The following is a 49,271-nucleotide window of genomic DNA, read 5'->3' on the forward strand; positions in this document are numbered from 1 at the left end:
AAGTGCTGACCTGGATTTCCGGTTCGACCTACAACGCGACCGATGCACAGGTCTGGCGCACCGGAATTGTGATGGTGATTTTGCTGGCGATTACTCCGCTGTGCCGCCGCTGGCTGACCATTTTACCGCTGGGTGGTGATACCGCACGAGCTGTGGGAATGGCGCTGACGCCGACGCGAATTGCGTTGCTGATGCTGGCGGCCTGTCTGACAGCGACCGCGACGATGACTATTGGACCGTTGAGTTTTGTTGGTCTGATGGCACCGCATATCGCGCGGATGATGGGCTTTCGACGGACGATGCCGCACATTGTGATTTCGGCGTTGGTGGGAGGTTTATTGCTGGTATTCGCTGACTGGTGTGGGCGGATGGTGCTGTTTCCGTTCCAGATCCCAGCGGGGCTGCTATCGACGTTTATTGGCGCGCCGTACTTTATCTATTTGTTGAGAAAGCAGAGCCGTTAATTGAATGCCTCGCCCGGTGGGCGAGGCAAAATCATCACAATTTCGCAAACACCCGACGCGCAGCATCGATGGTGTTGTTGATATCTTCCATGCTGTGCGCCACAGACATAAAGCCCGCTTCAAACGCTGACGGTGCCAGATATACACCTTCATCCAGCATCATATGGAAGAAACGCTTAAAGCGTTCCACGTCACAGGCCATCACGTCCTGGTAGCACGTCACGGACTCGGCGTCGGTAAAGAAAATACCGAACATGCCGCCAACATGGTTAACGACCAGCGGAATTCCCGCTTCTTCTGCCGCTTCCAGCAGACCTTCTGCCAAACGCGTGGTTAACTCATTCAGCGTTTCGTGAATGCCCGGCTGCGCGACTTCATTCAGACAGGCGAAACCTGCTGCCATCGCAATTGGGTTACCGGAAAGCGTACCTGCCTGATAGACCGGGCCGGTCGGAGCCAGTGCATCCATTACATCACGACGACCGCCGAATGCGCCTACTGGCATCCCGCCGCCGATGATTTTGCCCAGGCAGGTGAGATCCGGCACCACGCCGTAATAATCCTGTGCGCCTGCCAGCGCCACGCGGAAACCGGTCATAACTTCATCGATGATCAGCAACGCGCCAAACTCGTCACACAGCGCGCGCAGACCCGGCAGGAACTCTGGCAGCGGAGGAACACAGTTCATGTTGCCTGCCACTGGCTCGACGATAATGCAGGCAATCTCTTGCGGATACTGTTCAAACGCGGCGCGTACAGACGCCAGATCGTTATAGGTACAGGTTAAGGTATGTTTGGCGAAATCTGCCGGAACGCCCGGAGAGTTTGGCTGACCTAACGTGAGCGCGCCAGAACCAGCTTTCACCAGCAGGCAGTCAGCGTGACCGTGGTAACAACCTTCGAATTTAATGATTTTGTCGCGACCGGTAAAACCACGCGCCAGGCGGATGGCGCTCATCGTTGCTTCGGTGCCGGAGTTCACCATGCGCACCATATCCATCGTCGGCACGAGTTCGGTCACCAGCTCCGCCATTTTTACTTCCATTTCGGTCGGCGCGCCAAAGCTCAGACCACGTTCAGCGGCTTCAATCACTGCATTGCGGATCGCCGGATGATTATGACCCAGCACCATCGGCCCCCAGGAACCGACATAATCGATATAGGCTTTGCCATCAACGTCGTACAGATAAGCACCGTCCGCTTTTTCGATAAACAGTGGAGTGCCGCCCACGCCGGTAAAGGCGCGAACAGGAGAGTTCACACCGCCAGGGATCAGCTCGCGCGCTGCGCTGTAAAGGTTTTCAGACTTACTCATGGAGGGTTCCTGATTCGTAGAAAAAGTGAATGGCTGCTATTCTATGTTATTCATAACAAGTTAAATACTCGTCAAACATCAGGTTGCTTATACTGCTGCAACCTGGATTCCTAAGAGTATAAAAGTTTTGAGTATTTGAAACATTACGCTTTGCAAAGGATTTTCATGGAACGAGCGAGTAAAATGCCGTCATCTTATTTGTATGACCAATATGTGATCATTGGATGAAAACCGAAACTCCTTCTTATGAAATACCGCAGGCCGCGCGTCTGCGACGCAGACAACTGATTCGCCAACTTCTTGAGCGCGACAAAACGCCATTAGCCATTTTGTTTATGGCGGCGGTCGTCGGCACCCTTGTCGGGCTGGCGGCAGTTGCTTTTGACAAAGGCGTCGCCTGGTTGCAAAACCAACGTATGGGCGCGCTGGTACATACCGCTGATAATTACCCACTTCTGTTAACCGTCGCTTTTCTTTGTTCGGCGGTGCTGGCAATGTTCGGCTACTTTCTGGTGCGTAAATACGCGCCAGAAGCAGGTGGTTCGGGGATTCCGGAAATTGAAGGGGCGCTGGAAGATCAACGTCCCGTTCGCTGGTGGCGTGTATTGCCGGTGAAATTCTTTGGCGGGTTGGGGACACTCGGTGGTGGTATGGTTCTGGGGCGTGAAGGACCAACCGTGCAAATCGGCGGTAACATTGGCCGTATGGTGCTTGATATTTTCCGCATGAAAGGTGATGAAGCTCGCCACACGTTGCTGGCAACCGGTGCTGCGGCGGGTCTGGCGGCGGCCTTTAACGCGCCGCTGGCGGGTATTCTATTTATTATCGAAGAGATGCGTCCGCAATTTCGCTATACGCTGATTTCGATTAAGGCGGTATTTATTGGCGTCATTATGTCGACCATTATGTACCGGATATTTAATCACGAAGTCGCGTTAATTGACGTCGGTAAACTTTCTGACGCGCCGCTCAATACGCTGTGGCTTTATCTGATCCTCGGTATTATTTTTGGTATTTTCGGCCCTATTTTTAATAAATGGGTGCTGGGGATGCAGGATTTACTGCACCGTGTGCACGGCGGCAATATCACTAAATGGGTGCTGATGGGCGGTGCGATTGGCGGCCTGTGCGGTTTGCTGGGGTTCGTTGCGCCAGAAACTTCGGGCGGCGGTTTTAACCTGATTCCTATCGCCACAGCGGGGAATTTCAGCATGGGAATGCTGATTTTTATTTTTGTCGCTCGGGTGATCACTACGCTGCTCTGCTTCTCTTCCGGTGCGCCGGGCGGTATTTTCGCTCCGATGCTGGCGCTCGGTACGGTTTTGGGAACGGCATTTGGCATGGCTGCCACGGAGATATTTCCGCAATACCACCTTGAAGCAGGGACATTTGCTATTGCTGGAATGGGGGCGTTACTGGCAGCCTCTGTTCGTGCGCCGTTGACCGGGATCATCCTGGTGCTTGAGATGACAGATAACTATCAGCTCATTTTGCCAATGATTATTACCGGTCTTGGCGCAACACTATTAGCACAATTTACTGGTGGGAAACCGTTATACTCGGCGATTCTTGCCCGCACGCTGGCAAAACAGGAAGCGGAGCAGCTGGCGCGAAGCAAGGCCGTGGCTGCCAGCGAGAATACTTGAATGAAATACCAGGGTATTAGATAATGGCAGTTATTATTGGGTTAGAATTTGCCCAATTGCCGATGTCGTTTGGAGCAAAATATGAGTGATGACGTAGCACTGCCGCTGGAGTTTACCGACGCAGCAGCCAACAAAGTTAAAAGCCTGATCGCTGACGAAGATAACCCGAATCTGAAATTACGCGTGTATATCACCGGTGGCGGTTGCAGCGGCTTCCAGTATGGTTTCACCTTTGATGATCAGGTGAACGAAGGCGATATGACCATCGAAAAACAGGGCGTTGGCCTGGTGGTTGACCCGATGAGCCTGCAATATCTGGTCGGCGGTTCCGTTGATTATACCGAAGGTCTGGAAGGTTCACGCTTCATCGTAACCAACCCGAATGCGAAAAGCACCTGCGGTTGCGGTTCTTCCTTCAGCATCTAATCTGCTGTTAATGTGCCGGATAAACTATCCGGCACATCTTCTCTCTTCAACGCCCATTCTCATCCAGCGCAAAAGTCGGCAATTTCAGATGCCACCGAATAGCCGCCAGCCGAATTAATAGCGTTACAACCATTCCCATCATACTGGCTGTTTCCAGCGGTACGGAGAAGGTGTAATGAGCTGTCGCGTGGACAATACCGCCGATAATACAGGCCGTTGCGTAGATTTCTGTGCGTAATATCATGGGGATTTCGCGCGCCAGCACATCGCGGATGATCCCGCCGCCAACGCCGGTGATCACACCCATACAAACCGCGATTAACGGGCCGGCTTCCGCATTAAAGGCTTTGTTGACGCCAATGCCAACGAACACAGCCAGACCAACAGCATCCAGTACCGGCAGCATCCATTTGGGTAAGCGCCTTGGCTGGCGTACCAGAACGATAGTCAGCATACTGGTCACCATCGCGACAACCAGATCGGTGGGATCTTTCACCCAAAATACCGGACCGTGATCCAGCGCCATGTCGCGAATTGTCCCGCCACCTACTGCGGTAACCACGCCCAGAACCAGGACGCCAAAAGGGTCCATACGCAATTTTCCGGCCAGCAAAACGCCGGAGATGGCAAATACCGCTGTACCGACTATATCCAGCCAATAGACGAGCATTTTTCAATCCCCACTGAGCACCTGAAAGGTCAGGCGCTAATCCACTTGTGAAAGCGCATTACAGAGTTGTTGTGCAGCGAGGATAATACGTGGGCTTGCGCGTTCAAACCAGTCACTTGTGAGAGGAATAACGGGAATTTTGAGTTGTTCGCCCCAGTATTGCTTTATTTTAGGAATTTTATCCGCTCCGCCAGTGATGACAATGGCCTGCGGCGCGCGTGCTAATACTTGTTCACGGCTAACCTGCGGCCAGGGAACTCGACTGTCTTTAAAGATGTTTTCTCCGCCGCAAACTTCCAGTATCTGGTTCTGAATCGACTCTTTTCCGCTGGTGAATGGCGGATTAATGCCGAATTGTAAGAAAACACGTTTTTTCGGTTTATCAGCATATTGCGCTTTCAGTTGCGCATACTGTTCCAGTAAGGTTTGCGCGGCTTTTCCGGCCTTGTCAGGTTGCGGACTCCAGGGAGCCAGTTGACGTAACGCATCGGCAATTTGTTCAATGCTTGTCGCATCGACCCACATGACTTTTATTCCCAGCGAAGCAAGCTGGTCAACCTGCCGCTCGGCATTGCCTCCGCGCCAGGCAACCACCAAATCGGGTTTCAGCGCCACGATGCGTTCCAGATTCATCCCTTGCCAGGTGGAAACCTGCTCAATCTTCTGTGCTTCTGGCGGGTAGTCGGAATAACTGCTGACCCCTACCGGCGTGATCCCGGCGGCAAAGGCAAGTTCAGTGTTGGCAGGAGAAAGTGTGATAACGCGCGGCGCGGCGTTGAGCCACAGCGGCGCGAGAAAAGACAGGGCGACCAGCGCCCTGAACAGTGACTTAGCCATGAGCCAGTTTCTGCACCAGTGATTCAACCATCAGGCTGGACTGTTTGGCTGCAACGGCCAGAAATTCGTCGAAGCTGAGATGAGACTGTTGATCAGCCACGTCGGAGATGGCGCGTACCACCACAAACGGTACGTTAAAATTGTGGCAAACATGAGCGATAGCTGTCGCTTCCATCTCTACCGCAATGGCCTGCGGGAAGTTGTGGCGGATTTTCGCCAGGCCAACAGAGCCGTTGATGAACGCGTCGCCGCTGACAATCAGACCACGTACAGCGTTAAGATTCAGTTCGGCAATGCAGGACTCGGCGGCAGCGATCAGTTTATCATCAGCTTTGAAGCCTGCCGGGCAGCCAGGTAACTGACCATATTCATAACCAAATGCCGTGACATCCGCGTCGTGATAGCGTGCTTCGTCAGAGACAACGATATCGCCCACTTTCAGCGTTGGCGCCAGGCCCCCTGCAGAACCGGTGTTAATAATCACATCTGGTTTGCAGTGTTCCAGCAGCAGAGTCGCACCCAGCGCCGCAGCGACTTTACCGATGCCCGATTTCAGAAGGGCAACCTCGGTTCCGTTCAGTTGACCTGTGTAGATTTCACAGCCACCCAGACGGAGAGTTTGACGGTTTTCGATTTTGTCACGCAGCAGCGTAACTTCTTCTTCCATTGCACCAATGATGCCGATTTTCATAGATTTACTCGCGATAAGCCCGATTTGAGGGCATAGTTTATCATGCGCTTACGGGGAAGCGTATTTCTCACGCGGGAGAGGACATGGCACAGATTGATTTCCGAAAAAAAATAAACTGGCATCGTCGTTATCGTTCACCGCAGGGTGTTAAAACCGAACATGAGATCTTGCGGATCTTCGAAAGCGATCGCGGACGTATTATTAACTCTCCGGCGATTCGTCGTCTGCAACAAAAGACCCAGGTTTTTCCACTTGAGCGCAATGCTGCTGTACGCACGCGTCTTACCCATTCAATGGAAGTTCAGCAGGTGGGGCGCTATATCGCCAAAGAGATTTTAAGTCGTCTGAAAGAACTTAAATTGCTGGAGGAGTACGGCCTGGATGAACTGACCGGGCCGTTTGAAAGCATTGTCGAGATGTCATGCCTGATGCACGATATCGGTAATCCACCGTTTGGTCATTTTGGCGAAGCGGCTATAAATGACTGGTTTCGCCAGCGTTTGTACCCAGCGGATGCCGAAAGTCAGCCGCTGACCGACGATCGCTGTAGCGTGACAGCGTTGCGATTGCGGGAAGGGGAGGAACAACTTAACGAGCTGCGGCGCAAAATTCGTCAGGACTTATGTCATTTTGAAGGTAATGCACAAGGTATTCGTCTGGTGCATACATTGATGCGGATGAATCTCACCTGGGCGCAGGTTGGCGGTATTTTAAAATATACTCGTCCGGCGTGGTGGCGTGGTGAAACGCCTGAGACTCACCACTATTTAATGAAAAAACCGGGCTATTATCTTTCTGAAGAAGCCTATATTGCCCGTTTGCGTAAAGAACTTTATTTGGCGCTTTACAGTCGTTTTCCATTAACGTGGATTATGGAAGCAGCTGACGATATCTCTTATTGTGTGGCTGATCTTGAAGATGCGGTAGAGAAAAGAATATTTACCGTTGAGCAGCTTTATCATCATTTGCATGATGCGTGGGGTCAGCATGAGAAAGGTTCTCTGTTTGCACAAGTGGTAGAAAATGCTTGGGAAAAATCGCGCTCAAATAGTTTAAGCCGCAGTACGGAAGATCAGTTTTTTATGTATTTACGGGTGAACACCCTCAATAAGCTGGTGCCCTATGCGGCACAACGATTTATTGATAATTTGCCGACGATTTTTGCCGGAACGTTTAATCATGCCCTGTTAGAAGATGCCAGTGAATGTAGTGAACTTTTGAAGTTATATAAAAATGTCGCCGTAAAACATGTGTTTAGCCATCCAGATGTCGAGCAGCTTGAGTTGCAGGGGTATCGGGTGATTAGCGGGTTATTAGAGATTTATCGTCCTTTATTAAGCATGTCATTATCAGACTTTACTGAACTGGTAGAAAAAGAGCGAGTAAAACGTTTCCCCATTGAATCACGCTTATTCCATAAGCTCTCAACGCGCCATCGGCTGGCCTATGTCGAGGCTGTCAGTAAATTATCGTCAGATTCTCCTGAGTTCCCGTTATGGGAATATTATTATCGTTGTCGGCTGTTACAGGATTATATCAGTGGCATGACGGACCTTTATGCGTGGGATGAATATCGGCGGCTGATGGCGGTAGAACAATAACCAGGCTTTTGTAAAGACGGACAATAAATTTTTACTTTTTGCAGAAACTTTAGTTCGGAACTTCGCGCTATAAAACGAATCTGAAGAACACAGCAATTTTGCGTTATCTGTTAATCGAGACTGAAATACATGAAAAAAACCACATTAGCACTGAGTGCACTGGCTCTGAGTTTAGGTTTGGCGTTATCTCCGCTCTCTGCAACGGCGGCTGAGACTTCTTCAGCAACGACAGCCCAGCAGATGCCAAGCCTTGCACCGATGCTCGAAAAGGTGATGCCTTCAGTGGTCAGCATTAACGTAGAAGGTAGCACAACCGTTAATACGCCGCGTATGCCGCGTAATTTCCAGCAGTTCTTCGGTGATGATTCTCCGTTCTGCCAGGACGGTTCTCCGTTCCAGAGCTCTCCGTTCTGCCAGGGCGGGCAGGGCGGTAACGGCGGCGGCCAGCAACAAAAATTTATGGCGCTGGGGTCTGGCGTTATTATTGATGCCGATAAAGGCTATGTCGTCACCAACAACCACGTTGTCGATAACGCGACAGTCATTAAAGTTCAGTTAAGTGATGGTCGTAAGTTCGACGCGAAAATGGTCGGCAAAGATCCGCGTTCTGATATCGCGCTGATCCAAATCCAGAACCCGAAAAACCTGACTGCAATTAAGATGGCGGATTCCGACGCGTTGCGCGTGGGGGATTACACCGTCGCTATCGGTAACCCGTTTGGTCTGGGCGAGACGGTAACTTCCGGTATCGTCTCTGCGTTGGGGCGTAGCGGCCTGAATGCCGAAAACTACGAAAACTTCATCCAGACCGATGCGGCGATCAACCGTGGTAACTCCGGTGGTGCGCTGGTTAACCTGAACGGCGAACTGATCGGTATCAACACCGCGATCCTCGCACCGGACGGCGGCAACATCGGTATCGGTTTTGCTATCCCGAGCAACATGGTGAAAAACCTGACCTCGCAGATGGTGGAATACGGCCAGGTGAAACGCGGTGAGCTGGGTATTATGGGAACCGAACTGAACTCCGAACTGGCGAAAGCGATGAAAGTTGACGCCCAGCGCGGTGCATTCGTAAGTCAGGTTCTGCCGAATTCTTCTGCCGCGAAAGCTGGTATTAAAGCAGGTGATGTGATCACCTCCCTGAACGGTAAGCCAATCAGCAGCTTTGCCGCGCTGCGAGCTCAGGTTGGCACTATGCCAGTGGGCAGCAAACTGACTCTGGGCTTACTGCGCGACGGTAAGCAGGTTAACGTGAACCTGGAACTGCAGCAGAGCAGCCAGAATCAGGTTGATTCCAGCTCCATCTTCAACGGCATTGAAGGCGCTGAGATGAGCAACAAAGGCAAAGATCAGGGCGTCGTCGTGAACAACGTGAAAACGGGCACCCCGGCTGCACAGATTGGCCTGAAAAAAGGTGATGTGATTATTGGCGCGAACCAGCAGGCAGTGAAAAACATCGCTGAACTGCGTAAAGTTCTCGACAGTAAACCGTCCGTGCTGGCACTGAACATTCAGCGCGGCGACAGCACCATCTACCTGTTAATGCAGTAATCTCCCTTAACCCCTTCCCGTCCAGGGAAGGGGGTCTTCATGCAATCTGTGAACTACCCCACAACTCCATATATATCTTCGTTCCTTTGGGCATTTGCACAATGCCGCGCTTCCCTCACTTCCTTATGCTAAACCGTGCACAACGGAGGGCTTATGGCTGGCTGGCATCTTGATACCAAAATGGCGCAGGACATTGTGGCGCGCACCATGCGCATTATCGATACCAATATCAATGTAATGGATGCTCGCGGGCGCATTATTGGCAGCGGCGATCGTGAACGTATTGGTGAATTGCACGAAGGTGCGTTGCTGGTACTTTCGCAGGGACGAGTAGTCGATATCGATGACGCGGTAGCACGTCATCTGCACGGTGTGCGGCAGGGGATTAATCTACCGTTACGGCTGGAAGGTGAGATTGTCGGCGTAATTGGCCTGACTGGTGAACCAGAGAATCTGCGCAAATATGGCGAACTGGTCTGTATGACGGCTGAAATGATGCTGGAACAGTCGCGGTTGATGCACCTGCTGGCGCAGGATAGCCGTTTGCGGGAAGAACTGGTGATGAACCTGATTCAGGCCGAGGAGAATACACCCGCACTCACTGAATGGGCGCAACGGCTGGGGATCGACCTCAATCAACCGCGAGTGGTGGCTATTGTCGAGGTCGACAGCGGTCAGCTTGGCGTAGATAGCGCAATGGCGGAGTTACAGCAATTGCAAAACGCGCTGATTACACCCGAGCGTAATAATCTGGTGGCGATTGTCTCGCTGACCGAAATGGTGGTGTTGAAACCGGCGTTGAATCCGTTTGGGCGCTGGGATGCAGAAGAACATTGTAAGCGAGTTGAGCAGCTCATTACTCGTATGAAAGAGTACGGTCAGCTGCGATTTCGCGTTTCGTTGGGTAATTATTTTACCGGACCTGGCAGTATTGCTCGCTCTTACCGCACGGCGAAAACAACGATGGTGGTTGGTAAACAGCGAATGCCCGAAAATCGCTGCTATTTTTATCAGGATTTGATGCTGCCAGTCTTACTTGATAGTTTGCGCGGCGACTGGCAGGCCAACGAACTGGCGCGACCGCTGGCGCGATTGAAAGCGATGGACACTAACGGCTTGCTGCGGCGAACGCTGGCAGCGTGGTTTCGCCATAATGTGCAACCGCTGGCAACGTCAAAGGCGCTGTTTATCCATCGAAATACGCTGGAGTATCGACTTAATCGCATCTCTGAATTAACCGGGCTGGATTTGGGCAATTTTGATGACAGGTTGCTGCTGTATGTGGCGCTGCAACTGGATGAAGAGCGGTAGGTTCATAACAAAATTAAAGCCGGGTGATACTTTACCCGGCTCGCAGAATGACATCAGTTACTATTATTTGCGTGTCAGCTTTTCCAGATCCGCTTCAATCTCACTGATCTTATTGGTTACCACTGACTCCAGGTGACGCAAGTCATCGAGGATCTTACGCTTAAGGTCAACTTCGCTACGGTCACGCTGGCAGATTTGATCAAGCTCATCAATGATATAACGAAGATTTGGGCTGATTTCCTGCACTTCTTTATAACCCTGACCCACACCATCGGCGACCACCGTTTTGCGCTGACGCGGATATTTAAACTTCACGCTCTTGGCGAAAAACTCACCTTTGTCTTTCTGAAAATAGATTTTCAGAATATCGTTGTTGGCTTCCTGCCGGAGGCTGTAACGATCAATTTCTTCAGGATTGGTAATACCCAGACTTTTCAGATTGTCGTACATAGCGTTACCTCAAAATGAGTCAGTAAATTGTGCTTATTTTAGCATTTGGCCTGGCCCGCCCGGCTCGACTGTGATCGCAGAAAGCCTTTTTCTTCCAGACTTCTATCATGGCGTAAAAATCAAAAAATTACCTGCTTTATTGTGGCGATAAAATTCACGTCTACACCAGTTCCAGCATCGTTACTTCCGGGCGGCAGTTCAGACGCAAACCATACAAACTGCCCACGCCACGGGTTGTGTAGATGTGTCGTTCGCCAAAGGCATTTAATCCGGCGACGTAACGTTTATCTTCGACAGGGGCAAAAGGTTCACCAACCAACGGTACGCGCAGTTGCCCGCCATGAGTATGGCCGCACAGCATCAGATCCCAGGGTTCATCACGCATGACTTCTTTGCTGTCGGGATTATGTGCCAGCACCAGACGAGGCAGATTTGCTTCGCTGGCAGGAGGTGGTTTGCATTGCCCGGCCCATAAATCACCGGTGCTTACCAGTTCAAATTGTCTGTTCGGCGTGGCGATCACCGTTGCCTGGTTAAACAACACCGTGATGCCCGCCGATTTCAGCGCATCGCCAATTAAGCGATTCTTTTGTGTGCCGACGGGGCGATCGTGGTTGCCAAAACAGGCAAATGTCGGCGCACATTTGGCAAGGGGAGAGAGTACGTCACTGAACGCCGAAAAATTCAGCGGCATATCAAATAAGACATAATCGCCGCCCAGCAAAATCAAATCAGGCTTTTGCGCTACGCCAAGGGCAATAGCGTCAGAAATCAGGTTTAAAGGAACAAAACGAGAGTAATGGAGATCTGCCAGAAAAAGAATTTTGAATGGAGGAGCTTTGTCTTTAAAAAAGGCGAGGCGGTGATGGGTTAATTCAAGCCAGCTGGGTTCCAGGTAATGCATATAACCGAAACCTGAACTCACCGCTAACGTTGCGGCGGTAGCCTGTAAAAAACGCCTGCGTGTGATCATCATCCATCCCTGCAAAAAAACTGGGCAGCATCATGCTGCCCGTGTACGTACTCTTAATCGATGGTACGCAGCAGTTCGTTAATGCCGACTTTGCCGCGAGTTTTCGCGTCAACTTTCTTAACGATAACCGCACAGTAGAGGCTGTATTTGCCATCTTTCGACGGCAGGTTGCCAGAAACAACCACAGAACCTGCCGGAACGCGGCCGTAGTGGATTTCGCCGGTTTCACGGTCGTAAATACGGGTGCTCTGACCGATATATACGCCCATGGAAATGACGGAGCCTTCTTCGACAATTACGCCTTCAACCACTTCAGAGCGCGCGCCGATGAAGCAGTTATCTTCAATGATGGTCGGGTTAGCCTGCAGCGGCTCCAGCACACCACCAATGCCTACACCACCAGACAGGTGGACGTTTTTACCAATCTGCGCACAGGAACCGACGGTGGCCCAGGTATCAACCATCGTACCTTCATCAACATATGCGCCAATGTTGACGTAAGACGGCATCAGCACGGTGTTACGGGCAATAAACGCACCCTGACGTACCGCCGCTGGTGGTACAACACGGAAGCCTTCTTTCTGGAAACGTGCTTCGTCGTAGTTGGCGAATTTCATCGGCACTTTATCGAAGTAGCGGCTTTCTGCCCCTTCGATCACCTGATTATCATTAATACGGAAAGAGAGCAGCACCGCTTTTTTCAACCACTGATGCGTCACCCACTGACCGTCAATTTTTTCCGCAACACGCAGCGCGCCGGAGTCCAGCAGCGAGATCACCTGATTTACCGCTTCGCGGGTAACGGTGTCTGCATTAGCTGGCGTGATTTCGGCACGGCGTTCAAAAGCGGTTTCAATAATGTTCTGTAACTGCTGCATTGTTAAACTCTTTTCATATCAGTAAACACATCACCCTTTATCGTTTGGATTGAGGGCCTCTGTCAACCGCTGATGCACTTCCTGCTGCAACTCATTATTAAGTGCACGTCGGTCGGCGGTGGCGATTATGAATAAATCTTCTACTCGCTCACCAATGGTTGTAATTCGGGCGCCATGAAGCGAAATTCCCAGATCGGCAAAAATTTTCCCCACCCGTGCCAGCAGTCCTGGTTGGTCGAGGGCGATCAGTTCGAGGAATGATTTTCGGTCGGTATGGGTCGGCAAAAACGTCACTTCGGTTTCAACAGTAAAGTGACGTAATTTGGCGGGTTGACGACGCGGCTGTGGCGGTTGCCAGGTGCTTTGTGTCAGCACCTGTTCCAGACCAAAGCGAATAACCTCATGGCGATCTGCGGATAGCGGGCTGCCATCCGGCTCCAGCACAATGAAGGTATCCATCGCCATACCGTCGCGGGTCGTGAAAATTTGCGCGTCATGAACGCTTAAATTGCGGCGGTCTAATTCGGCACACACGGCAGCAAAGAGATATGGACGGTCAGGGCTCCAGATAAATATCTCCGTACCGCCGCGCGTAGCCTGTGGGCTAAGTAATACCAGCGGCTTGCTTAAATCATGTTGTAATAAATGGCGAGCGTGCCAGGCCAGTTGATTTGGGCTATGGCGGACAAAATAGTTAGCGCGACAGCGAGACCAGATCTGGTGTAGCGCCTCTTCGTCGATATTGTCCATACGCAGCAGCGCCAGCGCCTGAAGCTGGTGATGGCGAACCCGTTCGCGCATATCTGGCGTGTTTTGCATTCCGCGTCGTAGCTGTTTTTCGGTGGCAAAATAGAGTTCGCGCAACAGACTTTGCTTCCAGCTATTCCACAGCGTTTCGTTGGTGGCGCAAATATCGGCTACCGTCAGACAGACCAGAAAACGCAGTCGATTTTCCGTTTGTACTTCTTCGGCGAATTGTTTGATGACTTCCGGATCCTGAATATCGCGGCGCTGGGCGGTGACCGACATCAGCAAGTGCTGGCGAACCAGCCAGGCGACCAGTTGCGTTTCGCGTGAGTTCAGACCGTGGAGTTCGGCAAAATGCACCACGTCTTGTGCGCCGAGTATGGAGTGATCGCCGCCGCGCCCTTTGGCGATATCGTGAAACAGTGCGGCGATGAAAATCAGCTCCGGTGACGGCAGGCGCGGCCAGACGTCCACACACAACGGATGGCGCTGGCGCGTTTCTTCACTGGCAAAACTCTCCAGTTTCAACATCACGCGAATGGTATGTTCATCCACTGTGTAAGCGTGGAACAGGTCAAACTGCATCTGCCCAACGATATGCGACCATTGGGGCATATAGGCGCCCAGCACGCTATGGCGATGCATCGGCAGTAACCCGCGACGCATTGCGCCGGGGTGACGCAGAATGCTCAAAAATAGCTTTCGCGCTTCAGGAATGTTGCACAGTGGTTGTTGCAGATGACGGCGGGCGTGACGTAACTGGCGCAGCGTGGTGGAGTAAATGCCGGTGATCGCGCTATTACGCACCATCGTATAGAACATGCGTAATATCGCTTCCGGTTGACGCATAAACAGCGTTTCATCGCGCAGGTCGATAAGCGTACCGCGTAGCTGAAACTCATCGTCAATCGGACGCGGCTTTTCATCGGCGGGCAGGGCGAGGATGGCTTCATCAAACAGTTGTAGCAGCATCTGGTTGAGTTCGCTGACGCGGCGCGTGACGCGGAAATAATCCTTCATCATCCGCTCGACCGGTTCGTTACCTTCACCACTGTAATTCAGACGCTGGGCGACGCTAAGCTGGCGATCAAACAACAGGCGGTTATCGTAACGGCTGACGACCAGATGCAGGGCAAAGCGAATACGCCACAAAATATGCAGGCACTCGTTTAATTCTGCTCGTTCCGCTGAGGTTAAGAAGCCAAACCCGACCATTTCATCCAGCGATGTTGCGCCAAAATGGCGGCGGGCCACCCACTGTAAAGTGTGTATATCACGTAAGCCACCGGGGCTGCTTTTGATGTCTGGCTCAAGGTTGTAGCTGGTTCCGTGGTAACGCTGATGGCGCTGGTTCTGTTCTTCAACTTTCGCCGCGTAGAACTTGTCGGAAGGCCAGAATCCTTCGCTGAAAATGTGTTTTTGCAGTTCGAGAAATAGCGCCACATCGCCAATCAACAGGCGTGATTCAATTAAATTGGTGGCGACGGTTAAATCCGATAACCCTTCCAGGATGCATTCTTCAAGCGTACGTACGCTATGACCAACTTCCAGTTTCACATCCCAGAGCAGCGTTAACAGCTCGCCTACTTTTTGTGCCTGGTCGTCCGGGAGTTTCTTACGGCTTAAGATCAGTAAATCGACGTCTGAAAGCGGATGCAGCTCGCCACGACCATAGCCACCGACAGCGACCAGCGCCAGGTCGGCAATCTGGCTGAAACCGGCTTCAATCCATAACCGTTGCAGGAGTTGGTCGATAAACTCGGTACGGGCTTCAATCAATTGTTCTGCGGAGATCCCGCTATCAAAGGCATCGCCCAGCCAACGCTGGAAGGTATCAATATGGGCTTTTATCCCAGAGACGGTTAATTCGTCACGGGGCCAGACGCATGGATTTTGCGGTTGACCGGGCAGGGTGGGGAGAGCGGTATTTGCGTACTGTTCTGGAAGGGTATTCATTGTGCGCCACCCATAGGATTAAATTATCGCATTAAAAAAGCCGGCATTCGCCGGCTTCAGATGACTGACAAACTGGCTTAATAGCCAAAATGGGCACGTTTTCCCCCTCGCCCTTTTAGGGAGAGGGTCGGGGTGAGGGTGATTATTCGCACCAGAACTGGTCTGTTCCCCTCACCCTAACCCTCTCCCCTGAAGGGGCGAGGGGACTGTCCGGGCTCTTTTTTAGGCCTTGTCATCAGTCTGAAGCCAGCTTTATTTTATTCGTCGTGCGAGATTATCGCCGGGATGGTGTCATCCTTGCGTAGCGTCAGAATTTCGCAGCCGTTATCAGTCACCACAATAGTATGCTCGTATTGTGCAGACAAGCTGCGATCTTTGGTTTTTACCGTCCAGCCATCTTTCATGGTGCGGATCTCTTTTTTACCCGCGTTGACCATTGGCTCGATGGTGAACGTCATCCCCGGTTTCAGCACGACATTGGTTTCAGGAGAGTCATAGTGCAGCACCTGCGGTTCTTCATGGAAGCCGCGACCAATACCGTGACCGCAATATTCACGAACGACGGAGAAGCCTTCTGCTTCGACAAATTTCTGAATCGCCGCGCCGATTTCGCGCAGATTGATGCCTGGTTTTACCATACGCAGCGCCAGGTACAGGCTCTCTTGCGTGATGCGGCACAGGCGTTCGCCCATGATGGTTGGCTTACCGACGATAAACATTTTCGAGGTGTCGCCGTGGAAACCGTCTTTAATTACGGTGACGTCAATGTTAACGATATCGCCGTCTTTCAGCAGCTTGGCGTCGTCCGGGATACCGTGGCACACCACTTCATTAATAGAGATGCAAACGGATTTCGGATAACCGTGATAGCCGAGGCAGGCAGAAACCGCGTGTTGTTCATTCACAATGTAATCATTACAGATGCGATCCAGCTCGCCGGTGCTGACGCCCGGTTTAACATAGGGTTCGATCATTTCCAGCACTTCGGCAGCCAGGCGGCCAGCGACGCGCATTTTTTCGATATCTTCAGGGGTCTTGATTGAGATAGCCATTAATTCTGTCCATCAGCGTCGGTGATACCGACAATATATATGTAAGTGCTGTCAATGGTATCACACCCTGTCAAATTGAGAATCATTCTGAACTTCGCGAAACGTGCCACCGAGGGTTTTCTATAATAGAAAATTCAGCGTCTGATGCTGTACACAGCGCCAACAATTATTGGAGTCCACGGCGTATTTGTGGTATAAAGCGCGCCGGACTTCCGATCCATTTCGTATACACAGACTGGACGGAAGCGACAATCTCACTTTGTGTAACAACACACACGTATCGGCACATATTCCGGGGTGCCCTTTGGGGTCGGTAATATGGGATACGTGGAGGCATAACCCCAACTTTTATATAGAGGTTTTAATCATGGCAACTGTTTCCATGCGCGACATGCTCAAGGCTGGTGTTCACTTTGGTCACCAGACCCGTTACTGGAACCCGAAAATGAAGCCGTTCATCTTCGGTGCGCGTAACAAAGTTCACATCATCAACCTTGAGAAAACTGTACCGATGTTCAACGAAGCTCTGGCTGAACTGAACAAGATTGCTTCTCGCAAAGGTAAAATCCTTTTCGTTGGTACTAAACGCGCTGCAAGCGAAGCGGTGAAAGACGCTGCTCTGAGCTGCGACCAGTTCTTCGTGAACCATCGCTGGCTGGGCGGTATGCTGACTAACTGGAAAACCGTTCGTCAGTCCATCAAACGTCTGAAAGACCTGGAAACTCAGTCTCAGGACGGTACTTTCGACAAGCTGACCAAGAAAGAAGCGCTGATGCGCACTCGTGAGCTGGAGAAACTGGAAAACAGCCTGGGCGGTATCAAAGACATGGGCGGTCTGCCGGACGCTCTGTTTGTAATCGATGCTGACCACGAACACATTGCTATCAAAGAAGCAAACAACCTGGGTATTCCGGTATTTGCTATCGTTGATACCAACTCTGATCCGGACGGTGTTGACTTCGTTATCCCGGGTAACGACGACGCAATCCGTGCTGTGACCCTGTACCTGGGCGCTGTTGCTGCAACCGTACGTGAAGGCCGTTCTCAGGATCTGGCTTCTCAGGCGGAAGAAAGCTTCGTAGAAGCTGAGTAATAAGGCACGCTCGTACGAGCCCTTATAGACCAGGTAGTACACGTTTGGTTAGGGGGCCTGCATATGGCCCCCTTTTTCACTTTTATATCTGTGCGGTTTAATGCCGGGCAGATCACATCTCCGAGGATTTTAGAATGGCTGAAATTACCGCATCCCTGGTAAAAGAGCTGCGTGAGCGTACTGGCGCAGGCATGATGGATTGCAAAAAAGCACTGACTGAAGCTAACGGCGACATCGAGCTGGCAATCGAAAACATGCGTAAGTCCGGTGCTATCAAAGCAGCGAAAAAAGCAGGCAACGTTGCTGCTGACGGCGTGATCAAAACCAAAATCGACGGCAACTACGGCATCATTCTGGAAGTTAACTGCCAGACTGACTTCGTAGCAAAAGACGCTGGTTTCCAGGCGTTCGCAGACAAAGTTCTGGACGCAGCTGTAGCTGGCAAAATCACTGACGTTGAAGTTCTGAAAGCACAGTTCGAAGAAGAACGCGTTGCGCTGGTAGCGAAAATCGGTGAAAACATCAACATTCGCCGCGTTGCTGCGCTGGAAGGCGACGTTCTGGGTTCTTATCAGCACGGTGCGCGTATCGGCGTTCTGGTTGCTGCTAAAGGCGCTGACGAAGAGCTGGTTAAACACATCGCTATGCACGTTGCTGCAAGCAAGCCGGAATTCATCAAGCCGGAAGACGTATCTGCTGAAGTGGTAGAGAAAGAATACCAGGTACAGCTGGATATCGCGATGCAGTCTGGTAAGCCGAAAGAAATCGCAGAGAAAATGGTTGAAGGCCGCATGAAGAAATTCACCGGCGAAGTTTCTCTGACCGGTCAGCCGTTCGTAATGGAACCGGCAAAAACTGTTGGTCAGCTGCTGAAAGAGCATAACGCTGAAGTGACTGGCTTCATCCGCTTCGAAGTGGGTGAAGGCATCGAGAAAGTTGAGACTGACTTTGCAGCAGAAGTTGCTGCGATGTCCAAGCAGTCTTAATTATCGAAAAGGAGCCGCCTGAGGGCGGCTTCTTTTTGCGCCCATCTTGTAAATTCAGCTAACCCTTATGGGGCTGCGCTGAAAAGCGACGTACAATGTCGCTAGTATTAATTCATTTCAATCGTTGACAGTCTCAGGAAAGAAACATGGCTACCAATGCAAAACCCGTCTATAAACGCATTCTGCTTAAGTTGAGTGGCGAAGCTCTGCAGGGCACTGAAGGCTTCGGTATTGATGCAAGCATACTGGATCGCATGGCTCAGGAAATCAAAGAACTGGTTGAACTGGGTATTCAGGTTGGTGTGGTGATTGGTGGGGGTAACCTGTTCCGTGGCGCTGGTCTGGCGAAAGCGGGTATGAACCGCGTTGTGGGCGACCACATGGGGATGCTGGCTACCGTAATGAACGGTCTGGCAATGCGTGATGCACTGCACCGCGCCTATGTGAACGCTCGTCTGATGTCCGCTATTCCATTGAATGGCGTATGCGACAGCTACAGCTGGGCAGAAGCTATCAGTCTGTTGCGCAACAACCGTGTGGTGATCCTCTCCGCCGGTACTGGTAATCCATTCTTTACCACTGACTCCGCAGCTTGCCTGCGTGGTATCGAAATTGAAGCCGATGTGGTGCTGAAAGCAACCAAAGTTGACGGTGTGTTTACCGCTGACCCGGCGAAAGATCCAACTGCAACTATGTACGAGCAGCTGACCTACAGTGAAGTTCTGGAAAAAGAGCTGAAAGTAATGGACCTGGCGGCCTTCACGCTGGCTCGTGACCACAAATTACCGATTCGTGTTTTCAACATGAATAAACCGGGTGCGCTGCGCCGTGTGGTAATGGGTGAAAAAGAAGGGACTTTAATCACGGAATAATTCCCGTGATGGATAAATAAGGGTAAGATTCCGCATAAGTATCGCGGGGGCGTAAGTCTGGTTATAAGACGTTATTGTTGCAGGCAGTTTGGTCACGGTCAGCGCGCAGCAACCGGAGCGTACATAAGTACGTGAGGATGGCGAGCACTGCCCGGGGGCAAAATGGCAAATAAAATAGCCTAATAATCCAGACGATTACCCGTAATATGTTTAATCAGGGCTATACTTAGCACACTTCCACTGTGTGTGACTGTCTGGTCTGACTGAGACAAGTTTTCAAGGATTCGTAACGTGATTAGCGATATCAGAAAAGATGCTGAAGTACGCATGGACAAATGCGTCGAAGCGTTCAAAACCCAAATCAGCAAAATACGCACGGGTCGTGCTTCTCCCAGCCTGCTGGATGGCATTGTCGTGGAATATTACGGCACGCCGACGCCGCTGCGTCAGCTGGCAAGCGTAACGGTAGAAGATTCCCGCACTCTGAAAATCAACGTGTTTGATCGTTCAATGTCTCCGGCCGTTGAAAAAGCGATTATGGCGTCCGATCTCGGCCTGAACCCGAACTCTGCAGGTAGCGACATCCGTGTTCCGCTGCCGCCGCTGACGGAAGAACGCCGTAAAGATCTGACTAAAATCGTTCGTGGTGAAGCTGAACAGGCGCGTGTTGCAGTACGTAACGTGCGTCGTGATGCGAACGATAAAGTGAAAGCACTGTTGAAAGATAAAGAGATCAGCGAAGACGACGATCGCCGTTCTCAGGACGATGTACAGAAACTGACTGATGCTGCAATCAAGAAAATTGAAGCGGCGCTGGCAGACAAAGAAGCAGAACTGATGCAGTTCTGATTTCTTGAACGACAAAAAACGCCGCTCAGTAGATCCTTGCGGATCGGCTGGCGGCGTTTTGCTTTTTATTCTGTCTCAACTCTGGATGTTTCATGAAGCAACTCACCATTCTGGGCTCGACCGGCTCGATTGGTTGCAGCACGCTGGACGTGGTGCGCCATAATCCCGAACACTTCCGCGTAGTTGCGCTGGTGGCAGGCAAAAATGTCACTCGCATGGTAGAACAGTGCCTGGAATTCTCTCCCCGTTATGCCGTAATGGACGATGAAGCGAGTGCGAAACTTCTTAAATCGACGCTACAACAACATGGTAGTTGCACCGAAGTATTAAGCGGTCAGCAGGCTGCTTGCGATATGGCGGCGCTTGAAGATGTTGATCAGGTGATGGCGGCGATTGTCGGTGCTGCAGGCCTGTTACCTACGCTTGCCGCTATCCGCGCGGGTAAAACCATACTGCTGGCCAACAAAGAATCACTGGTCACCTGTGGACGTCTGTTTATGGACGCCGTAAAGCAGAGTAAAGCGCAGTTATTACCGGTCGATAGCGAACATAACGCCATTTTTCAGAGTTTACCGCAACCTATCCAGCACAATCTGGGATACGCTGACCTTGAGCAAAATGGCGTGGTGTCCATTTTGCTTACCGGGTCTGGTGGCCCTTTCCGTGAGACGCCATTGCACGATTTGGCAACAATGACGCCCGATCAAGCCTGCCGTCATCCGAACTGGTCGATGGGACGTAAAATTTCTGTCGATTCGGCTACCATGATGAACAAAGGTCTGGAATACATTGAAGCGCGCTGGTTGTTTAACGCCAGTGCCAGCCAGATGGAAGTGCTGATTCACCCGCAGTCAGTGATTCACTCAATGGTGCGTTATCAGGACGGCAGCGTTCTGGCGCAACTGGGAGAACCCGATATGCGTACGCCAATTGCCCACACCATGGCATGGCCGAATCGCGTGAACTCTGGCGTGAAGCCGCTCGACTTTTGCAAACTGAGTGCGTTGACATTTGCCGCACCGGATTATGATCGCTATCCATGCCTGAAACTGGCGATGGATGCTTTCGAACAAGGCCAGGCTGCGACGACCGCATTGAATGCCGCAAACGAAATCACCGTTGCTGCGTTTCTTGCGCAACAAATCCGCTTTACGGATATCGCCGCATTGAATTTATCCGTTCTGGAAAATATGGACATGCGCGAACCACAATGCGTGGACGATGTGTTGTCTGTCGATGCCTGCGCGCGTGAGGTCGCCAGAAAAGAGGTGATGCGTCTCGCAAGCTGAGGATAATCCGGCTACAGAGAGTCGTGCTATTTGTTAGCGTAGGGCTTCAGTGATATAGTCTGCGCCATCTGATCGTAAGTAGTTGGCTTTCTAAGATCAGGTATGCCGTGGTTTTACACGGCTTTTTTTTGTATAGGCTTCAGTATTCCTGAGTACCGTAAACCCTGTCAGGGAATAAGAAACGCGTGATGTTGTCTGCTACTCAACCACTTAGCGAAAAATTGCCAGTTCATGGCTGTCGCCATGTCGCGATCATTATGGATGGCAACGGGCGCTGGGCAAAAAAGCAAGGGAAGATTCGTGCCTTTGGGCATAAAGCCGGGGCTAAATCGGTCCGCCGGGCGGTCTCTTTTGCGGCCAACAACGGTATTGAGGCGTTAACGCTGTATGCCTTTAGTAGTGAAAACTGGAACCGACCAGCGCAGGAAGTCAGTGCGTTAATGGAACTGTTTGTGTGGGCGCTCGATAGCGAAGTAAAAAGCCTGCACCGACATAACGTGCGTCTGCGTATTATTGGCGATACCAGTCGTTTTAACTCGCGTTTGCAAGAACGTATTCGTAAATCTGAAGCGTTAACTGCCGGGAATACCGGTCTGACGTTGAATATTGCGGCGAACTACGGTGGACGTTGGGATATAGTCCAGGGCGTCAGGCAACTGGCTGAAAAGGTGCAGCAAGGAAACCTGCAACCGGATCAGATAGATGAAGAGATGCTAAACCAGCATGTCTGTATGCATGAACTGGCCCCTGTAGATTTAGTAATTAGGACTGGGGGGGAGCATCGCATTAGTAACTTTTTGCTTTGGCAAATTGCCTATGCCGAACTTTACTTTACAGATGTTCTCTGGCCCGATTTCGATGAACAAGACTTTGAAGGGGCACTAAATGCCTTTGCTAATCGAGAGCGTCGTTTCGGCGGCACCGAGCCCGGTGATGAAACAGCCTGATGGGGGTCGCTTTTGCTGAAGTATCGCCTGATATCTGCTTTTGTTTTAATACCTGTCGTCATCGCGGCGCTATTTTTATTGCCGCCGGTGGGGTTCGCTATTGTTACGCTGGTAGTCTGTATGCTGGCAGCGTGGGAATGGGGACAGCTTAGCGGTTTTACCTCTCGCTCGCAGCGGGTATGGCTGGCGGTGCTGTGCGGGTTATTGTTGGCGCTGATGCTTTTTCTGTTGCCGGAATATCACCGAAATATCCATCAACCACTGGTTGAGGTCTCACTTTGGGCTTCGCTTGGCTGGTGGGTTGTCGCGTTATTGCTGGTGTTATTCTATCCCGGTTCCGCGACAATATGGCGTAAGTCCAAAACATTGCGCATTATCTTTGGCGTGCTAACTATTGTTCCCTTCTTTTGGGGCATGTTGGCGTTACGAGCCTGGCACTATGACGAGAATCATTACAGTGGCGCGATATGGCTGCTCTATGTCATGATCCTGGTCTGGGGCGCTGACTCTGGCGCATATATGTTTGGCAAATTGTTTGGCAAACATAAGCTGGCACCGAAGGTTTCTCCGGGTAAAACCTGGCAAGGCTTTATTGGCGGACTCGCGACCGCAGCGGTAATCTCATGGGGTTATGGCATGTGGGCGAATCTGGACGTTGCACCCGTCACCTTACTCATTTGCTCTATTGTCGCAGCGTTAGCCTCAGTGCTCGGCGATCTGACCGAGAGCATGTTTAAGCGTGAAGCAGGAATTAAGGACAGCGGTCATTTAATTCCAGGACATGGCGGTATTTTGGATCGTATTGATAGCCTGACGGCTGCTGTACCGGTCTTTGCTTGCCTGCTGTTGCTGGTATTCAGGACGCTTTAACGGAAGGTATTATGCTGAGTTTTCTCTGGGATTTGGCTTCGTTCATCGTTGCATTGGGTGTACTTATCACCGTGCATGAATTTGGTCATTTCTGGGTTGCCCGGCGTTGCGGTGTTCGCGTTGAGCGTTTCTCTATAGGTTTTGGTAAGGCGCTCTGGCGCCGAACTGATAAGCTAGGCACCGAATATGTCATCGCCCTGATCCCTTTGGGCGGTTATGTCAAAATGCTGGATGAGCGTGCTGAACCGGTTGTTCCGGAGCTTCGCCACCATGCCTTCAATAATAAATCTGTTGGCCAACGTGCGGCGATCATTGCCGCAGGTCCGGTTGCAAACTTCATTTTTGCTATCTTTGCTTACTGGCTGGTTTTTATCATTGGTGTGCCTGGCGTACGCCCGGTGGTTGGTGAAATATCAGCCAATTCGATAGCTGCACAAGCACAAATTGCACCAGGAACGGAACTAAAAGCCGTAGATGGTATCGAAACGCCTGATTGGGATGCCGTGCGTTTGCAGTTGGTCGATAAAATTGGTGATGAAAGCACCATCATTACCGTAGCACCATTTGGTAGCGACCAGCGGCGAGATGTAAAGCTCGATTTACGTCAGTGGGCGTTTGAGCCTGATAAAGAAGATCCAGTATCTTCTTTGGGGATTCGTCCCCGTGGGCCGCAAATTGAACCTGTAGTGGAAAATGTGCAGCCAAATTCGGCGGCAAACAAGGCGGGTTTGCAAGCAGGCGACAGGATCGTTAAAGTCGATGGTCAGCCATTAACGCAATGGGTGACCTTTGTGATGCTTGTCCGGGATAATCCGGGTAAATCCTTAGCGTTGGAAATCGAAAGGCAGGGGAGTCCCTTGTCTTTAACATTAGTCCCGGAGAGCAAACCGGGCAATGGTAAGGCGATTGGTTTTGTCGGCATTGAGCCGAAAGTCATTCCTTTGCCAGATGAGTATAAAGTTGTACGCCAGTATGGGCCGTTCAACGCCATCGTCGAAGCCACGGACAAAACGTGGCAGTTGATGAAGCTGACGGTCAGTATGCTGGGAAAATTGATCACCGGTGATGTGAAACTGAACAACCTCAGTGGGCCGATCTCTATCGCCAAGGGGGCTGGGATGACAGCGGAACTCGGGGTTGTTTATTATCTACCGTTTCTTGCGCTTATTAGCGTGAACTTAGGGATAATTAACCTGTTTCCGTTGCCCGTACTTGACGGGGGGCATCTGCTGTTCCTTGCGATCGAAAAGATCAAGGGCGGACCGGTATCCGAGCGGGTTCAAGACTTTTGTTATCGCATTGGCTCGATTCTGCTGGTGCTGTTAATGGGGCTTGCACTTTTCAATGATTTCTCTCGGTTATGAGAGTTAGTTAGGAAGAACGCATAATAACGATGGCGATGAAAAAGTTGCTCATAGCGTCGCTGCTGTTTAGCAGCGCCACCGTATACGGTGCTGAAGGGTTCGTAGTGAAAGATATTCATTTCGAAGGCCTTCAGCGTGTCGCCGTTGGTGCGGCCCTCCTCAGTATGCCGGTGCGCACAGGCGACACGGTTAATGATGAAGATATCAGTAATACCATTCGCGCTCTGTTTGCTACCGGCAACTTTGAGGATGTTCGCGTCCTTCGTGATGGTGATACCCTTCTGGTTCAGGTAAAAGAACGTCCGACCATTGCCAGCATTACTTTCTCCGGTAACAAATCGGTGAAAGATGACATGCTGAAGCAAAACCTCGAGGCTTCTGGTGTGCGTGTGGGCGAATCCCTCGATCGCACCACCATTGCCGATATCGAGAAAGGTCTGGAAGACTTCTACTACAGCGTCGGTAAATATAGCGCCAGCGTTAAAGCTGTCGTGACCCCGCTGCCGCGCAACCGTGTTGACCTAAAACTGGTGTTCCAGGAAGGTGTGTCAGCTGAAATCCAGCAAATTAATATTGTTGGTAACCATGCTTTCACCACCGACGAACTGATCTCTCATTTCCAGCTGCGTGACGAAGTGCCGTGGTGGAACGTGGTAGGCGATCGTAAATACCAGAAACAGAAACTGGCGGGCGACCTTGAAACCCTGCGCAGTTACTATCTGGATCGCGGTTATGCCCGTTTCAACATCGACTCGACCCAGGTCAGTCTGACGCCGGATAAAAAAGGTATCTACGTCACGGTGAACATCACCGAAGGCGATCAGTACAAGCTTTCTGGCGTTGAAGTGAGCGGCAACCTTGCCGGGCACTCCGCTGAAATTGAGCAGTTGACTAAGATCGAGCCGGGCGAGCTGTATAACGGCACCAAAGTGACCAAAATGGAAGATGACATTAAAAAGCTTCTCGGTCGCTATGGTTATGCCTATCCGCGCGTACAGTCGATGCCTGAAATTAACGATGCCGACAAGACCGTTAAATTACGTGTGAACGTTGATGCGGGTAACCGTTTCTATGTGCGTAAGATCCGTTTTGAAGGTAACGACACGTCGAAAGATGCTGTTCTGCGCCGTGAAATGCGCCAGATGGAAGGGGCATGGCTGGGTAGCGATCTGGTCGATCAGGGTAAAGAGCGTCTGAATCGTCTGGGTTTCTTTGAAACAGTCGACACTGACACTCAGCGTGTTCCGGGTAGCCCGGATCAGGTTGATGTGGTCTACAAGGTCAAAGAACGTAACACCGGTAGCTTCAACTTCGGTATTGGTTACGGTACTGAAAGTGGCGTGAGCTTCCAGGCTGGCGTGCAACAGGATAACTGGTTAGGTACGGGTTATGCTGTTGGTATCAACGGAACCAAAAACGATTACCAGACCTATGCTGAACTGTCGGTAACCAACCCGTACTTCACCGTAGATGGCGTAAGCCTCGGTGGCCGTCTCTTCTATAATGACTTCCAGGCAGATGACGCCGACCTGTCCGACTATACCAACAAGAGTTATGGTACAGACGTGACGTTGGGCTTCCCGATCAACGAATATAACTCGTTGCGTGCAGGTCTGGGTTATGTACATAACTCCCTGTCCAACATGCAGCCGCAGGTTGCGATGTGGCGTTATCTGTACTCTATGGGTGAACATCCGAGCACCTCTGATCAGGATAACAGCTTCAAAACGGACGACTTCACGTTCAACTATGGTTGGACCTATAACAAGCTTGACCGTGGTTACTTCCCGACAGATGGTTCGCGTGTCAACTTGACGGGTAAAGTGACCATTCCGGGATCGGATAACGAATACTACAAAGTGACGTTAGACACGGCGACCTATGTGCCGATCGATGACGATCACAAATGGGTTGTTCTGGGTCGTACTCGTTGGGGTTACGGTGATGGTTTAGGCGGCAAAGAGATGCCGTTCTACGAGAACTTCTATGCCGGTGGTTCCAGCACCGTGCGTGGCTTCCAGTCCAACACCATTGGTCCGAAAGCAGTTTACTTCCCGCATCAGGCCAGTAATTATGACCCGGACTACGATTACGAATGTGCGACTCAGGACGGAGCGAAAGACCTGTGTAAATCGGATGATGCTGTAGGTGGTAACGCCATGGCGGTTGCCAGCCTCGAACTCATCACCCCGACGCCGTTCATTAGCGACAAGTATGCTAACTCGGTTCGTACTTCCTTCTTCTGGGATATGGGCACCGTTTGGGATACAAACTGGGATTCCAGCCAATATTCTGGATATCCGGACTATAGTGATCCAAGCAATATCCGTATGTCTGCGGGTATCGCATTACAATGGATGTCCCCATTGGGGCCGTTGGTGTTCTCCTACGCCCAGCCGTTCAAAAAGTACGATGGAGACAAGGCAGAACAGTTCCAGTTTAACATCGGTAAAACCTGGTAAGTGTTCTCCACAAAGGAATGTAGTGGTAGTGTAGCGATGACTTTAGGCGATCAATATAAGATCGCCGGGCCACGCAAAGAACTGCACCCTCCGGTGCAAATGGGATGGTAAGGAGTTTATTGTGAAAAAGTGGTTATTAGCTGCAGGTCTCGGTTTAGCACTGGCAACTTCTGCTCAGGCGGCTGACAAAATTGCAATCGTCAATATGGGCAGCCTGTTCCAGCAGGTAGCACAGAAAACTGGTGTTTCTAACACGCTGGAAAATGAGTTCAAAGGCCGTGCCAGCGAACTGCAGCGTATGGAAACCGATCTGCAAGCTAAAATGAAAAAGCTGCAGTCTATGAAAGCCGGTAGCGATCGTACTAAGCTGGAAAAAGACGTGATGGCTCAGCGCCAGACTTTTGCTCAGAAAGCGCAGGCTTTTGAGCAGGATCGCGCACGTCGTTCCAACGAAGAACGCGGCAAACTGGTTACTCGTATCCAGACTGCTGTGAAATCCGTTGCCAACAGCCAGGATATCGATCTGGTTGTTGATGCAAACGCCGTTGCTTACAACAGCAGCGATGTAAAAGACATCACTGCCGACGTACTGAAACAGGTTAAATAAGTAATGCCTTCAATTCGACTGGCTGATTTAGCGCAGCAGTTGGATGCAGAACTACACGGTGATGGCGATATCGTCATCACCGGCGTTGCGTCCATGCAATCTGCACAAACAGGTCACATCACGTTCATGGTTAACCCAAAATACCGTGAGCATTTAGGCTTGTGCCAGGCGTCTGCGGTTGTCATGACCCAGGACGATCTTCCTTTCGCGAAAAGTGCCGCGCTGGTAGTGAAGAATCCCTACCTGACTTACGCGCGCATGGCGCAAATTTTAGATACCACGCCGCAGCCCGCGCAGGACATTGCACCCAGTGCAGTGATCGACGCGACGGCGAAGCTGGGTAACAACGTTTCGATTGGCGCGAACGCGGTGATTGAGTCCGGTGTTGAGCTGGGCGATAACGTGATTATTGGTGCCGGTTGCTTCGTTGGTAAAAACAGCAAAATCGGCGCAGGTTCGCGCCTTTGGGCGAACGTAACCATTTACCATGAGATCCAGATCGGTCAGAATTGCCTGATCCAATCCGGAACGGTGGTAGGCGCGGACGGTTTTGGCTATGCCAACGATCGTGGTAACTGGGTGAAGATCCCTCAGATTGGTCGCGTGATTATTGGCGATCGCGTGGAGATCGGCGCCTGTACTACCATCGATCGTGGTGCTCTGGATGACACCATTATCGGTAATGGCGTGATCATTGATAACCAGTGCCAGATTGCACATAACGTTGTGATTGGCGACAATACGGCGGTTGCCGGTGGCGTCATTATGGCGGGCAGCCTGAAAATTGGTCGTTACTGCATGATCGGCGGTGCCAGCGTAATCAACGGGCATATGGAAATATGCGATAAAGTGACGGTTACGGGCATGGGTATGGTGATGCGTCCTATCACTGAACCTGGCGTCTATTCCTCAGGCATTCCGCTGCAACCCAACAAAGTCTGGCGCAAAACCGCTGCACTGGTGATGAACATTGATGATATGAGCAAGCGTCTGAAATCGCTTGAGCGCAAGGTTAATCAACAAGACTAACGTTCCATCTTTTGTTCGCCAAACTTTACGGCCTGTCTCATTCTTACGATTGCGGCAGGCCGTGTTATTATTGTCGTTTCTTATATTTTGACAGGAAGAGTATCTTGACTACTAACACTCATACTCTGCAGATTGAAGAGATTTTAGAACTTCTGCCACACCGTTTCCCGTTCTTACTGGTGGATCGCGTGCTGGATTTTGAAGAAGGTCGTTTTCTGCGCGCAGTAAAAAATGTCTCTGTCAATGAGCCATTCTTCCAGGGCCATTTCCCTGGAAAACCGATTTTCCCGGGTGTGCTGATTCTGGAAGCAATGGCACAGGCAACAGGTATTCTGGCGTTTAAAAGCGTAGGAAAACTGGAACCGGGTGAGCTGTACTACTTCGCCGGTATTGACGAAGCGCGCTTTAAGCGCCCGGTCGTGCCAGGCGATCAAATGATCATGGAAGTCACTTTCGAAAAAACGCGCCGTGGCCTGACCCGTTTTAAAGGGGTTGCTCTGGTCGACGGTAAAGTAGTTTGCGAAGCAACGATGATGTGTGCTCGTAGCCGGGAGGCCTGATACGTGATTGATAAATCCGCCTTTGTGCATCCAACCGCCATTGTGGAAGAGGGCGCGTCGATTGGCGCCAATGCTCACATTGGTCCTTTTTGTATCGTTGGACCCCATGTCGAAATTGGTGAGGGTACCGTACTGAAATCTCACGTTGTCGTGAATGGCCATACTAAAATTGGTCGCGACAATGAGATTTATCAGTTCGCCTCCATCGGCGAAGTTAACCAGGATCTGAAATATGCTGGCGAACCGACCCGTGTGGAAATCGGCGATCGTAACCGCATTCGCGAAAGCGTCACCATTCATCGTGGCACAGTCCAGGGCGGTGGATTGACGAAGGTGGGCAGCGACAACTTACTGATGATCAATGCTCACATTGCGCACGATTGTACGGTAGGTAACCGCTGTATTCTCGCCAACAACGCAACGCTGGCGGGGCACGTATCGGTAGATGACTTCGCGATCATCGGCGGCATGACCGCAGTCCATCAGTTCTGCATCATTGGTGCGCACGTGATGGTTGGCGGTTGCTCCGGTGTGGCGCAGGACGTCCCTCCTTATGTTATTGCGCAGGGTAACCACGCAACGCCGTTCGGTGTCAATATCGAAGGGCTGAAGCGTCGCGGTTTTAGCCGTGAGGCGATTACCGCTATCCGCAATGCGTATAAGCTGATTTATCGCAGCGGAAAAACGCTCGATGAAGTGAAACCGGAAATTGCTGAACTGGCGGAAACTTATCCGGAAGTGAAAGCGTTTACCGATTTCTTTGCACGCTCAACGCGCGGTCTGATTCGTTAATGGCTGAACAGCGTCCATTAACGATTGCCCTGGTCGCCGGAGAAACCTCCGGCGATATCCTGGGGGCCGGTTTAATCCGCGCTCTGAAAGAGCGTGTGCCCAACGCCCGCTTTGTTGGTGTTGCCGGGCCTCGGATGCAGGCTGAAGGCTGCGAAGCCTGGTACGAAATGGAAGAGCTGGCGGTGATGGGCATTGTTGAAGTGCTCGGTCGTTTGCGTCGCTTACTGCATATTCGAGCCGATCTGACGAAACGTTTTGGTGATCTAAAGCCAGATGTTTTTGTCGGCATTGATGCGCCTGACTTCAATATTACCCTCGAAGGTAACCTCAAAAAGCAGGGTATCAAAACCATTCATTACGTCAGTCCGTCCGTGTGGGCGTGGCGACAGAAACGCGTTTTCAAAATAGGCAGAGCCACCGATCTGGTGCTCGCATTTCTGCCTTTCGAAAAAGCGTTTTATGACAAATACAACGTGCCGTGCCGTTTTATCGGTCACACCATGGCTGATGCCATGCCGTTAGATCCAGATAAAAACGCCGCCCGTGATGTGTTGGGTATCCCTCACGATGCCCACTGCCTGGCGTTGCTGCCTGGCAGTCGTGGCGCGGAAGTTGAGATGCTTAGTGCCGATTTCCTGAAAACGGCCCAGCTTTTGCGCCAGACATATCCCGATCTTGAGATTGTGGTGCCGCTGGTGAATGCCAAACGCCGCGAGCAGTTTGAACGCATCAAAGCTGAAGTTGCGCCAGACCTTGCTGTTCATCTCTTAGATGGATTGGGGCGTGAGGCGATGGTGGCAAGCGATGCGGCGTTACTGGCGTCGGGCACGGCAGCACTCGAGTGTATGCTGGCGAAATGCCCGATGGTGGTTGGGTATCGCATGAAGCCTTTCACCTTCTGGCTGGCGAAGCGACTGGTGAAAACTGATTATGTCTCTCTACCCAATTTGCTGGCTGGCAGAGAGTTAGTCAAAGAGTTATTGCAGGAAGAGTGTGAGCCGCAAAAACTGGCTGCGGCGCTGTTACCGCTGTTGGCGGATGGTAAAACCAGCCACGCAATGCACGACACTTTCCGCGAACTGCATCAGCAGATCCGCTGCAATGCCGATGAGCAGGCGGCACAAGCCGTTCTGGAGTTAGCACAATGATCGAATTTGTTTATCCGCACACGCAGCTTGTTGCGGGTGTGGATGAAGTCGGGCGCGGGCCGTTGGTTGGCGCGGTTGTCACCGCTGCCGTGATCCTCGACCCGGCGCGTCCGATTGTCGGGCTGAATGATTCCAAAAAGCTGAGCGAAAAACGCCGTCTGGCGTTGTATGAAGAGATTAAAGAGAAAGCGTTAAGCTGGAGTCTGGGTCGCGCTGAACCTCATGAAATCGACGAACTGAATATTCTACACGCGACCATGCTGGCGATGCAGCGTGCGGTTGCGGGGCTGCATATCGTCCCGGAATATGTGTTGATTGATGGTAACCGCTGTCCGAAATTACCGATGCCTTCGATGGCAGTGGTGAAAGGCGACAGCCGCGTGCCGGAAATCAGTGCGGCGTCTATTCTGGCGAAAGTCACGCGCGACGCTGAAATGGCGGCGCTGGACATCGTTTATCCACAATATGGCTTTGCCCAACACAAAGGGTATCCAACAGCTTTTCATCTTGAAAAACTGGCTGAACACGGCGCGACCGAACACCATCGGCGCAGCTTTGGCCCTGTCAAACGCGCACTGGGACTTGCGTCCTGATTCTTGTGTCGAGATTAAGTAAACCGGAATCTGAAGATGTCTGAACCACGTTTCGTTCACCTGCGGGTGCACAGCGATTACTCGATGATCGATGGCCTGGCAAAAACCGCGCCGCTGGTAAAAAAGGCGGCGGCGTTGGGTATGCCTGCACTGGCGATCACCGATTTCACCAACCTTTGCGGTCTGGTGAAGTTCTACGGAGCGGGACATGGCGCGGGGATTAAGCCTATCGTCGGGGCAGATTTTAATGTCCAGTGCGACCTGCTGGGTGATGAGTTAACCCACCTGACGGTACTGGCGGCGAACAATACCGGCTATCAGAATCTGACGTTGCTGATCTCAAAAGCGTATCAGCGCGGGTACGGTGCCGCCGGGCCGATCATCGATCGCGACTGGCTTATCGAATTAAACGAAGGGTTGATCCTTCTTTCCGGCGGGCGCATGGGCGACGTCGGACGCAGTCTTTTGCGTGGTAACAGCGCGCTGGTAGATGAGTGTGTCGCGTTTTATGAAGAACACTTCCCGGATCGCTATTTTCTCGAACTGATTCGCACCGGCAGACCGGACGAAGAAAGCTATTTGCACGCGGCGGTGGAACTGGCGGAAGCGCGCGGTTTGCCCGTCGTGGCGACCAACGACGTGCGCTTTATCGACAGCAGCGACTTTGACGCGCACGAAATCCGCGTCGCGATCCACGACGGCTTTACCCTCGATGATCCTAAACGCCCACGTAACTATTCGCCGCAGCAATATATGCGTAGCGAAGAGGAGATGTGCGAGCTGTTTGCCGACATCCCCGAAGCCCTTGCCAACACCGTTGAGATCGCCAAACGTTGTAACGTGACTGTGCGTCTTGGCGAATACTTCCTGCCACAGTTCCCGACCGGGGACATGAGCACCGAAGATTATCTGGTCAAGCGCGCAAAAGAAGGGCTGGAAGAGCGTCTGGCATTTTTATTCCCTGACGAGGAAGAACGTCTTAAGCGTCGCCCGGAATATGACGAACGTCTGGAGACTGAACTTCAGGTTATCAACCAGATGGGCTTCCCGGGCTACTTCCTCATCGTTATGGAATTTATCCAGTGGTCGAAAGATAACGGCGTACCGGTAGGGCCAGGTCGTGGCTCCGGTGCGGGTTCTCTGGTGGCTTATGCGCTGAAAATCACCGACCTCGATCCGCTGGAATTTGACCTGCTGTTCGAACGTTTCCTTAACCCGGAACGTGTCTCCATGCCTGACTTCGACGTTGACTTCTGTATGGAGAAACGCGACCAGGTTATCGAACACGTGGCGGACATGTACGGTCGCGATGCGGTATCGCAGATCATCACCTTCGGTACGATGGCGGCAAAAGCGGTGATCCGCGACGTAGGCCGCGTGCTGGGGCATCCGTATGGCTTTGTCGATCGTATCTCGAAACTGATCCCGCCCGATCCGGGGATGACGCTGGCGAAAGCGTTTGAAGCAGAGCCGCAGCTGCCGGAAATCTACGAAGCGGACGAAGAAGTTAAGGCGCTGATCGACATGGCGCGCAAACTGGAAGGGGTCACCCGTAACGCCGGTAAACACGCCGGTGGGGTGGTTATCGCGCCGACCAAAATTACCGATTTTGCGCCGCTTTATTGCGATGAAGAGGGCAAACATCCGGTCACGCAGTTTGATAAAAGCGACGTTGAATACGCCGGGCTGGTGAAGTTCGACTTCCTCGGTTTGCGTACGCTCACCATCATCAACTGGGCGCTGGAGATGATCAACAAGCGGCGGGCGAAGAATGGCGAGCCGCCGCTGGATATCGCTGCGATCCCGCTGGATGACAAGAAAAGTTTTGACATGCTGCAACGCTCGGAAACCACGGCGGTATTCCAGCTTGAATCGCGCGGCATGAAAGACCTGATCAAGCGTCTGCAACCTGACTGCTTCGAAGATATGATCGCACTGGTGGCACTATTCCGCCCCGGTCCGTTGCAATCAGGGATGGTGGATAACTTTATCGACCGTAAACATGGTCGCGAAGAGATCTCCTATCCGGACGTGCAGTGGCAGCATGAAAGTCTGAAACCAGTACTGGAACCGACTTACGGCATTATCCTGTATCAGGAACAGGTAATGCAGATTGCCCAAGTACTTTCTGGTTATACCCTCGGCGGTGCAGATATGTTGCGTCGTGCGATGGGTAAGAAAAAGCCGGAAGAGATGGCTAAGCAGCGTTCTGTTTTTGCTGAAGGTGCAGAAAAGAACGGGATCAACGCCGAACTGGCGATGAAAATCTTCGACCTGGTGGAGAAATTCGCCGGTTACGGATTTAACAAATCGCACTCTGCGGCCTATGCTTTGGTGTCATATCAAACGTTATGGCTGAAAGCGCACTATCCGGCAGAGTTTATGGCGGCGGTGATGACCGCCGATATGGATAATACCGAGAAGGTGGTTGGCCTGGTGGATGAGTGCTGGCGGATGGGGCTGAAAATCCTGCCACCAGATATAAACTCCGGTCTTTACCATTTCCACGTCAACGATGACGGCGAAATCGTGTATGGTATTGGCGCCATCAAAGGGGTAGGTGAGGGGCCAATTGAGGCCATCATCGAAGCTCGTAATAAAGGCGGCTACTTTCGCGAACTGTTTGATCTCTGTGCCCGTACCGACACCAAAAAGTTGAACCGTCGCGTGCTGGAAAAACTGATCATGTCCGGGGCGTTTGACCGTCTGGGGCCACACCGCGCGGCGCTGATGAACTCGCTGGGCGATGCGTTAAAAGCGGCAGATCAACACGCGAAAGCAGAAGCCATCGGCCAGGCCGATATGTTTGGCGTACTGGCGGAAGAGCCGGAGCAAATTGAACAATCTTACGCTAGCTGCCAGCCGTGGCCGGAACAGGTGGTGTTAGATGGGGAACGTGAAACGTTAGGTCTGTACCTGACGGGCCACCCTATCAACCAGTATTTAAAAGAGATTGAGCGTTATGTCGGAGGCGTAAGGCTGAAAGACATGCACCCGACAGAACGTGGTAAAGTCACCACGGCTGCGGGGCTCGTTATTGCCGCGCGGGTTATGGTCACCAAGCGCGGCAATCGTATCGGTATCTGCACGCTGGATGACCGTTCCGGGCGGCTGGAAGTCATGTTGTTTACTGACGCCCTGGATAAATACCAGCAATTGCTGGAAAAAGACCGCATACTTATCGTCAGCGGACAGGTCAGCTTTGATGACTTCAGCGGTGGGCTTAAAATGACCGCTCGCGAAGTGATGGATATTGACGAAGCCCGGGAAAAATATGCTCGCGGGCTTGCTATCTCGCTGACGGACAGGCAAATTGATGACCAGCTTTTAAACCGACTCCGTCAGTCTCTGGAACCCCACCGCTCTGGGACAATTCCAGTACATCTCTACTATCAGAGGGCGGATGCACGTGCGCGGTTGCGTTTTGGCGCGACGTGGCGTGTCTCTCCGAGCGATCGTTTATTAAACGATCTCCGTGGCCTCATTGGTTCGGAGCAGGTGGAACTGGAGTTTGACTAATACAGGAATACTATGAGTCTGAATTTCCTTGATTTTGAACAGCCGATTGCAGAGCTGGAAGCGAAAATCGATTCTCTGACTGCGGTTAGCCGCCAGGATGAGAAACTGGATATTAACATCGATGAAGAAGTGCATCGTCTGCGTGAAAAAAGCGTAGAACTGACGCGTAAAATCTTCGCCGATCTCGGTGCATGGCAAATTGCGCAACTGGCTCGCCATCCACAGCGTCCTTATACCCTGGATTACGTTCGCCTGGCATTTGATGAATTTGACGAACTGGCAGGTGACCGCGCGTATGCAGATGACAAAGCTATCGTTGGTGGTATCGCCCGTCTCGATGGTCGTCCGGTGATGATTATTGGTCACCAGAAAGGTCGTGAAACCAAAGAGAAAATTCGCCGTAACTTTGGTATGCCAGCGCCAGAAGGTTACCGCAAAGCACTGCGTCTGATGCAAATGGCTGAACGCTTTAAGATGCCAATCATCACCTTTATCGACACACCGGGGGCATATCCAGGCGTGGGCGCAGAAGAGCGTGGTCAGTCTGAAGCCATCGCGCGTAACCTGCGTGAAATGTCTCGCCTGAGCGTACCGACTATTTGTACCGTTATTGGTGAAGGTGGTTCTGGTGGCGCGCTGGCGATTGGCGTGGGCGATAAAGTGAATATGCTGCAATACAGCACCTATTCTGTTATCTCGCCGGAAGGTTGTGCGTCCATTCTGTGGAAGAGCGCCGATAAAGCGCCACTGGCGGCTGAAGCGATGGGCATCATCGCTCCGCGTCTGAAAGAACTGAAATTGATCGACTCCATCATCCCGGAACCGCTGGGCGGCGCTCACCGTAACCCGGAAGCGATGGCGGCGTCTTTGAAAGCGCAACTGCTGGCGGATCTGGCCGATCTCGACGTGTTAAGCACTGAAGATTTAAAAAATCGTCGTTATCAGCGCCTGATGAGCTACGGCTACGCGTAATCAGCAAATGTTCTGAAAAGGGTCACTTCGGTGACCTTTTTTGTATGTGGTTTATTTAGTCATATTATAAATACATTTAGATAATCTTACTTTCATTTCCCTCATCCCAAAAACTCTTGAACTCATGTTGATAACTCCGATTTCGGAGGCATATACCAATATACACAGTAGTTAAAAATAATATAAATTTATCAGGCTCATAGAATTTTTAAGGATAAAATATGAAAGCAATTTTAGGATTTGATCGTCTTCTTATGCCGCGTGTACTGGTGTTTTTTTACTGGCTGGCTATGGTGCTGACACTGATAGGCGGTGTCTTCTCCATATTTAGCGGAAACTTTCTCTTAGGGTTAGCTTATACCGTCATTGGTCTTATAAGCTGTCGTATGACTTTCGAATTAATTATGATAGCGTTTAAGAATAACGAATATTTGCGCCGCATTGCTGAGAGTGTTAGCAAGAATAGCGCAGAGTAATCTCCCGTAAAACGCTTCACCAAACCGCATCTCAACCGCTATTACAGGCGTTTGAGATGTTGTTTTAAAGTCAGTGTAAATGTCTGATTCATCTTTCCTGCAATTTATGCGTATTATCAATATATCGCGATGCACGTGCGTATCATATCAATGCAGGAGATTCTATGTTGGGTTTAAAACAGGTTCACCATATTGCGATTATTGCGACGGATTATGCGGTGAGCAAAGCTTTCTACTGCGATATTCTCGGCTTCACGCTGCAAAGTGAAGTCTATCGTGAAGAGCGCGATTCGTGGAAAGGAGATTTGGCGCTTAACGGACAATATGTGATTGAACTTTTCTCATTTCCGTTCCCGCCGGAGCGCCCCAGCCGACCGGAAGCCTGCGGCCTGCGGCATCTGGCGTTTAGCGTTGATGATATCGATGCGGCAGTGGTGCACTTGCAAAGCCATAACGTGAAGTGTGAAGCCATCCGTGTCGATCCATACACGCAAAGACGCTTCACGTTCTTTAACGATCCTGACGGGCTGCCGCTGGAACTGTATGAGCAGTAAGGCTTGTCATCGCAGCATTTGCCCGGTAACGTGCCGGGCATTGCTACTGTAAAATCGCACCATCATGACACTCACGCTGAATAGACAACTTCTCACCTCACGCCAGATTCTGGTGGCCTTTAGCGGCGGGCTTGACTCCACCGTTCTGCTGCATCAGCTGGTGCAGTGGCGGGTGGAAAATCCGGACGTTACTCTGCGCGCTATCCATGTGCATCACGGTTTAAGTGCCAATGCCGATGCCTGGGTTACGCATTGCGAGGACATCTGCCAGCATTGGCAGGTGCCGCTGGTGGTTGAGCGCGTACAACTTGCGCAAGAGGGGCTAGGTATTGAGGCCCAGGCACGGCAGGCGCGTTATCAGGCATTTGCTCGTACCTTGTTACCTGGCGAAGTGCTGGTTACCGCGCAGCATCTTGACGATCAATGTGAAACCTTTCTGCTGGCGCTAAAACGCGGTAGCGGCCCTGCCGGGCTTTCTGCTATGGGGGAAGTCTCCGATTTTGCCGGAACGCGGCTTATCCGCCCGTTGCTCGCCCGCACGCGGGGAGAACTGGAGCTGTGGGCGCGTGAGCATGATTTACGCTGGATTGAAGACGAAAGTAATCAGGATGATTCCTACGATCGTAATTTCCTGCGCCTGCGCGTAGTGCCGTTATTGCAGCAGCGTTGGCCGCATTTTACCGAAGCAACGGCTCGCAGCGCCGCACTTTGCGCTGAACAAGAGAGCCTGTTAGATGAACTGCTGGCGGATGATTTAGCGCACTGTCAAACGCCGCAGGGTACGCTGCAGATTGCGCCAATGATGACGATGAGCGATGCCCGTCGCGCGGCGATTATCCGCCGCTGGCTGGCTGGGCAGAATGCTCCGATGCCTTCCCGAGATGCGATGGTGCGCATCTGGCAAGAAGTGGCGCTGGCGCGGGAAGATGCTTCTCCTTGCTTGCGATTTGGTGCGTTTGAAATACGTCGCTATCAGTCGCAATTGTGGTGGATTAAATCCGTTGCCGGACAAAGCGAAACGGTTGTGCCGTGGCAGGCGTGGCAACAGCCGCTGGAATTACCGGCAAGTCTGGGAAGTGTGCAACTTATTGCGGGTGGAGATATTCGCCCTCCGCGTGCAGACGAAGCGGTCAGCGTGCGTTTTAAAGCGTCGGGATTGCTGCATATTGTCGGGCGCAACGGTGGGCGTAAGTTAAAGAAAATCTGGCAGGAACTGGGCGTGCCGCCGTGGTTGCGCGACACTACGCCGTTGCTGTTTTATGGCGAAACGCTGATTGCGGCGGCGGAGGTTTTTGTGACGCAAGACGGTGTGGCTGAAGGTGAGAATGGCGTAAGTTTTGTCTGGCAGAGAAACGCTTAGTAAGTGAAAGCCGGATAAGACGTATCAAGCGTCGCATCCGGCAAAAGTGAATCAGGACTCGCTCACCACCACCGTACCGATTTCCGGGTGGCTAAAGCTGGTAATTTTATCCAGACGTAGCTCGCGGGTTTCGCCAGCGGCTTCGACGACCAGATACTCCACATTTTTGCGGGAGACTAAATCGCTGGCCTTCCCCTGCAATTTTTCACCATCTTTCATCTCAAGTGTCAGCATTAAATGATGCTGGCAGGCGAGCTCAAGATTATCGTAATCATCACAATTGATTGGTTGATACGTATCATTCATTGACATAATCGCTCACCAGTAAGTTTGCCGCAGCGTATGCTGCTTTTTCCCTGACAGCCTCTGAAAGGGCGTCGTCGGCAGCCATTTCATTCAGCACTTTCAAAACGCAGCCCAGCGCGTCCGGAACGTATCCTAAGTCTCCGCTGGCGATTTCCGCGTACCGCTTGCGTATTAACTCACAATATTTTTCCACATGCCCTCCTGTCAGCACTCTGACTTAACCGTGGATGCAAGTCTAAGCCTACGAAGATAAACTCTGTTTCGCAAGGTGACTATACCACACTCATTTCTGCAATATCAGCGCCGCAACTGCACGTATTCCGTTACAATGGCCTCCTGATTCGAAAGGAGTTTTCTTATGGCGCTTAAAGCGACAATTTATAAAGCGACGGTTAATGTGGCCGATCTCGACCGCAACCAGTTTCTCGATGCCTCTCTGACGCTGGCGCGCCATCCTTCAGAAACCCAGGAGCGCATGATGCTGCGCTTGCTGGCATGGCTAAAATATGCCGATGAACGTCTGCAATTTACCCGTGGTTTGTGTGCCGATGATGAGCCGGAAGCGTGGCTGCGTAACGATCATTTGGGCATTGATTTGTGGATTGAGCTGGGGCTGCCGGATGAGCGGCGGGTTAAGAAAGCCTGCACCCAGGCCGCAGAAGTGGCGCTGTTTGCCTATAATAGTCGGGCCGCGCAAATCTGGTGGCAGCAAAATCAGAGCAAATGCGCGCAGTTTGCCAATCTTTCCGTCTGGTATCTGGACGACGAGCAACTGGCAAAAGTGAGCGCCTTTGCCGATCGTACCATGACGCTGCAGGCAACGATTCAGGATGGTGTTATCTGGTTATCGGATGATAAGAATAATCTGGAAGTGAACTTAACCGCCTGGCAACAACCTTCATGATTGTGATTTCCCGACATGTCGCTATCCCCGATGGTGAGCTTGAGATCACCGCCATTCGTGCGCAGGGTGCGGGCGGGCAGCATGTTAATAAGACCTCAACGGCTATTCATCTGCGTTTTGACATTCGGGCGTCCAGCCTGCCAGAGTATTATAAAGAGCGCCTGCTCGCCGCCAGCCATCATTTGATCAGCAGTGATGGAGTGATTGTCATTAAGGCACAGGAATACCGCAGCCAGGAGCTAAACCGTGAAGTGGCGCTGGCCCGGCTGGTGGCTGTGATTAAAGATTTAACAACAGAACAAAAAGCCCGGCGACCCACACGCCCCACCCGTGCATCGAAAGAGCGCAGGCTGGTATCGAAATCACAAAAATCAAGCGTGAAGGCGTTGCGCGGCAAAGTGCGCAGCGGTCGGGAATAAAAAGTAAGGAATGGATGGTGAAAAAAGCGATAGTGACGGCGATGGCTGTAATTAGCCTCTTTACTCTAATGGGATGTAATAATCGGGCCGAAGTCGATACGCTTTCCCCGGCGCAGGCTGCCGAACTGAAACCGATGCCGCAAAGTTGGCGCGGCGTGCTGCCGTGTGCCGATTGCGAAGGAATCGAAACCTCTCTGTTCCTCGAAAAAGACGGAACATGGGTGATGAATGAACGTTATCTGGGGGCGCGTGAAGAGCCTTCCTCTTTCGCTTCCTACGGTACATGGGCGCGAACCGCTGACAAGCTGGTATTAACCGACAGCAAAGGTGAAAAGTCATATTATCGGGCGAAAGGGGATGCGCTGGAGATGCTCGATCGTGAAGGTAATCCGATTGAATCGCAGTTCAACTACACGCTGGAACCTGCAAAGTCCAGCCTCCCCATGACACCGATGACTCTGCGTGGCATGTATTTTTATATGGCTGATGCGGCGACCTTTACTGATTGCGCGACCGGAAAACGTTTCATGGTGGCGAATAACGCAGAGCTGGAACGGGGCTACCTGGCTGCGCGCGGTAACAGTGAAAAATCCGTGTTACTGTCTGTAGAAGGTCACTTTACGCTTGAGGCTAACCCGGATACCGGTGCGCCGACCAAAGTATTAGCGCCCGATACGGCGGGTAAATTTTACCCGAACAAGGATTGCAGTAGTTTGAGTCAGTAAACCTGCTTGAGGCAGAAACAAACGCAAAATTGCCTGATGCGCTGCGCTTATCAGGCCTATTACATATAGTACAACATTTTGAATTAGCACGATTTTGTAGGCCGGATAAGGCGTTCACGCCGCATCCGGCATTTTGTGCACGAGGCTGGCTTTTATCACCGAGTCAGCCCAACAAAGCGACCCGCTTTGATATAAATTCCTGGCTTCAGGTGCCCAATATACTGTAACTGTGTTTCTGGCTTAAACGCAGAGACATCACCAGCACGCATATGCATTAGATCGGCAGGGCTAATCCAGCCCGACTGCGCCAGCGTAAGCGGATGCCCGGCTTTGGCAAATGCATCAGTGACAAACTCCGAACAAAACCACGACTTTTTGTCTCCTTCTCCCACACCGCTTAACTGCGCTTTCGCCAGGCCGCTGACGCACTGTTGGCGAAAATCTTCGGAGAAAGGATTTAGTGAGCACATCTGGCGGGGCACCATAAACGGAATGAACTCGACAATGCCGCGATAGTTGTAACCGCTATTTTTGATTTTATTGGCGAACGCGGTGATTTCTGTGGCTTGTTGCGGGGTAAGGTCCGGGACTCGTAAGACGAAAAGCTTATCGCTATGCCTCATGGCTTTTTTAAGGGGAACAATCTGGACGCCATCTCCAGTCGCTTCTGCAACGTTATTTTCACCCAAATAGATTGCAACGTGACTTACAGAGGAAGTGCTGAAGACGCGGATACCAAATGAGGTTACCCCAAGGCTTGAGGAGAACAGCAAATCGCCGGGTTTGAGATCAGGTTCGGTTATTTCTTTTATTGATCGTTCGGTGAAAGAGCTTTGATGCTGGAATTTGACTGCCCATGTTTTCGCCTCGGCATCTACCGCTGCGGCTGATGAGTCTGGCTGGCTGATATCAACTGTACAGGCCGAAAGTAAAAGAAAGCAGGGGAGAAGCAGGCGGCAGTACGCCTTTGGTTTATCCATTTTATACAATCCATGTAAAAAAGGGCCCTGAAATTCAGGACCCTTTCTGGCATCAGCCTTTAATCTGTTTCACCAGATAATCGACGATGTCACCGGTCTTAATTAACTGTTTCTCGCCGTTACGACGATATTTGTATTCGATATCGTCGTTGTCGAGGTTACGGTCGCCAAGCACAATAGTGTGCGGAATACCGATCAGTTCCATATCAGCAAACATCACGCCCGGACGCTCTTTGCGGTCATCCAGCAGCACTTCGATACCCTGCGCACGCAGTTCGCTGTACAGTTTCTCAGCCAGCTCTTGTACGCGGAAGGATTTGTGCATGTTCATCGGCAGAATTGCGACCTGGAACGGTGCGATAGCGTCAGGCCATACGATGCCGCGTTCGTCGTAGTTCTGCTCAATCGCCGCAGCGACTACGCGCGTTACCCCGATACCGTAGCAACCCATCGTCAGGATCTGGTTACGACCATCTTCGCCCTGAACGGAGGCTTTCAGTGCTTCGGAGTACTTAGTACCCAGCTGGAAGATGTGACCGACTTCGATACCACGTTTGATCAGCAGCGTACCCTGACCATCCGGGCTTGGATCGCCTGCCACCACGTTACGGATATCAGCAACTTCCGGGGTGGCGACATCGCGATCCCAGTTGATACCGAAGTAGTGTTTGCCATCGATGTTAGCACCGGCAGCAAAATCACTCATTGCCGCAACGGTACGGTCAATCACCACCGGAATCGGCATGTTTACCGGACCCAGTGAGCCTGGGCCTGCTTTAACCACGGCACGAATTTCTTCTTCGGTCGCGAAAGTCAGCGGGCTGGCAACCTGTGGCAGTTTTTCTGCTTTAACTTCGTTCAGCTCGTGGTCACCACGCACCAGCAACGCAACCAGCGGGAAGCTACTGCCTTCAACCGCTTTAACCAGCAGAGTCTTAACCGTTTTCTCAATCGGCAGATTGAACTGTTCAACCAGTTCCGCGATGGTCTTCGCGTTCGGCGTATCAACCAGCGTCATTTCCTGGGTAGCAGCAGCGCGCGGTTCTTTCGGCGCGATAGCTTCTGCCAGCTCAATGTTCGCTGCATAGTCAGAGGTGTCGGAGAAAACCACATCGTCTTCACCGCTCTGCGCCAGCACCTGGAATTCGTGAGAGGCGCTGCCGCCGATAGAACCGGTGTCAGCCTGTACGGCGCGGAAATCCAGCCCCATACGGCTAAAGATTTTGCTGTAGGCCGCATACATTGCATCGTAGGTTTCCTGCAGGGATTCCTGAGAAGTGTGGAAAGAGTAAGCATCTTTCATCAGGAATTCGCGGGAACGCATGACGCCGAAACGCGGACGCACTTCATCACGGAACTTGGTCTGGATCTGATAGAAGTTCAGCGGCAGCTGTTTGTAAGAGCTAAGCTCGTTACGAATCAGGTCAGTGATCACTTCTTCGTGAGTCGGGCCGAGTACGAACGGACGCTCGCCACGGTCAACAAAACGCAGCAGTTCCGGACCGTACTGTTCCCAACGACCACTCTCTTGCCACAAATCGGCTGGCTGAACCACCGGCATCGACACCTCGATCGCACCGGCGTTGTTCATCTCTTCACGCACGATGTTTTCGACTTTTTTCAGAACGCGCACGCCGGTCGGCAGCCAGGTATATAACCCGGAGGCCAGCTTGCGGATCATCCCGGCGCGTAGCATCAGCTGATGGCTGATCACCTCGGCGTCGGCAGGTGTCTCCTTGAGAGTGGAGAGCAGGTATTGGCTAGTACGCATGTTGTTACGGTTCCAGTTGGAAGGTAGAACAGGCTCAAGGCGAGCCTGGGACAAAAAAAGTGATTTAGTTTACCAGTGCAGGAGAAATGTCAAAAGAGAAGGGCGTGAATTTAACGCGGTTCCAGCGCAAAGACTTCGAAACCTGCGTCGGTGACGCGCCAGCGAACGTTAAAATCATGCAGCCAGACGGCATAGGTTTTGCCCGTTTCCTCACCTTTACGATAGGCCGGGCGCGGGTCCTGCGCCAGTACTTCGCGGATAAACAGCGTTAACTGCGGATAACGCTTCTCCAGTGTCAAAAGCTGCTTTTCAACGTCTGCGGTAAAGCTCACTGCCATCTCTGCCACTGGCGCACTTTGCGCATAGCTGGCACTGGCATCGGGAAGCGATTCGGCAAAGGGGAGATACGGTTTGATATCCACTACCGGCGTACCATCGACCAGATCCAGACTGCCGAGCTTCAGAATCACGCTGTCTTTATGGCAAACAACCTCTTTCAGCTCTACCAGCGACATACCAATCGGGTTAGGGCGGAAAGTAGAGCGTGTGGCGAAAACACCCATTCTGGCGTTACCACCGAGGCGCGGAGGACGCACAGTCGGACGCCAGCCGCCTTCCATCGTTTGATGAAAGACGAAAAGGATCCATAAATGGCTGAACGCTTCCAGGCCGCGCACGGCGTCGGCCTGGTTGTAGGGAGCAATGAGATGCAGTTCGCCGTTGGCGCTTTTTACCAGACCCGGCTGGCGCGGAACGGCGAATTTTTCTTTATAGGGCGAGCGAATAACGCCTATTTGCTCGAACTGGAAACTGCTCATTTTGCCGTAATGTTAAGCGCAGAACCGATACATACAGCCTGACGATAGCAGCCTGGCGTACCGCTGGTGACTTCACAGCTATGCAGTAAAACCGCATTGGCTTTCATTTTAGAGGCGTTGATTTGCATTCGTTTGCGCGCGGTCGGGATGCTCGGCGGAGAATCCTGATTAGAGGCCTGGCAAGAATCACCACTGACTTCCCCAAGATCGCGGAATGGCTTACCGACTAATTCTTCAGCATTAGTATAAATTCGGACCGGCGTGGCGCGCGGTGCTTTCGGTTTTGCTGGCTCCGCTTTTGGCTGGGGTGCGGTGCTTTGAACAGGTTCGACAGGGGATCTGCTTAACATGGAACAGCCGCTCAGCATGAGTGCTAATAAACAGATCGGTAAAGCACGCATAGTATTTCCTCAATGTATGATCAAAACGTCAATATTGAATCAGGCGCTTATAAAAATGACAAGACGGGCAAGCGCCCGTCCTGAATGATATTACAAATTGTGGAAACAGCCTAAAAATTACCAGCCTTTAACTGCACCGCCGTTAAACACTTTGTTTGCCGCTTCATAAACTTCGTCAGACTGATAAGCCTGGACGAATTTCTTCACGTTTTCCGCGTCTTTGTTATCTTCACGAGTCACGATCAGGTTTACGTACGGAGACTCTTTATCTTCGACAAAGATACCGTCTTTCGCCGGAGTCAGGCCAATCTGGCTGGCATAGGTGGTGTTGATAACTGCCAGAGCGATTTGCGCGTCGTCCAGAGAGCGCGGCAGCTGTGGTGCTTCCAGTTCAACAATTTTCAGGTTTTTTGGGTTCTCAACAACATCAAGAACGGTCGGCAGCAGGCCAACGCCATCTTTCAGTTTGATCAAGCCCACTTTTTGCAGCAGCAGCAGTGAACGACCGAGGTTAGTCGGATCGTTTGGAACTGCAACCTGCGAACCATCCTGCAGTTCATCCAGAGATTTGATCTTCTTGGAGTAGCCAGCAATCGGATAAACAAAAGTGTTGCCTACTGCGACCAGTTTGTAGCCACGATCTTTCAATTGCTGATCAAGGTACGGTTTGTGCTGGAAGGCGTTAGCGTCGATATCGCCTTTGCTCAATGCTTCGTTTGGCAGAACATAGTCGTTGAAGGTTACCAGTTCAACGTCCAGACCATATTTGTCTTTCGCGACTTTTTGCGCGACTTCTGCAACCTGCTGTTCGGCACCGACAATAACGCCGACTTTAATGTGGTTCGGATCTTTTTCATCCTGACCGCAACCTACCAGTGCCAGTGATCCAATCAGGGCTCCCACTGCCGCAAAGGTTTTGAATTTGAACGCCATACCTTATTCCTTCTTCAATTATTTATGTTGTGTTGAACGTTACTTGCGAGTGACAGCCCGGACGATGCGGTCGCCTGCGAACTGAATTAAATAAACCAGAATGACCAGTAATACCAGTACCGTATTCATCACCGTCGCGTTATAGCCGATGTAGCCATACTGATAGCCAATCTGACCCAAACCACCGGCACCGACTGCGCCACCCATTGCGGAATAACCGACCAGGGTAATCAGGGTGATAGTTGCGGCGTTTACCAGACCCGGCAACGCTTCCGGTAACAGCACTTTACGGACGATCTGCATCGGCGTGGCACCCATTGCACGGGAGGCTTCAATTAACCCGGTTGGGATCTCCAGCAGGGCGTTTTCGACCATACGCGCAATAAACGGTGCTGCACCAACGGTCAGTGGAACAATCGCTGCCTGCAAACCAATCGATGTACCGACAATAACGCGAGTAAACGGAATCATCCATACCAGCAAGATAATGAACGGGATGGAACGGAAAATGTTCACAATCGCTGAAACGGTACGATACAACTTCGCGTTAGCAATAATTTGCCCCGGACGCGTGACATAAAGCAGGACGCCAACCGGCAGACCAATCACAAACCCAAAAAATCCGGATACGAAGGTCATTGCCAGCGTTTCCCATACGCCACGAACCAGCAGCCACATCATCGGCTCAGACATAACCCAGTACCTCTACTTTTACATGGTGTTCCTGCAGCCAGGCAATGGCGGCTTGCGTATCTTGTTGTGTGCCGTGCATTTCAGTCAGCATGATGCCGAACTTAACGCCACCGGCGTAATCCATCTGCGCGCTAATAATGTTGTTGTTGACATTGAAACGACGCGCGGTTTCAGAAAGCAGCGGGGCATCGACCGACTGGCCGGTAAACTCAAGGCGCAGCATCGGCACACAGTCAGTAAATGGCTCCGCTTGCAGACGTTCCTGATAATCTTCCGGGATATCCAGATGCAGGGTTGACTGAATAAACTTCTGCGCCAGCGGCGTTTTCGGATGCGAGAACACTTCGCTTACCGTGTCTTGCTCGATCAGTTCGCCATTGCTGATGACTGCCACACAATCACAAATGCGCTTCACAACGTCCATTTCGTGGGTAATCAACAGAATCGTCAAACCCAGACGGCGGTTGATGTCTTTTAGCAGTTCGAGAATAGAACGCGTGGTTGCCGGGTCCAGCGCGCTGGTGGCTTCATCGCACAGCAATACTTTGGGATTGCTGGCTAACGCACGGGCAATCGCCACACGTTGTTTCTGCCCGCCGGAAAGGTTCGACGGGTAGCTATCATGCTTATCGCCAAGACCAACCAATGACAGCAATTCTGTCACGCGACGTTTAATCTCGTCTTTCGGCGTGTTGTCCAGCTCCAGCGGCAGCGCCACGTTGCCAAAAACAGTACGCGAAGAGAGCAGGTTAAAATGCTGGAAAATCATACCAATCTGGCGGCGAGCTTTGGTCAACTCGGATTCTGACAGCGTGGTCAGTTCCTGGCCATCGACCAGCACGCTACCCTCGGTTGGGCGCTCCAGCAGGTTTACACAACGTATAAGCGTACTCTTACCCGCGCCTGAGGCACCGATAACGCCATAAATTTGTCCAGCTGGCACATGCAGGCTGACGTTGTTCAACGCCTGGATGGTGCGGGTGCCCTGGTGGAACACTTTGGTGATATTCGAAAGTTTTATCATTGATTATTTATTATCGTCATTAAGTTGGTCGTGGCATTTCGACTGCCTGAAACGGTCAAAGTCGTCAATGAAATGGATGTTAAGGCATCCAGACGTCTAAATCAATCAGGTTTATGCGAAGAGCACTTTCTTGCAGGTCGAAACATGCGATACTAGCGTCACATGCCTTATTAAGGAGCTATAAAAGGTGGCGAAGAGCGTACCCGCAATTTTTCTTGACCGTGATGGCACCATTAATGTCGATCACGGCTATGTCCATGAGATCGACAACTTTGAATTTATCGACGGTGTTATTGACGCCATGCGCGAGCTGAAAAAAATGGGCTTTGCGCTGGTGGTAGTAACCAACCAGTCTGGCATTGCTCGCGGTAAATTTACTGAAGCACAGTTTGAAACGCTGACCGAGTGGATGGACTGGTCGCTGGCGGACCGCGATGTCGATCTGGATGGCATCTATTATTGCCCGCATCATCCGCAGGGTAGTGTTGAAGAGTTTCGCCAGGTCTGCGATTGCCGTAAACCGCATCCGGGGATGCTTTTGTCAGCACGCGATTATTTGCATATTGATATGGCCGCTTCTTATATGGTGGGCGATAAATTAGAAGATATGCAGGCAGCGGCTGCGGCGAACGTGGGAACAAAAGTGCTGGTGCGTACGGGTAAACCTATTACGCCTGAAGCAGAAAACGCGGCGGATTGGGTGTTAAATAGCCTGGCAGACCTGCCGCAAGCGATAAAAAAGCAGCAAAAACCGGCGTAATGATTAAAAGATGAGCGGTTGAAATAAAAATGCATTTTTCCGCTTGTCTTCCTGAAACGACTCCCTATAATGCGCCTCCATCGACACGGCGGATGTGAATCACTTCACACAAACAGCCGGTTCGGTTGAAGAGAAAAATCCTGAAATTCAGGGTTGACTCTGAAAGAGGAAAGCGTAATATACGCCACCTCGCGACAGTGAGCTGAAAGCCGCGTCGCAACTGCTCTTTAACAATTTATCAGACAATCTGTGTGGGCACTCGAAGATACGGATTCTTAACGTTCTCGGACGATAAATGAATACCAAGTCTCAAGAGTGAACACGTAATTCATTACGAAGTTTAATTCTTTGAGCATCAAACTTTTAAATTGAAGAGTTTGATCATGGCTCAGATTGAACGCTGGCGGCAGGCCTAACACATGCAAGTCGAACGGTAACAGAAAGCAGCTTGCTGCTTTGCTGACGAGTGGCGGAGGGGTGGGTAATGTCTGGGAAACTGGCCGATGGAGGGGGATAACTACTGGAAACGGTAGCTAATACCGCATATCGTCGGATGACGAAAGAGGGGGACGTTCGGGCCTCTTTGCCTCGGGTGTGGCCCTGTGGGGGTTGGTGGTAGGTGGG

General features: G+C 51.6%; 50 protein-coding genes and 1 rRNA gene (1 of these 51 cut by a window edge). 33 read left to right on the forward strand and 18 right to left on the reverse strand.

What is annotated here, in order from left to right:
- A protein-coding gene (gene fhuB, locus A7589_RS14480) for a Fe(3+)-hydroxamate ABC transporter permease FhuB (protein WP_000044015.1) crosses the window boundary here: on the forward strand, positions 1-464 show its 3' end. 1,519 nt of this gene lie to the left of the window's left edge; only the last 464 of its 1,983 coding nucleotides appear in the window; the start codon falls outside the window, past its left edge; it ends in the stop codon at positions 462-464.
- 34 nt (positions 465-498) lie between these two features.
- Here the strand turns inward: fhuB and hemL are convergent, their stop codons facing one another.
- Positions 499-1,779: a glutamate-1-semialdehyde 2,1-aminomutase gene (gene hemL, locus A7589_RS14485; protein WP_000045244.1), complete on the reverse strand. Its 1,281-nt coding sequence runs from the start codon at positions 1,777-1,779 to the stop codon at positions 499-501.
- 165 nt (positions 1,780-1,944) lie between these two features.
- On the opposite strand from hemL, the gene A7589_RS23315 reads away from it, so the two are divergent.
- From A7589_RS23315 to erpA, 4 genes are read left to right on the forward strand one after another with little or no spacing between them, the layout of a single operon-like run.
- Positions 1,945-2,007, forward strand: a complete 63-nt coding sequence (locus A7589_RS23315) for a hypothetical protein (RefSeq protein ID WP_212741837.1) — start codon at positions 1,945-1,947, stop codon at positions 2,005-2,007.
- Positions 2,004-3,425: a H(+)/Cl(-) exchange transporter ClcA gene (gene clcA / locus A7589_RS14490; protein WP_000846360.1), complete on the forward strand. Its 1,422-nt coding sequence runs from the start codon at positions 2,004-2,006 to the stop codon at positions 3,423-3,425. The genes A7589_RS23315 and clcA overlap by 4 nt, the downstream gene beginning before the upstream one ends.
- Before the next feature lie 23 nt (positions 3,426-3,448).
- On the forward strand, positions 3,449-3,514 hold the full coding sequence (yadW, locus tag A7589_RS22850; RefSeq protein WP_122998795.1) for a small protein YadW: 66 nt from the start codon (positions 3,449-3,451) through the stop codon (positions 3,512-3,514).
- Entirely contained in the window at positions 3,507-3,851 is a 345-nt protein-coding gene (erpA, locus tag A7589_RS14495; RefSeq protein ID WP_001295564.1) for an iron-sulfur cluster insertion protein ErpA, read from the forward strand. Before yadW ends, erpA begins: the two co-directional genes overlap by 8 nt.
- A 46-nt stretch (positions 3,852-3,897) precedes the next feature.
- Here erpA and A7589_RS14500 read toward each other — a convergent pair whose 3' ends face one another.
- From A7589_RS14500 to mtnN, 3 genes are read right to left on the reverse strand one after another with little or no spacing between them, the layout of a single operon-like run.
- On the reverse strand, positions 3,898-4,521 hold the full coding sequence (locus A7589_RS14500; RefSeq protein WP_000964220.1) for a TRIC cation channel family protein: 624 nt from the start codon (positions 4,519-4,521) through the stop codon (positions 3,898-3,900).
- Positions 4,522-4,557: 36 nt separating this feature from the next.
- Entirely contained in the window at positions 4,558-5,358 is an 801-nt protein-coding gene (gene btuF / locus A7589_RS14505; RefSeq protein ID WP_010355224.1) for a vitamin B12 ABC transporter substrate-binding protein BtuF, read from the reverse strand.
- Entirely contained in the window at positions 5,351-6,049 is a 699-nt protein-coding gene (gene mtnN, locus A7589_RS14510; RefSeq protein WP_000689855.1) for a 5'-methylthioadenosine/S-adenosylhomocysteine nucleosidase, read from the reverse strand. The genes btuF and mtnN overlap by 8 nt, the downstream gene beginning before the upstream one ends.
- 83 nt (positions 6,050-6,132) lie before the next feature.
- On the opposite strand from mtnN, the gene dgt reads away from it, so the two are divergent.
- The 3 genes from dgt (at position 6,133) to cdaR (ending at position 10,515) form a co-directional block, all read left to right on the forward strand.
- Positions 6,133-7,650, forward strand: a complete 1,518-nt coding sequence (dgt, locus tag A7589_RS14515; protein ID WP_000057106.1) for a dGTPase — start codon at positions 6,133-6,135, stop codon at positions 7,648-7,650.
- Positions 7,651-7,779: 129 nt separating this feature from the next.
- Entirely contained in the window at positions 7,780-9,204 is a 1,425-nt protein-coding gene (degP, locus tag A7589_RS14525) for a serine endoprotease DegP (protein WP_000753934.1), read from the forward strand.
- Positions 9,205-9,357: 153 nt separating this feature from the next.
- Positions 9,358-10,515, forward strand: a complete 1,158-nt coding sequence (cdaR, locus tag A7589_RS14530) for a DNA-binding transcriptional regulator CdaR (RefSeq protein WP_000929428.1) — start codon at positions 9,358-9,360, stop codon at positions 10,513-10,515.
- Between the two features lie 63 nt (positions 10,516-10,578).
- Here the strand turns inward: cdaR and A7589_RS14535 are convergent, their stop codons facing one another.
- The 5 genes from A7589_RS14535 to map all read right to left on the reverse strand — a co-directional run bounded on the left by A7589_RS14535 (position 10,579) and on the right by map (position 16,571).
- Positions 10,579-10,965, reverse strand: a complete 387-nt coding sequence (locus A7589_RS14535; protein ID WP_000272188.1) for a DUF3461 family protein — start codon at positions 10,963-10,965, stop codon at positions 10,579-10,581.
- 160 nt (positions 10,966-11,125) lie between these two features.
- Positions 11,126-11,938: a phosphodiesterase YaeI gene (gene yaeI / locus A7589_RS14540; RefSeq protein ID WP_000633015.1), complete on the reverse strand. Its 813-nt coding sequence runs from the start codon at positions 11,936-11,938 to the stop codon at positions 11,126-11,128.
- Between the two features lie 53 nt (positions 11,939-11,991).
- The gene (gene dapD, locus A7589_RS14545; protein WP_001186663.1) at positions 11,992-12,816 is read right to left on the reverse strand and encodes a 2,3,4,5-tetrahydropyridine-2,6-dicarboxylate N-succinyltransferase; all 825 of its coding nucleotides are present in this window, start codon (positions 12,814-12,816) and stop codon (positions 11,992-11,994) included.
- Positions 12,817-12,846: 30 nt separating this feature from the next.
- A complete protein-coding gene (gene glnD / locus A7589_RS14550; protein WP_001094593.1) occupies positions 12,847-15,519 on the reverse strand; it encodes a bifunctional uridylyltransferase/uridylyl-removing protein GlnD in 2,673 nt (890 codons plus the stop codon).
- Between the two features lie 257 nt (positions 15,520-15,776).
- Positions 15,777-16,571, reverse strand: a complete 795-nt coding sequence (gene map, locus A7589_RS14555; protein ID WP_001018190.1) for a type I methionyl aminopeptidase — start codon at positions 16,569-16,571, stop codon at positions 15,777-15,779.
- A 367-nt stretch (positions 16,572-16,938) separates the two neighbouring features.
- Between map and rpsB the strand changes: the two genes are divergently transcribed.
- From rpsB to tilS, 20 genes are all read left to right on the forward strand, one after another.
- Positions 16,939-17,664, forward strand: coding sequence for a 30S ribosomal protein S2 (gene rpsB / locus A7589_RS14565; protein ID WP_000246882.1), 726 nt, complete (start codon positions 16,939-16,941; stop codon positions 17,662-17,664).
- 134 nt (positions 17,665-17,798) lie between these two features.
- On the forward strand, positions 17,799-18,650 hold the full coding sequence (gene tsf / locus A7589_RS14570; protein WP_000818112.1) for a translation elongation factor Ts: 852 nt from the start codon (positions 17,799-17,801) through the stop codon (positions 18,648-18,650).
- Between the two features lie 146 nt (positions 18,651-18,796).
- Positions 18,797-19,522, forward strand: a complete 726-nt coding sequence (gene pyrH / locus A7589_RS14575) for a UMP kinase (protein ID WP_000224573.1) — start codon at positions 18,797-18,799, stop codon at positions 19,520-19,522.
- A 291-nt stretch (positions 19,523-19,813) separates the two neighbouring features.
- A complete protein-coding gene (gene frr, locus A7589_RS14580) occupies positions 19,814-20,371 on the forward strand; it encodes a ribosome recycling factor (protein ID WP_000622418.1) in 558 nt (185 codons plus the stop codon).
- 92 nt (positions 20,372-20,463) lie between these two features.
- Positions 20,464-21,660, forward strand: a complete 1,197-nt coding sequence (ispC, locus tag A7589_RS14585; RefSeq protein ID WP_105282598.1) for a 1-deoxy-D-xylulose-5-phosphate reductoisomerase — start codon at positions 20,464-20,466, stop codon at positions 21,658-21,660.
- Between the two features lie 188 nt (positions 21,661-21,848).
- Positions 21,849-22,607, forward strand: coding sequence for a (2E,6E)-farnesyl-diphosphate-specific ditrans,polycis-undecaprenyl-diphosphate synthase (gene ispU, locus A7589_RS14590; protein ID WP_001517776.1), 759 nt, complete (start codon positions 21,849-21,851; stop codon positions 22,605-22,607).
- 12 nt (positions 22,608-22,619) lie between these two features.
- Entirely contained in the window at positions 22,620-23,477 is an 858-nt protein-coding gene (gene cdsA / locus A7589_RS14595; protein ID WP_000922433.1) for a phosphatidate cytidylyltransferase, read from the forward strand.
- Between the two features lie 11 nt (positions 23,478-23,488).
- On the forward strand, positions 23,489-24,841 hold the full coding sequence (rseP, locus tag A7589_RS14600) for a sigma E protease regulator RseP (RefSeq protein WP_000948225.1): 1,353 nt from the start codon (positions 23,489-23,491) through the stop codon (positions 24,839-24,841).
- A 29-nt stretch (positions 24,842-24,870) separates the two neighbouring features.
- Positions 24,871-27,303: an outer membrane protein assembly factor BamA gene (bamA, locus tag A7589_RS14605; protein WP_001240898.1), complete on the forward strand. Its 2,433-nt coding sequence runs from the start codon at positions 24,871-24,873 to the stop codon at positions 27,301-27,303.
- A 121-nt stretch (positions 27,304-27,424) separates the two neighbouring features.
- Positions 27,425-27,910 (forward strand): molecular chaperone Skp, encoded by a 486-nt coding sequence (skp, locus tag A7589_RS14610; protein WP_000758956.1) that lies wholly within the window; start codon positions 27,425-27,427, stop codon positions 27,908-27,910.
- A 3-nt stretch (positions 27,911-27,913) separates the two neighbouring features.
- Positions 27,914-28,939: a UDP-3-O-(3-hydroxymyristoyl)glucosamine N-acyltransferase gene (lpxD, locus tag A7589_RS14615; protein WP_001139274.1), complete on the forward strand. Its 1,026-nt coding sequence runs from the start codon at positions 27,914-27,916 to the stop codon at positions 28,937-28,939.
- A gap of 104 nt (positions 28,940-29,043) precedes the next feature.
- On the forward strand, positions 29,044-29,499 hold the full coding sequence (gene fabZ / locus A7589_RS14620; protein ID WP_000210739.1) for a 3-hydroxyacyl-ACP dehydratase FabZ: 456 nt from the start codon (positions 29,044-29,046) through the stop codon (positions 29,497-29,499).
- A gap of 3 nt (positions 29,500-29,502) precedes the next feature.
- On the forward strand, positions 29,503-30,291 hold the full coding sequence (gene lpxA, locus A7589_RS14625; protein ID WP_000565966.1) for an acyl-ACP--UDP-N-acetylglucosamine O-acyltransferase: 789 nt from the start codon (positions 29,503-29,505) through the stop codon (positions 30,289-30,291).
- Positions 30,291-31,439: a lipid-A-disaccharide synthase gene (gene lpxB, locus A7589_RS14630; protein WP_000840592.1), complete on the forward strand. Its 1,149-nt coding sequence runs from the start codon at positions 30,291-30,293 to the stop codon at positions 31,437-31,439. Before lpxA ends, lpxB begins: the two co-directional genes overlap by 1 nt.
- Positions 31,436-32,032, forward strand: a complete 597-nt coding sequence (gene rnhB, locus A7589_RS14635; protein ID WP_000569438.1) for a ribonuclease HII — start codon at positions 31,436-31,438, stop codon at positions 32,030-32,032. Before lpxB ends, rnhB begins: the two co-directional genes overlap by 4 nt.
- 36 nt (positions 32,033-32,068) lie before the next feature.
- Positions 32,069-35,551 carry a DNA polymerase III subunit alpha gene (dnaE, locus tag A7589_RS14640; RefSeq protein WP_105282597.1) on the forward strand — a complete coding sequence of 1,161 codons (3,483 nt, stop codon included), beginning with the start codon at positions 32,069-32,071 and terminating at the stop codon, positions 35,549-35,551.
- Between the two features lie 12 nt (positions 35,552-35,563).
- Positions 35,564-36,523 carry an acetyl-CoA carboxylase carboxyl transferase subunit alpha gene (gene accA, locus A7589_RS14645; RefSeq protein WP_000055746.1) on the forward strand — a complete coding sequence of 320 codons (960 nt, stop codon included), beginning with the start codon at positions 35,564-35,566 and terminating at the stop codon, positions 36,521-36,523.
- 221 nt (positions 36,524-36,744) lie between these two features.
- The gene (locus A7589_RS14650) at positions 36,745-36,999 is read left to right on the forward strand and encodes a DUF4282 domain-containing protein (RefSeq protein ID WP_000644313.1); all 255 of its coding nucleotides are present in this window, start codon (positions 36,745-36,747) and stop codon (positions 36,997-36,999) included.
- A 164-nt stretch (positions 37,000-37,163) separates the two neighbouring features.
- On the forward strand, positions 37,164-37,553 hold the full coding sequence (locus A7589_RS14655; protein ID WP_000901104.1) for a VOC family protein: 390 nt from the start codon (positions 37,164-37,166) through the stop codon (positions 37,551-37,553).
- Between the two features lie 64 nt (positions 37,554-37,617).
- On the forward strand, positions 37,618-38,913 hold the full coding sequence (gene tilS / locus A7589_RS14660; RefSeq protein WP_000176587.1) for a tRNA lysidine(34) synthetase TilS: 1,296 nt from the start codon (positions 37,618-37,620) through the stop codon (positions 38,911-38,913).
- Between the two features lie 51 nt (positions 38,914-38,964).
- Here tilS and rof read toward each other — a convergent pair whose 3' ends face one another.
- Positions 38,965-39,225, reverse strand: a complete 261-nt coding sequence (gene rof, locus A7589_RS14665) for a Rho-binding antiterminator (protein ID WP_000062320.1) — start codon at positions 39,223-39,225, stop codon at positions 38,965-38,967.
- Positions 39,212-39,412: a YaeP family protein gene (locus A7589_RS14670; RefSeq protein WP_000417058.1), complete on the reverse strand. Its 201-nt coding sequence runs from the start codon at positions 39,410-39,412 to the stop codon at positions 39,212-39,214. The genes rof and A7589_RS14670 overlap by 14 nt, the downstream gene beginning before the upstream one ends.
- Positions 39,413-39,577: 165 nt before the next feature.
- Between A7589_RS14670 and A7589_RS14675 the strand changes: the two genes are divergently transcribed.
- Genes A7589_RS14675 through nlpE form a run of 3 tightly spaced genes read left to right on the forward strand, consistent with a single transcriptional unit; the run spans position 39,578 to position 41,267 of the window.
- Entirely contained in the window at positions 39,578-40,123 is a 546-nt protein-coding gene (locus A7589_RS14675; protein ID WP_001185297.1) for a YaeQ family protein, read from the forward strand.
- Complete coding sequence (gene arfB, locus A7589_RS14680) at positions 40,120-40,542, forward strand: alternative ribosome rescue aminoacyl-tRNA hydrolase ArfB (protein ID WP_000635554.1); 423 nt, start codon at positions 40,120-40,122, stop codon at positions 40,540-40,542. Before A7589_RS14675 ends, arfB begins: the two co-directional genes overlap by 4 nt.
- A gap of 14 nt (positions 40,543-40,556) precedes the next feature.
- Positions 40,557-41,267 carry an envelope stress response activation lipoprotein NlpE gene (nlpE, locus tag A7589_RS14685; protein WP_000239166.1) on the forward strand — a complete coding sequence of 237 codons (711 nt, stop codon included), beginning with the start codon at positions 40,557-40,559 and terminating at the stop codon, positions 41,265-41,267.
- Positions 41,268-41,422: 155 nt separating this feature from the next.
- Here nlpE and A7589_RS14690 read toward each other — a convergent pair whose 3' ends face one another.
- The 7 genes from A7589_RS14690 to metN form a co-directional block, all read right to left on the reverse strand.
- On the reverse strand, positions 41,423-42,247 hold the full coding sequence (locus A7589_RS14690) for a YaeF family permuted papain-like enzyme (RefSeq protein WP_000360452.1): 825 nt from the start codon (positions 42,245-42,247) through the stop codon (positions 41,423-41,425).
- Between the two features lie 52 nt (positions 42,248-42,299).
- Positions 42,300-44,018, reverse strand: a complete 1,719-nt coding sequence (gene proS / locus A7589_RS14695; protein WP_001260711.1) for a proline--tRNA ligase — start codon at positions 44,016-44,018, stop codon at positions 42,300-42,302.
- Between the two features lie 110 nt (positions 44,019-44,128).
- Entirely contained in the window at positions 44,129-44,836 is a 708-nt protein-coding gene (tsaA, locus tag A7589_RS14700) for a tRNA (N6-threonylcarbamoyladenosine(37)-N6)-methyltransferase TrmO (RefSeq protein ID WP_000094021.1), read from the reverse strand.
- Positions 44,833-45,237 carry an envelope stress sensor lipoprotein RcsF gene (gene rcsF, locus A7589_RS14705; RefSeq protein ID WP_001202318.1) on the reverse strand — a complete coding sequence of 135 codons (405 nt, stop codon included), beginning with the start codon at positions 45,235-45,237 and terminating at the stop codon, positions 44,833-44,835. Before rcsF ends, tsaA begins: the two co-directional genes overlap by 4 nt.
- A 117-nt stretch (positions 45,238-45,354) precedes the next feature.
- Positions 45,355-46,170, reverse strand: a complete 816-nt coding sequence (metQ, locus tag A7589_RS14710) for a methionine ABC transporter substrate-binding lipoprotein MetQ (RefSeq protein WP_000874226.1) — start codon at positions 46,168-46,170, stop codon at positions 45,355-45,357.
- Positions 46,171-46,209: 39 nt separating this feature from the next.
- Positions 46,210-46,863, reverse strand: a complete 654-nt coding sequence (locus A7589_RS14715; protein WP_001294600.1) for a methionine ABC transporter permease MetI — start codon at positions 46,861-46,863, stop codon at positions 46,210-46,212.
- On the reverse strand, positions 46,856-47,887 hold the full coding sequence (gene metN, locus A7589_RS14720; protein WP_000593994.1) for a methionine ABC transporter ATP-binding protein MetN: 1,032 nt from the start codon (positions 47,885-47,887) through the stop codon (positions 46,856-46,858). The genes A7589_RS14715 and metN overlap by 8 nt, the downstream gene beginning before the upstream one ends.
- A 187-nt stretch (positions 47,888-48,074) precedes the next feature.
- Here metN and gmhB point away from each other — a divergent pair, with 187 nt between their 5' ends.
- Together gmhB and A7589_RS14730 are read left to right on the forward strand one after the other, a co-directional pair.
- Positions 48,075-48,647 (forward strand): D-glycero-beta-D-manno-heptose 1,7-bisphosphate 7-phosphatase, encoded by a 573-nt coding sequence (gene gmhB, locus A7589_RS14725; protein WP_001140174.1) that lies wholly within the window; start codon positions 48,075-48,077, stop codon positions 48,645-48,647.
- 365 nt (positions 48,648-49,012) lie between these two features.
- Positions 49,013-49,271 (forward strand): 16S ribosomal RNA (locus tag A7589_RS14730); the annotation flags it as partial.

Origin of the sequence: Escherichia sp. MOD1-EC6475 (assembly GCF_003046645.1) — a bacterium.
Classification (GTDB): domain Bacteria; phylum Pseudomonadota; class Gammaproteobacteria; order Enterobacterales; family Enterobacteriaceae; genus Escherichia; species Escherichia ruysiae.

Coding starts and splice junctions, on each gene's coding strand:
- hemL (WP_000045244.1), bottom strand. CDS start 1,779: ATGAGTAAGTCTGAAAACCTTTACAGCGCAGCGCGCGAGCTGATCCCT.
- clcA (WP_000846360.1), top strand. CDS start 2,004: ATGAAAACCGAAACTCCTTCTTATGAAATACCGCAGGCCGCGCGTCTG.
- erpA (WP_001295564.1), top strand. CDS start 3,507: ATGAGTGATGACGTAGCACTGCCGCTGGAGTTTACCGACGCAGCAGCC.
- A7589_RS14500 (WP_000964220.1), bottom strand. CDS start 4,521: ATGCTCGTCTATTGGCTGGATATAGTCGGTACAGCGGTATTTGCCATC.
- btuF (WP_010355224.1), bottom strand. CDS start 5,358: ATGGCTAAGTCACTGTTCAGGGCGCTGGTCGCCCTGTCTTTTCTCGCG.
- mtnN (WP_000689855.1), bottom strand. CDS start 6,049: ATGAAAATCGGCATCATTGGTGCAATGGAAGAAGAAGTTACGCTGCTG.
- dgt (WP_000057106.1), top strand. CDS start 6,133: ATGGCACAGATTGATTTCCGAAAAAAAATAAACTGGCATCGTCGTTAT.
- degP (WP_000753934.1), top strand. CDS start 7,780: ATGAAAAAAACCACATTAGCACTGAGTGCACTGGCTCTGAGTTTAGGT.
- cdaR (WP_000929428.1), top strand. CDS start 9,358: ATGGCTGGCTGGCATCTTGATACCAAAATGGCGCAGGACATTGTGGCG.
- A7589_RS14535 (WP_000272188.1), bottom strand. CDS start 10,965: ATGTACGACAATCTGAAAAGTCTGGGTATTACCAATCCTGAAGAAATT.
- yaeI (WP_000633015.1), bottom strand. CDS start 11,938: ATGATCACACGCAGGCGTTTTTTACAGGCTACCGCCGCAACGTTAGCG.
- dapD (WP_001186663.1), bottom strand. CDS start 12,816: ATGCAGCAGTTACAGAACATTATTGAAACCGCTTTTGAACGCCGTGCC.
- glnD (WP_001094593.1), bottom strand. CDS start 15,519: ATGAATACCCTTCCAGAACAGTACGCAAATACCGCTCTCCCCACCCTG.
- map (WP_001018190.1), bottom strand. CDS start 16,571: ATGGCTATCTCAATCAAGACCCCTGAAGATATCGAAAAAATGCGCGTC.
- rpsB (WP_000246882.1), top strand. CDS start 16,939: ATGGCAACTGTTTCCATGCGCGACATGCTCAAGGCTGGTGTTCACTTT.
- tsf (WP_000818112.1), top strand. CDS start 17,799: ATGGCTGAAATTACCGCATCCCTGGTAAAAGAGCTGCGTGAGCGTACT.
- pyrH (WP_000224573.1), top strand. CDS start 18,797: ATGGCTACCAATGCAAAACCCGTCTATAAACGCATTCTGCTTAAGTTG.
- ispC (WP_105282598.1), top strand. CDS start 20,464: ATGAAGCAACTCACCATTCTGGGCTCGACCGGCTCGATTGGTTGCAGC.
- ispU (WP_001517776.1), top strand. CDS start 21,849: ATGTTGTCTGCTACTCAACCACTTAGCGAAAAATTGCCAGTTCATGGC.
- rseP (WP_000948225.1), top strand. CDS start 23,489: ATGCTGAGTTTTCTCTGGGATTTGGCTTCGTTCATCGTTGCATTGGGT.
- bamA (WP_001240898.1), top strand. CDS start 24,871: ATGGCGATGAAAAAGTTGCTCATAGCGTCGCTGCTGTTTAGCAGCGCC.
- lpxD (WP_001139274.1), top strand. CDS start 27,914: ATGCCTTCAATTCGACTGGCTGATTTAGCGCAGCAGTTGGATGCAGAA.
- lpxB (WP_000840592.1), top strand. CDS start 30,291: ATGGCTGAACAGCGTCCATTAACGATTGCCCTGGTCGCCGGAGAAACC.
- rnhB (WP_000569438.1), top strand. CDS start 31,436: ATGATCGAATTTGTTTATCCGCACACGCAGCTTGTTGCGGGTGTGGAT.
- dnaE (WP_105282597.1), top strand. CDS start 32,069: ATGTCTGAACCACGTTTCGTTCACCTGCGGGTGCACAGCGATTACTCG.
- accA (WP_000055746.1), top strand. CDS start 35,564: ATGAGTCTGAATTTCCTTGATTTTGAACAGCCGATTGCAGAGCTGGAA.
- A7589_RS14650 (WP_000644313.1), top strand. CDS start 36,745: ATGAAAGCAATTTTAGGATTTGATCGTCTTCTTATGCCGCGTGTACTG.
- A7589_RS14655 (WP_000901104.1), top strand. CDS start 37,164: ATGTTGGGTTTAAAACAGGTTCACCATATTGCGATTATTGCGACGGAT.
- tilS (WP_000176587.1), top strand. CDS start 37,618: ATGACACTCACGCTGAATAGACAACTTCTCACCTCACGCCAGATTCTG.
- rof (WP_000062320.1), bottom strand. CDS start 39,225: ATGTCAATGAATGATACGTATCAACCAATCAATTGTGATGATTACGAT.
- A7589_RS14675 (WP_001185297.1), top strand. CDS start 39,578: ATGGCGCTTAAAGCGACAATTTATAAAGCGACGGTTAATGTGGCCGAT.
- arfB (WP_000635554.1), top strand. CDS start 40,120: ATGATTGTGATTTCCCGACATGTCGCTATCCCCGATGGTGAGCTTGAG.
- nlpE (WP_000239166.1), top strand. CDS start 40,557: ATGGTGAAAAAAGCGATAGTGACGGCGATGGCTGTAATTAGCCTCTTT.
- A7589_RS14690 (WP_000360452.1), bottom strand. CDS start 42,247: ATGGATAAACCAAAGGCGTACTGCCGCCTGCTTCTCCCCTGCTTTCTT.
- proS (WP_001260711.1), bottom strand. CDS start 44,018: ATGCGTACTAGCCAATACCTGCTCTCCACTCTCAAGGAGACACCTGCC.
- tsaA (WP_000094021.1), bottom strand. CDS start 44,836: ATGAGCAGTTTCCAGTTCGAGCAAATAGGCGTTATTCGCTCGCCCTAT.
- rcsF (WP_001202318.1), bottom strand. CDS start 45,237: ATGCGTGCTTTACCGATCTGTTTATTAGCACTCATGCTGAGCGGCTGT.
- metQ (WP_000874226.1), bottom strand. CDS start 46,170: ATGGCGTTCAAATTCAAAACCTTTGCGGCAGTGGGAGCCCTGATTGGA.
- A7589_RS14715 (WP_001294600.1), bottom strand. CDS start 46,863: ATGTCTGAGCCGATGATGTGGCTGCTGGTTCGTGGCGTATGGGAAACG.
- metN (WP_000593994.1), bottom strand. CDS start 47,887: ATGATAAAACTTTCGAATATCACCAAAGTGTTCCACCAGGGCACCCGC.